Here is a 57,671-nt window from a genome sequence, read left to right on the forward strand (position 1 = left end):
AACACAAGGCCTCGCCAGACGTTGGACTGGCGAACCCCACTGGAAGTCTACGCCGAGGTGCTCAAGAAATCCGTCGGCGGACCGAGCACCCTTCAATAGCGTTGCACTTGGAACTTGAGACCGCCGTGTCAGGGGCAATGATCATTCACAAAAAGAAGCGGCTGTTCCCGCTGCTCGTGAAGCCTATGCAGGTGAGCGGAGTGCCAAGGTTATCGATATGCTTAAGCGCTTGCGTCCAGGACCAGGCAAGTGAACCGTACACAGGTGTTTGCTGATTATATTCCTCAGCCCATTGCGGAGTATTCCGGGAATCCGCTGATTGAGGCGCTGCCTCAGATCTTGACGGAAGAGGCTGCCATGCAGCTATTAGCGAACTTTCCTCCTTTGGCTAGTCCAGAGGAGCTAGAGCTTGATCGCTCGCTGCGCATCCATTGTATTGACCGATTACGCTCCGTCATTCAGCCGATGCTTTTGCACTTAGAGTTAGAGTCGGTGTTTTCATCGCTGATAAGAAGGGGCTACGTGGGCAGAAACCCTGAGTCTCCGGATACAGTCAGACATCTGCATTCACTGAATCGGTCCCAAAGCTACCACAATGGATTCAAATCGACTGCAGAGACGTTTAGTCTCGTGGGCCTGAGCGGAATTGGAAAATCGACGGCGCTTGAATCCATCCTGAGTCTTTATCCTCAAACCATTAAGCATGAACGGTATCAAGGCAAGCAATTCGTTCATACGCAAATAGCTTGGCTAAAGCTTGACTGCCCAAGGGATGGATCTCTTTCGGGGTTCTGTCAGCAATTCTTCGTCTCGATTGGTGAAGCGCTTGGTGACAGGGATTACTCTAAGCGCTTTCGTGCTCGCAATATTAACGAGTCGTTGCAGCAAATGGAGCAGGTGGCGAGTAATTTTTATATCGGAGCGCTACTCATTGATGAAATTCAGAACTTGCACCTTGCAAAGACGGGCGGCAAGTTTAATATGCTTAACTTTTTTCTGCATCTTGTAAATAATCTTGGTATTCCTGTGATATTTATCGGAACAAACTCCATGGTTAGCCTGTTCTCTGATGTTTTAAGGAATGCGCGTCGTACCTGTGGTTTGGGAATAATCGAGTTCAAGCGTTTCGAGCGGGAGGACGAACAGTGGCGCTTCCTGGTAGAAAATCTTTGGAGTTATCAATGGTGTAAACACCAAGATGAGCTGAGCGATGACATTTACAACGTATTGTACGAGCGCACGCAAGGAGTTACCGATTTTCTAGTGAAGCTTTTGGTTCTCACCCAGCGCTACGCTATCCAGAGTGGTGAAGAGCGCATCACTGCTGCCTCGCTTCGTTTGGTAAGCGATTCAAAAATGCAGATTCTGAAGCCGGCACTTTCAGCGCTTCGTAGTGGTGATCCAAAAGCAATGGCTCGATTCGAAGATCTCATGCCATTAGACATCCAGCTATCCGAAATGATGGCTCCTGGCCCCGCATTAGGGTCGGCTCGCCTGGAGCTGCTTCGCAGCTTTTCGAAAAAAGCATTGGCACCGGTAGCTGTTTCAGAACCTAAGCCGGCTATACCTCTGGCGATGGCGGTGAAAGGTAAGCCAGAATCGCATAGGTTTAGCGAGGATGATAATCCACTGCAATCAATGCGTGACGCCGGTTGGATCCAAGATGATGTTTTTGAGTTCTCCCCTACTTACCGAAAGGGATGAATATCAGGAGAAAAGATGAAGCGACGCTTCCATTTTTTTCCATCAGCGTTTCCTGATGAAACGCTGCACAGCATCCTTTCTAGGTTAGTACGCCTAGATGGCCTTTGTTTAACCAATGGCGTCTTTCCAGCTGATCTTCTCGAACTTGGCTGTGCCAATAACGTACCTTTTCCCTGCCACCTTTCCAGTCTGCTGGAGCTGCTTCCTGCCGAGGCTAGCCTGACGGTTCCCGAGATCATTAGTCGTCATACCCACTTGCCTTACTACCAGCCTTTTCTGACTGTGGGACAATTGCAGGCTGCTCTTAATCAGATGTCGGTGGGAAGTGCGAGAGGTCTGAAGCTCCGCTTAGGTATCACCGCCAGTCGCTTGGAGAGCTCTTCGCGGATCCGCTTCTGTCGAGATTGCATTACTCAGGATGCTGATCAGCATGGGGTCGCTTATTGGCATCGGGTTCATCAGCTGCCAGGCGTTTGGATCTGTCCTCATCACTCGTGTTTGTTGGCAGCAGTGGATCACAGGAAACTGAGTAGATGTAGAAAGCGCGTTCAGTTGCCGGGTGACGATGAGGTGCAGGAAAACGCGCTACTTCCTGATGTAGGTCCAGAGCACTATCGCACGCTGATTGCAATCGCGCTTTCTTCCCTAAACATCCTCCAGGCGAACGAATCACCCTGTCCTGCCTGGAAAGTCCAATCCGTACTCCTTGATGGTGCAAAGTCTCTCGGCTTGGCGTCGGTTCAAGGTCGCCTGCATTTGCAGCCGTTGGCACGGCACATGAATTCTTTCTTCGCTGAGTTGCCCTGTATCGGCGAGTATTCAATTCTTCGTAAGAGTTCTTCTGATGAGCTCGCACAATGGGTTACCAAGATACTTCGCAAACCTAGGCGGACTCGGCATCCTCTCAAAGTTTTACTAATGGCAACCGCGATGAAAGTTGACTTGCTGGAGGGGATTCGCAGCGATCGGCAGCTCTCAGACAAGCGGCCCGCCTCTCATCAGATCAATGAAAAGTTAGTAGCCCTGCAGTCGCGTTCTGCTTCAGTGGTCGCTGCCGGTGTTGCCTCCAAACAGCAAAACGTATTGCTCATGGCTATGCGGGGGGACAGTGCCGGGGAAATTGCTGCATCATCTGGTTTCTCCGTGGCGAGCGTTTACCGAATCATCAGGGCCCAGTCACATGGGACACTGTTGTGGAACCAAGCGAGATATGCGAAGGAGTTGGCATTTCGGCGTGACTGTTTCATAAGTCAGTATCAGCACTCCTTGGCTCGCGAGTGCTGTGACTACTCGTGGTTGTACAGGCATGACAGAGATTGGCTGATCGGGCATATCCAGAGTGGAGAATCTCACCGCAGCTACCATAGGAATAGTCGCGCGGTGGAGGAGCTCGATACGCAGTTGGCAAAGCAGGTTTTTGACTGTTCCCACCGGCTTCGGACGACACCCGGTAAGCCAGTACGTATTACTATAGCTAGGATCGGTCGAGAACTAGACGTGGTTTCAAAATTTGAAAAGCACCTCGCTCGTCTTCCGCTGTGTACCGCTGCACTAGCTGCAGTTTGTGAAAATCGTGATGACTTTCACCGGCGGCGATTGGAGTGGGCTAGGCAGGAGCTGGAGAACAATGATCAGGTAGTCACACACTCTTCGCTGTATAGAACAGCTTCGATTCGTCCGCCGAATGAAACAGGCTGTATTTGATTGCACAATATTGTGTAGAATGCTCCGCAAAATAAAGTCTCATTTAGCGCAGCTTGAGGGAGTTCTACACGTCGAATGTCAATGATCGTTTTTTTCCCACCATCTATGCCGGACGAACTGTTGCTATCTCGAATCTCTAGATACCATCTTCTTTCAGGCAACAATTCTGAAATTGACACTTATCAAGATCTGTTTGGGACAGCTCCGTTCCCTATGGCAATTATTCCAAAACAACTTGAAATTCTTGCGTCCAGATTGCCAGGTACAAAACAAGACAATTTCATTGAGCTTTTAAAAAGCAACACCAGTTTTCCTTCTTACAAACCATTTGTTGGCGTGTCAAGCTGCGCTAAAAACCCGCTTGTACAGACAGTTAGTGTGGATGTTGCCAGGATCCCGCGTAGAGAGGTATCAGGAAATAATCGTCCGCAAATTTGTCCCTCCTGCGTTCGCGCTGATGTTGTCGAGTCTGGCTATTCGTATTGGCATCGAGCTCATCAGATGCCTGGCGTCACAGCATGTTGGCAGCATGGGGAAGTGTTGCTACCCTCTTGTCCGAATTGTTCCCACCCCTTTTACCGCAAGTTAAAGCTTTTGCCGAACCCGAGTGAAGGATGCATTTGTGGCTGGAACCCGATCATGCCATCGTCTTCTAGGATGGCATCGGATATGGAACATCAATATGCCGTATTCGTAAACGCGGTTTTACAGCGCGATCTACCTAGCGTCGATTACAAGATATTGGCCGATTGCTATCGTCGGCAAGCAAGAATAAAGGGTTTCTATCACGGTAGCCTATTTGGTGTGGCTAAGTTGTTCGATAGCATACGTGCCACCTACGGAGACGATTTACTTTCGAAGATAGACAAAGCCTATGCCAATGGTGCCAGCACGCAGTGGATCAGGCTTTCGGCGTCGAGAGGACAAATTGATATGCCGCTCGTGAGGCATCTTGTCATATGCCACCACTTGTTCGGAAGTGTTGATCGTTTTGAAAAATGTCTATTAGAAGAGTCTGTGTTGTTCAGTGCTAAGACAGCACCAACACACAATAGTGTAAAAAAACACTCCGAAAGTAAAAGGAAGCAATGCCGTGATAGAATTAAAATTCTAGTGGCCGCTAAGCCTGGTGCTGATTTGGAATATTTGTGGGATAACGCTTATCAGGTCACCCGTTGGATCAATGAACATGACAAAGCGTGGTTGACTAATATACTTTATAACGGAGCTCCTGACATCGAGACGCCTCAAGCCAGCATTTCTTTTAATGATGAATTTTATGCTCAGATATTGAGTGATGGCATTGAGCGGCTTTATAAGATTACTCAGAAGCAGAAGCGGGTGAATATAAGCAATATGTTGGCATTGTTGCCCAAACGAGTGATTGGTGATCCTAAGTTGCGCAAAGTCGTATATCCAGAATTAACTAGGCTGCTTGAGGCGAATGCGGAATCAGTCTGGCATTTCCGACTTCGACGAGTCATTTGGGCTGTCTCTGAAATCTCGAGGCTAAACTTGCCTTTGAATAGTTCAAACAAAGAACTTTTTACATCCGTTCCTCATGGGGCTTGGATAGCGATTTTGAGCCACTTTGATTGCGATTTGGAGCAGCTCATTCGTAGTGGTGTTAGCAACGACGATGTACTAAAAGCTTCAGGTGTATCCAGGCAATGGGAAGGGCCGCCAGGTTTCGATAAGCCAATGGGGGGGGATGCTTATATGAAGCGTGTACGCAGAGGGTCTCAACAGGAAGTGAACCGTACCGGCTATCTCGAAGACCCGCTGGTTTGAGTCAGGCCGCCTTCTTGGCCTGATCCTGTTGCTCATAATACAGCGCTTCTCGTTCGGCCGGTGGCATGTTGCCGATCGGCTCCAGGAGCCGCCGATGGTTGAACCAGTCGACCCACTCCAGGGTAGCGAACTCAACGGCTTCCAGGTGTCGCCATGGCCCGCTTCGGCGGATCACCTCCGTCTTGAACAGCCCGATTACCGTCTCGGCCAGCGCGTTGTCATATGAGTCGCCGACACTCCCGACAGACGGGGCGATGCCGGCATCCTCCAAGCGCTCTGTGTATCTGTCAACGCCGACTGAAAAGTGACCCCCTTTGGCTCTGAATCGCCGGAGTAATATTGACCCCCTGGGCTCCTCGGTTATTCGGCTACCGTTGCCGGCGGGGTGGTGCGGCTCTCGAGTTCCTGGATTCGCTGCTGCTCGGGCGTCAATGCTTTTGATTTAGGCGTGACACCACCACGCTCCGCACGGAGCTGATCGATCCAGCGTTTCAGCGGCGTTTCACCGACATCGACGGAGCGAGCGGCTTGAGCTACGGAGTAGCCTTGATCAAGTACGAGCCCAGCGGCTTCGCGCTTGAACTCGGTGGAAAAGGAACGACGTTGTCTGGCCATGGATCACTTCTGCTTTGGTGGCGAAGATACCACCTAAATGGGTGTCCGGTTTCAGTGAACCACTACATATCGACCCTTGCGTACAAGTAAGATCAGTCGATCTGAAGGGCCATCAGTGCGTTCAACTCGCCGTAGGTATGGGCCTTTAAGGTATGGGTGTCGAGTTGCCCACTGTCCAGAAAGCTGCGGGCCAATCCGTCCATGGCACCATACAAGAACTCTGCGATGCTTGAGCCGGCACTCAGACGCCTGACGCCAAGGCGTTGCAGCTCGTTGGGAGCTGCCAGGCCTGTGCGCCAGAGCAGGTTGACCGGCAAACTTGACTCCCGGCACACGGCGGCGATCTCACGAGGTTCAACGACGCCTGCGGCGAACAATCCGTCCGCGCCCGCGCTGGCATACTGTGCGCCGCGCTTGAGAAGCTCTTCCAGGCGTTGCTCAGTTGGCACCAGGTTTTTCAGGTAGACGTCGCAGCGCACATTCACGAATAGGTTGACCCCGTGCTGATTGGCCACCCTCCTGGCGGCGTCGATCTTGTGCACGAGCAGCTTGGGGGAGGCCACGCCGTCTTCGATATTGACTCCAACCGCGCCCGCGGTGATGACGGCCTCGACGACTTTGGCGACCTGTTCGGGATCGTCCGAATAGCCCCCTTCGATATCCACCGTCAGTGGTACACCGAGTACCCGCGTCATCGAACCGATGGTGGAGCTTAGCAGCGACAGCGGAAGCTTGTTACCGTCCTGGTAGCCGTGGGACCAGGCCATCGCCGCGCTGCTGGTGGCTACTGCCTTACTGCCCAGACGCTCGACGAGGCGCGCGCCGCCAGCATCAGCCACGTTGGCCAGGATCAGCAAGCCTTGCTGGTGGAGGCCATGAAAAACGTTATCCAGTGCTGCCATGAAATCCTGCTCCTTTGAACATCCTGTTGATAGATCACTGCTGAAGTCAGACCGCGACCATGCGTTCGCGACATCGGAAAACCTGGATTCATAGAATAACCGCAGCACTTTGGACCACCAGGTAGAGGAAGGAGGGCCAGCGCCGGTACCCTCTCGACTTTACTGACCAAAGTGAAGCAGAGCATGGGATACCGACAACTGACCCAGATCCAACGATACCAAATTTTCGCTTACCTTGAGACCGGCATCAGCCAGCGACAAATCGCCCGAACGCTGGGAGTCCACAGCAGTACCATCAACCGCGAAGTTCGGCGCAATGCGGCATCAGACGGCTATGAACCCGGACACGCTCAGGCAATAAGCGATCACCGGCGGCGCTCGGCCTGGAAAGTGACCAAGCGGCTACCGAGCCTAATCCAGTGGGTGACCCAACAATTGCTTGACGAGTGGAGTCCTCAACAGATCAGTGGCTTCATGGCCCAGGCCAACGGTGCTTACGTGAGCCATCAATGGATCTACTCGCTGATCTGTGACGACAAGGCACGAGGTGGCCAGCTATGGAAGCGGTTGCGCCTGCCGCAGCAACGTCGATATCAACGCCATCTGGCCAAGCGCGCGGGCTTGGGCAAGATCCCACATCGGGTGGGTATTGAGCACCGCCCTGCCGACGTCGAACAGCGGCGTCATATTGGCCACTGGGAAGGCGACACGGTGCTCAAGGGTCATAAGGAATCCGGCCTGGTAACGCTGGTCGAGAGACGCAGCGGTTACCTGCTGGCAGCACGGCTACCGAGGATCACAGCTACTGGGGCGGCCAAGACGATGGTCCGATTGCTATCACCACGCCGAGGCGCGGTGTACACCATCACACTGGATAATGGGTCGGAGTTCGCCGAGCACCGTGAGGTTGCTAAAGCCGTCTCGGCAAAGACCTACTTTTGCGACCCGTATTGCTCATATCAGCGTGGCACTAACGAAAACACCAACGGACTGATTCGCCAATATTTTCCGAAAGGGACGGACTTCCGAAAAGTGACCGACTCACCACTCAGGAGGGTCGTTACCAAGCTGAACGATCGCCCCAGGAAGCGCTTGGGGTATCGGACACCGGCACAGGTGTTTCTGGGCGAATACTCAGGCGCACTGAAAACCGCAGGTGCTGCGCTTAATGTTTGAATTCAGGTTTCAAGCTGGCCATTGCACCTTTCTGCAAAGAAAGCTTTGTAATGTTGAGACCGAAAGTTCTTCTTGCGTGCGCATCGAGGCCGCTGCCCGTCCTTCATGTCGGATTGGCGCATCATGCTGCACTTAATAAACTACAGTTCGTCAGTTCGTCGTCCAGCAGCTGTGTGCTCTTTGAACTCAATGTGCAACTCACCCTGTGGGAAGACAAAGGCTCTAGCCAGTCGTTCGTCACCACGCTGCGCCTGGCCAACGATCAGCATCACAGGCTCCCGACAACTGTATCGGGAATCGGCATTGATGTCGTACATCTGAGCCAAGTCATCGCCGCTTGGTTCTACAATATTGGCTGGGTGGTAGTGCCATTCGCCGATGTAGTAGGTGCGAACTTGGCTCTCCCAGCGCTTCTCTAGTAGCCCATGCAACCCCCTGACTCCTCGATGAAACCAACTCCGGCCGCGAGTTGAGTCCTTTGGCGGGGATAGTGCTTCTATCACAACGGCTGTCGACTTATCGGTCGTGTAGTGTCCGACCAGAATACCGCCTGTTTCAATCTCTCCGGAGTGCCTGCACTCGCGATCAATTTGATTCCATGAGGCGACCGTCAATCGAAGGGTATATCCCCGGCATGGCGTGATCCAGTCGCTACCGCAAATCATCGAGTAACCCCGTTATTGGCCAGACTCAAGTTTGAATGACGACGAATCGTCACATGCTCTCTCTAGCTCAACGACCTGGTAGCCCGCAAGACCTTCGTCAAAGCGTTGCTCAAGAACGCGGAGACCACCTGGAACCATTCCCATCTCAGATCGCTCTAGGTATTTGACCGTCGCAACTGCTGCAAGCCATACGTCGTCGCTTCGCGCCGGAAACAAAGGTGACCAACAGCCCGCACCCTCAAGCGTCTCCCCAGCCGCCGTCCATTTGGAACGCTCTTCCTCAAGCCATGGTTCGACGGCATCCGTGAACTCCTCCAACGGAAAACGAGACGCGTGCGCCCTGAATAAAAACAATCGAGCTGCGGAGAACCCCAGAGAAGCTGAGAGGAATCGTCGGGGGACAGGCCACCAAGCCACGTCGAGTCGTCTGAGGACATCATCGTCACCAGTGCAGTCCAGAACGACGTCGAAGGGCTCCAAGAGCGTCTGCAGTGCGTGGCCTTGAGGAAGTGGTGTCGCCAACGAGTTGACTTGCGACATCGGAGCAGCTGCCTGGAGTCTCTCTGCTAAGGCTTTCGCCTTATTGTGTCCGAGGGCTTCACCTGTGAGCGTGTGACGCACAAGGTTTCCGGCTTCGAGTGCATCATGGTCGATGATGATGATCTCGGCTACACCACCACGCACCAAGAGTTCGGCAACGGCAGAACCGAGGGCACCGGCACCGATTAAAGCCACTGAGCGTTTTCGGATTTCTGCGTGCAGTCGCCCGCGCGCCTGCAGTCGGTCTGGATGCCAGTTCTCCGTCGCCAGATATGATAATTTCTTGGTCCCGCTTAAGATTTCCCAGCGCAGTCGCTCATACCGTCCGCGTACGTTGTCCCGAAACCCTTTCATCGGCTTGATATTTTTAGGAATTTCAGGCGACGAGATAGCCTGCCAATGAACCTCAACTGGTGCCCCGTTCCAACGCGAGGGAATCGGATACCCGAGGAGAATGATCACGTCCTCCTTTCCTCGGGCTTGGTGGACCATCCATCGAAAAAAACCATCGATATCCACATTGAGCCTCGCTCCGGCTCGTCGGAGCTCGGCCCACGTACCTGGAGCATGCCACGGCGGAGTCACGATTGGTGATGGCCATAGCCACCAGTAGCCGATCCACGGGTTTTCACTTGATTGATAGCCGCGACGACAACTTCGAATCCGATCACCACGCGAGTCGAAAAACTTCTCCGCGACAATTGTTTTATCAAGGTTTGGAATCACGCTCCAGTGAACTTCACCGTGGTGTCCTAATTGCTTACCCCAGGCTGGCCAAGAGTCTTCCCCCTCATCATGAATCACTTTTAAGCAGGGGTTGATAAGATCAAAAGGATACTGTGGAACTTCAAACGGCTCGTCTCCGACCATCAACTGGTCATTTGCAGCAACCTCTAGCCAAGCGAGACAACGCTCGACGTGCCAGCGTAACCGTTGTTCTACATCGTCCTTGGGCTCCAGACCTCCAGCGATGCGCCCGAGGCGTTGAGATGGACTATCGAGACACAGCTTGCCGGTGCGCCAAGTTGCGTGATTCGAGGTGGACACGACGTTCCGATCTTGATGCGGAAACGTGTGGATAATGCCACCGTTCTGAGCTGGAAAGATGCGTATTCTACCGGCAGGATAGGAGCCATCAATGAGAACGACCCAGCGCGTTTGCTCAGGCACGAAGTCAGAGGATTGCGGAGAGGTCAGTCGAAGCCGAACTGCCCAAGCAGACTCAGCCGAGATGAATTCTGGGTGCGAATCCAATGCTATGCCGGGCACGCCTAAAAGTCGATCAAGTGCGACCCGAATAGACTTTGGTGCCTCGTCCACCATTCACCCTCCTCTACGCGAACCGGCCAGTGCCAGGCGTAGCTGGGTTTGTGGGCGGGGTGAAGCCTCCTTCCTTTCCCGACCCATTGCTCGGCGGCTCGGGAAACTTGGCGCCGAACATCTTACGCCAGAGATTACCGCTCTCCGTGCGGTCTTCGGAATCGAAAGCCCGCCTCGATAGGTCAGCTCCAGTCTTAACCTGGTCGTAGAACGTGCAGAAAACCTCTCCGGTGATGCGCTTGAACACATCATGCGACGGAACGCCGTAATCTGGAAGCGTCGGTTTCTCTCTGATAAGCACTAGGAAGGAGTAGCTACTCACAATCGCTTCGAGCGTTTTCACTACGCCCTCTGACACGGACTCGATGCCATCGGGACAGTGCTCTCCGATCAAGCGCTCGAGTGGGAACCCTTTCGGGTGTGCGGGGGCGGCATAATGCTCGAGCCTCCACCACTTAATGCACTTCACTACGTTAACGAAGTGCCCATTGCACCGTAAATTCTTATCGCGAGTCCAGCGAATTTGCTCAAGGGGATGAGTATCATCCCACTCGTCTGCATCGCGATCCGGGATCCGAAGTGGTTTCGCCTGCCATTCTGCTTCGCTGGTGGCTTGATCAAGCAGCAACTTTGCGTCGATGCGCGAGCGGTTGTTTAGTGCGAGCCAAGACTGATGTAGCCGCCAGTCCCGGGCTTCGAAGATGTCGTCGTCAGAAGTGACGGCGTCAGATCGAAGTATTCCGTATTCCTGTTGCGCAGGAGCAGAAGTCGGAACAATATCGAGCTCTATATAGCTCAGTTCTATGCCGAAGGAGCGGCCTTGGGGACGCCACTTCCCCTTGTAATACTTATCCAGGAAGGGTTCGAAGAGGGCCATAGCTTCCTTAGGCGTATACTCGGTCTCGTCAAGCTTAGTAGCGATAACGATATCAACGTCGGAGCGCTTGTCGCCCTTAGGACGCAACGCGGTGTGACGACGATAGCTGCCTTGCAAGAAATCACTAACTAGGATTGGTTTAAGGTCCTGTTCCGCGTTAAGGCGGTCGCGCAGGGTCTTGTGCCCTGTGATAAGTTGATCTCGCATCGCTTGCGTCGGGCGGATCTCCTGCAAAAACTTGTTGAAATCAGACTGTAGAATCATCGGGGACCTCATGCGCTTCGTTACGGGGGCTGGGCGCCACCGGAAGCGAAATCGAATTGCTGTACGACCCATCTTTCTCTATACCGAAGTCAAACTCGTACAACGTAACTCGGCCAAGCGCTTCGCGCTGCTGACCAATGAAGAACATAAGCGCGTTCGGGCATGCGAAGAAAATATGGGCACAAGCCGCACGGGACCGACGAGCTTTTGCGAGTACGCTAGGAAACTGTACAGCGAGTCGGTACGCATAGTCTGGCCCCTTGATACTCTGCGGGGATGGGCCACCGTCGGGGCTCACCACCACGAGGCGGCCAACTTGGGGCGCGCCCTCCATTGTCAGAAATGCTTCGACATCCGCGCGTACGTCATGTGTGACCGACAAGCAAATGGCGATATCCAAGTTTTCGGACGCCAATTCGAACTCCTGGGCGATCCAAGAAGTGGCGCAATCGGCATCCGGCGATGGGCTCCAAATCTCCAGGCTGGGTTTCTGGATCGGCGCGAGGTCTACGCCGGAATTCCGACTCAGCTCCCATCCAGCCAAAAGCGCGAATGAGCCATGGCACTCCAGGGCGATTGCAGACGGAACACCTCTTAATCGTGCGCGACGATCAGGATCGCTTAGAAAAGAAAGCAGCTGGGATGTGGCGGTATACCACGAGCCGCCCGACGCCAGATGACGTCCCTCAAAATTGTTCGAGACACAGATCATCTCGTCGACCTCTGACTCAAGCCGTTCTGCAAAACGAACAAAACTGCGAACACCAATCGCTAAAGGTCGGGGATGGCCGCAGGAACGAGTGGTCAGAAGGCCCTCGCGCTCACACAGCTCCCGAAATGACGTTTCATCGAAGGAGTTCGGACCGTTCATCAAAAACTGCTGGATCAAGCTCTGGTAGGGGCACGCGGTCCGATCGGCACTTGGAGTTTTTAGACCGACCACCTCCAGCGTCGTGTAGACGTATGTCTTGAAGTCTCGGCGTCCGAAGTGGTCCAGTTGAAACCGCAGCGTCTTCGCGAATGCTCTGAAAGCGTCGTCCTCAAGCCCAAGGTGGGTTCGCCACCTCTCGCGCACCTTGCCAAGGTCGCCCCGGGGGCCGTCATCAAAGAACTTCCGAGGTAATTCGCCATCGTACTCGCGCAACAGCTGCGCCAGCTTGTCGTCGTCCTTCCAGCGCCAGTTGGACGCAAGATGCAGTCTAAAGTCGGCATGCTCTGAGGCAAGGTTGGTATAGGCGGAATGGAATCGCTGGAGCAGGGAGGACTTCGCGTTGATGAAACCTGGATCGATCAAGGCGTCGGAGCTGTACGAATTCCGGTTGTCGACGTGGTACTTGAGCTGAAAGTAGTCGGCGCTCACCATCCAGCCGCCGGCGTTGACACCGGGCTTGCGATAGAACACGGCCACGTCATCCACGCCGTCAGCCTCGTCGTGCTCCAGTACGACACGTTCAACCCTTGAGGCAGGTCGAAGAAGGTCGGCGGCCTGTCGCCAAAAGAATAGCCCCTGGAACACGTCGCCTTCCGTTCGGGCCCCGACTTGATTCAGCGCCATTGAGATCGCCTCCATACCCGCCGTTTCTTTGTTGTCATAGCTATTCCCAACATCGCGCATGCAGCATATACCGAGTGGACGTCTCTGCCGCCTTCCCCCGCCATGTCTGCTTCGGGTCGCATTCGGCCATTAGTAGACATTAAGAAGAAGGCCAGAATGCGACCGCCGCTTATCTCCGGCGCCGGCGGATATCCGTGAATAAGGCGCTGACGTCCTCGATATCTTGCAGGAGTTCAGCTGGTTGTGTCACGGGTCGCTGCTGTCCGGCTGCATGTGAATGCGCGCGCACGTTGCGGCAGCACTTGTTATGCAGACGCTGCACTTCGCGGTAATCAGCCTCATTGACGATCATCACACCATTTAGTCGTCCAACTGAAATGCCGTCGCGGAATCGCACCACGGTTTCATTGAGTATCGTATCTTCGATACCAACTTCGATCGTAACGCGAAGATCATCGTAAGCATTGCGCATCGCAAGCCGCTCATTGTCCCCAGGCGGGTTACTGAAGCTGTTGGCAATTTGATGATAGTCATCTCGATGATACGCAATTCGCTCTTTGTATTTGCGCATGTCATAAGGCAAACCGGCATCGATATAGCCAGGGCCTTCAGCCCGGTAATTGATCGACCTCACTTCAGGGGCCAACTGGGCATCTTGACAAAAAGTGGCCAACTCTCCGAAGAACACTGCATCGTGCGTAAATACAATCACCTGGCGGTGGGCAGACTCCTGAACAATCCTGCGCGCGACGGCGGTTCGATGGCTGTGATCAAGGCTGGAAACTGGATCGTCGAACACGATCCCAGAGGAGGAGCCCGACTGCTGAAGCTCTGCGAAGAAGTACGCGAGCGCGCACATGCGCTGCTCAGCCTCGCTGAGGACTAGGTGGGGCTCAAGCTGGCATTCCTTAAGTTGAATTCCCAGCCTCACGGCCCCAGCATCACCGCTTGAGCTGACACCGGCCCGAATGTGGTACAGATCTAGTCTGTTGAGTTCTTTGTTCATCGTGCCAGCCAGCGCGCCGCTAACGTATCTCTTGGCTAACTGGCTCGCGAGCATGCTGATAGCGCGCGTGTTGCCAATATCATCCAGGCAGCGCTGAAGCTTTGCCTGGTGAGCGAGATTCTCAGTCACACTCGCGATAGCTTCGACATGCTTGGAAAGTATCCGTCGTGCTTCCAACTCCTTCAGACGCAGCCTCTTGGCCGCTAATGCCGCCGTATCAAGGTTCGCGCGCAATCGAGCCGCTTCGGCGCGGAGAGTATCGGCGATGTGGTAAAGTGAGGCTGTTGGGTTTGCACTACGATAGGCTGGGCGATTCTGCCATTCACCGGTGAGAACGGCAGCTCTGAGCCATTGAAGTCGAGTAGTCAGGTCTTCCTGGAAGAACTGGATCTCGTCCGGCAGCGTCGCTATGCGCGCGCCCAAGCTCTTCAACATGTTTGGTGAAGCAGCAAAAGCCACGTCCGCCTGGTCAACATTGCGCGTAATCTGTTTCCAAGCATTACGGGCAGCATGGGCGGTTTCTGCCGCCTTGTCCTGAATGTAGCGATCAAACCGTTTCAGGCGATCTTTCGCTTCCGGCGTCAGCTTCTGCTGACAAAGCACGCAGACAGCTCCTTCATCGGTAACCGGGAACGTCTGATCAGGGTACGCCGTGCGGGTAGAATATTCGCGTGCGGCGTTGAACAGTGCCGCCCATGGGCCTTTCCCTGTTCCGGTGAGCAATGGTGTGGCATCTCCCGCCTGCAACAACTCAGAGGCTGCGTGTTCGGCAGCTTCTGCTTCTATCAGATTACGATGTGCCGAGTGCCTGGCATCCAGCGCATCATCAGACACGATGTTGGCGGCTGCGGTGATCTTGTTGGCCAGCTCATCGACTCTCGTTGCAGCGTTTTCGAGGTTTGCTGCCTTGGCAGTGGGGTCTGCCTCGCTGATCTCCTGCGGCAGTCTCGAGAGTTCAGCGTGCTCATCCACAGTGAGCGTGGCTAATACACGAGCCCGCGTCAGATCGGTGGTTGGGCCAATCGGGTGCACTGCCTGACCGGCCTCGGTATCGACGGGAATGACATTGAACGGCGTTACGTCTGTGGCGAGGCCAGCTATCTCTGCCTGAAGCCGTGGGCCCAGTGCCTGATTGAGACCACTGGCCAGTTGCTGGAGATACGTCAAGGCGGACGGCTGAAAGGCGGCGGTCTGTCTGGACTGGAGATAGTGACGTGCACAGTCGCCATCGAAGACTGAGATGCCCCTGAGTTCGGGCCGGGAAACATGGCCTCGTTGTCCACTCCAGTTTGTCTGCTCTGACGCGCCGTCCAGTGCGAAGTCGATAGTGGCGCTCGGTCTGAGCTGCTGATAGTCCTCGGCATAGGCATTTGCGTATACGGTGCCCGGGCTCCTGGCTCTGCACGCCTGTTTCAGAACTCGCGCGTAGCCGGACTTTCCTGTGCCATTACCCCCGTACACGATGGTGAGCCCCAGCGGCTGAAACTCCAGAGCTTGGTCGCTTGGGATTTTTCCCACATTGGTCAGCGCATGCAGGGACCTAAGAACAACGGTCTGGTTCTGATCGGCTTCGGCCGGGAAATGCTCTGTAGTGAACCTGATTGGCTGTGGGGCAGGTTCAAATGCACTGGCAATTCCATGATGCTGCTTGGCGAGGTCAAGGACTTTTACAAGATCCTCTTCACTCCAGCCGCCCTGAACGCATATCCGACGCATGGCATCGTGGCGCCACGGTGGCAGCCTATCCGCCCACGCCAATATTTCCTCGTAAATGGCCATACCGATGCTCCATGTCCTGAAGGCGATTACAGGCTGGTGACGAGCCCACCGATTTCGGTGGGCTCGTCACCAGTCTGGGCCCGCCATATCGGGGCGGGGTTTTAGGCGTCTTTAAGGGGAGGGCTAGACGCCAACGAATTCTCGCAGCCAGCAACTGAAGATACAGTTTGTCACACGGATTCGGCGACTGGCCATATCGTCGCTGTGTATCGCCTAACAGCATCTAGCAAATGCTTCCGCAGCCTCGAGGGTCATGAGTCTTTGGCTAAAAAATGATCAAGTATCCATGATGAGATACTTACAGATACTTCCGCGATCCGCGGCTGGCTTGAGGACTTCAGATGGGAAAGGATTGAGAGATCCCTAAAACCAGCGACCCATAGCACGAATGGCTGCGGCTATTCTTTGGGCCGCTGGCACAGAAACTCGCTGAGGCATTGATCCCTAGGTTGCTAGGGGCTCGGAGACGAGCCCGCAGAGAGGCTTTTGTCAATTTATGTTGTTTCCAAAACAGGGCTTTATTTGGTGTGGCAGTGGCCTGTGTCAGACTATGTTATCGAGACTGACATTTAGAGCCTCTATTTTTCTCAATGTTTTCAATGGCTTTTGTGTCAATCTATGTTGTTGCCAACCACCAACGGGAAACTGACAATCAGGGCGGCTCCTGAAATAATCCAGGAGCCGTCTTTTCAAGGCCTTCGAATCATTCTCGGAATCGATCGATAGGAGGCGCTTGAGGCGCTTCAGTGTCGATCGTCGGCATCCATCGGCACCAGTTCGTACGCGATCTCTCCTCGCCGGACGCGGCCGGTACCATACGTATGCGAACCCGCCACCATCGTATCTTCCTCGACCAGCTGCTCGAGAAGTTCCAAGCGTGTGGCTACCGCACGCTCGGGATCCATGTCAGGGACCACACTCCAATGGGGGTAGTGGAACTGGAGCACCGACGAATGCATGAGATCCGCCCACATCAACATCTGCTGACCACGGTCCTCGATCATTACGCCCGTATGGCCGGGGGAATGACCATATAAAGGCACGAATTTCAGTCCCGGAACGATTACGGCATTATCCGGCACGACCTTGATCCGTCCTTCGTACTGCTCGAGTACCGCCTTCGTGACTTTATGGTCGCCCATATTGCCTTCGGGAACGTGTGATCCAGTCCAGAACGCCATTTCACTTTCGCCAACGTAAAGCTGCGCATTTCGATAGCGGGCGCGACCTTCCGGCGTCAGGAGTCCGCCGGTGTGATCCTTGTGAAGATGCGTGATGATGATTCCCTCGACATCTTCAGGTGCGTAGCCGATTGATCGTAATTGTTCGGGGGCCTTTCCCCGTTCCGGCCCAGCTTCCTGGCCGCACCCTGTATCGATGAGCCACAGATGATCTTGCCACTCGATGGCGAAGGCATGAAAGGGCTCTATCGAGGGCCCTTCTGGCGGAAGGCCAGCTTTCTGGTAGAGATGCCGGCCTTCTTCGGAGCGTGCTCCCGGTATGAAATCGGGGGTACATGGGTAAGTACCGTCGAGCAACCATGTGATTTTGAATTTTCCTACCTCAACGGATTCCGTCACTTAAAATTCCTTCTATCAATGGCGATAAACAGGGGGCTTTCGATCCTTGGTGTAACCCAAATTGGGCATGATAACGATCGCAAGAGCGCCAGCACCTTGGCTGCCAGGGGCACTGGCATTAGCGTAGTGCAATTGCCCGAGTGACCCAATCCGCTAAGCGATCGGCAACGAAGCCCCATGATCGATTTCAAAAAATCGGCTGAATTCTCGATGAACTGTGCCGGGCGCAGAGGCGTAGATTCCCTCTACCGTATCGACGAGGTGGGCGGGATGATTTTGGAGTCATCGTGGAACGTCGAAACGCTCCCACCGGCGTCATTGGCCAGCTGCGACAGATCGATCGGTCCACGCCGCCCCGGTCAATTCACACGACACCTCCCACAGTCGATCTTCTACCGCTTGGTCCTTGGCTGCGTTGCTGCGATGAGCGCGTTTGGGCGCGCCCTTGGTTTCGCTGAAGCCGTCGGGGCCGAAGTAGTCGCCGGGGCGGACATCGTCTCCGAGCGCGGCGTGGAGCGTGGGCCTGGCGCCTTCGGCGGCGGATTGGCTGATCAATGGCATCACCAGTTTGAAGGCGCTGCCGATCAGCGCGCGGCTTTTCACCCCGGCATCGAATAGCGCGGTGCGGGAAAGCCCCGGATGTGCGGCGACGCTGAGGAGGCCCCAGCCGTGCTGATCGCTCTGTGTCTGGAGTGCCTGGGCAAACAGCAGCATGGCGAGCTTGGATTGACGGTACGCGCGCCAGGGGTCGTACCGCTTGGCGCTATCGAGATCGCCGAAATCGATCCTGCCGCCACGGTGCGCCAGGCTCGATAGCTGGACGACGCGTGGCCGAGATTCGGGTTTCGAGGACGCGGCGGCAACCAGCAGTGGCAACAGCAGGCTCGTCAGCAGGAAGTGGCCGAGATAGTTGACGCCGAACTGGCGCTCGAAGCCGTCCTGGGTACGTTCGAATCTGGGCGGCGCCATGATCCCCGCGTTGTTGATCAGCCGTTGCAGTGAGGACTCACTCTCCCGCAGTCGGGTGGCGAACTGGCGCATCGAGTCGAGGCTATCGAGATCGAGCAGTTCGAAGCGAACCTCGGCGCCAGGTTGATGATTGCGGACCGCATGGCAGGCGAGTTTGCCCTTCTCGGGGTTGCGACCGGCGACGATGACACGATAGCCGGCGCTCGCCAGACCCTTGGCGGTTTCCAGCCCTAGGCCGGCGGTAGCGCCGGTGACGATGGCCAGAGGGGCGGAGGGTGAGGTCGTATCGCGCATCAAGCGTTCTCCTGCGAAAAGGGGCGCCGAGCAAAGGGGTGTCGAGCAAATGCGTGTGGAGCAAAGTGAGCCTCGAGCATAGCGAGCCGGTCAGATTCGAGCACTTTGCTATTCTAGGGGGGCAATCAATCAGGAGTCGAACGATGGCAAGCGGAGCAAGAGGATTCATGGGGCGCAGTTGGGGGATCTTGATGGCCTTTGGCGTCATTGCCATCATTTTCGGACTGTTCGCTATTTTCCGGCCGCTTGCGGCGATAGCCGCGATGACCTGGATCATGGGCATCATGGCGCTGGCGGAGGGCGTCACCAGCCTGGTGACGCTGGCCACCGTGCCGGCAGGCGCCCACAAGCGCTGGCTGGTGTTCTACGGTGTCATCTCGGTGCTGTTCGGGCTGTTTGCCATTTTCAATCCGCTTTCCATGGCCAGTGCACTACTGGTGCTCGTCGGGCTATGGCTGATCGTCGCCGGCGTCAATCGTCTGATCCTCGGGCTGCGGGTGCGCCGCGGCGTGCCGGGGGAAGGCTGGACGGTGCTGAGCGGCGTGATTGCCCTGCTGCTGGGGATTGCGCTGGTCGTCAGCCCGCTGAGTGGCTTGATCGCCACCGCGCTGTGGATCGGCATTCTCGCGCTGCTTTACGGCATCGCGCAGACAGTGGCAGCATTGCGGTTGAGAAAAGCGCGATAACGTTCGAGCGACGCCGTCTGTGCAGATATTCGAGCGAGTCCGCCTGCGCGAGACCCGGGTCGGTCGATTCAACGCACACCGCCGGAATCCACGAGATTCCGGCGGTGTCGTTTTTGCGACTGAATCGTTTTGCGACTGAATCAGGAACGGGCCGGTCTCACGTCTCCGTCAGGCGTTCCGCGCCCCAGCTACGCCGCAGATAGCCCATCACGTCGGCCAACTCCTCGCCGCGCACGTCGGCAGGCGCGCCCTGCTCCTGGGGATCGAGATGGAAGATGTAGAGCCGAGACGCGAATTGCGCGAAGGGGAGCGACGCCTCGCCGAAGCGTTCACCATTGCCGGCGGTGCTGACCACGACACCATCGCCCCAATCCTGGCCGCTGTCGTTGTTGGGATTGAAGAAGTAGAGCCGCATGGTGTCATCGGGGCCGAGCGCGGCGCGCAGAATCGTGATCGCGTGCCAACCGATGAAACGTGATGCGCTATCGGTCACGGCGATGCCGGCCGGCTGAGGATGGACCAGCGGCTGGTTGCCGTTGTAGAACGGATGATAGGTGGCATAGAAATGGCGATAGAAGGTTTCCGGCGCCTCGATCTTGCCGGTCGTGACATCCACGATGATATGGAAGCCCCGCCCCGCCCACCAACCGTGAAACTCCGGATTGACCCAGCGATGCGGATCTCCCTCGCGGTCGAGGCACAGTCGCCCCATCTCGGCGTAGATGCGATCCAGATGGGGTACGACCAGCAACGATACGGGATCGAGATCCAGCGACAGCCCCGTCGAAAGCCCGGCGCCGCTGCCCATCGAAGAGATCGGCTGGCCTTCGAACTGCATCACGATTTCATCGTCGCGTGCCGCCCAGGCCACCATCTGCAGCAGGTAATCCGGGTCGTTGTACGCCCACATCGACAACGCTCTTGCCGACTGACAGGTCGGGTTGTTGCCCTGTCCCACGCCCAACGGCAGACCCAGCATGCACAGTACCCCCTCGAGCAGTCTCGCCTCGGGAGATACGCTCTGCCCGTAGGCCAACGCCAGGCGCTGGCGCGACCCTCCGCTCAGCGGCAGTGCCAACTGGCGCCAGAGGGCGGGAGCCAATGGCGGTTGGTAGAGAATGCCGCGCTCGAGCAGCATCGCCAGACCGTAGATGGCCTGCGCCGTCTCCGGATAGGCAATGCCATCGACCAGCGCTCTCACCAACTCGTGATAGCACAACAGACAGTCGCGCCCGGTCGTCGATAGCCCCAGGGCTTCGCTGATCAGGTGATCGTTATTGTCGAGCAGATAGCGCAGGAGCACCGGGTGGTAAGGCGATACGAGGCCGATATCGCGCATGGCGCGTGCCATGCCGGAGGCTTCCTGCTGCAGCGCAGGAATGTCCATCGCCGACAGTCTTTCCGCGTAGACGCCGACACCGGGGTCTTCGCGACATCCCTGGGTCGGACCGAACAGGCTGCTGACCAGGCGTGCGGCGCCCTGCCCGCTGGTGCCGAGATCGATCTCCGGATTGGCCTGGCAGAGCGCGATCTGGGTAATCATCTGGCGGATCGAATCGGTCAGCAGCGGGCGCTGTTCCAGCAACCGCCAGATTTCATCGATCATCACGTCGATGATGAACTCGAAGCCGATACGCTCGGCCAGATAGCGAAAGAGCGTACGCGGGACGTCGGCCAGACGGCCCTGAGTCTCGCGTTCCGCTTCGCTGGCCATATCGAATAGCCGCGGCAGATTGAGCGCCAGCACCTGGGTGAGATAGTGGTGGGCGTGTTCGGCGGAGATCAAGGCATGCGGATAATCGCCCTTTGCCACCGCCAACAGGCGCAGCTCGCTCAGCGATTCGATCGTCACCGTATTGGCGTCCGGGCTACCCAGCGATAACGGCGTCAACGCCGGCAACAGATGTTGCGGCGTTGCCCAGTCGGAGTCGGCGAAGAGTCCCGAGCTATCTATCGCCGCGGCGCGAAGCTCCAGCGCCTCGCAACCGCCGGGTTCCAGCAGGACCCGACGGGCAATGTCGAAAACACGCGTGGCACGCGCGGGCCGAGAGAAGCTCGGCGCCTGTGCCAGCATGGCCAGCGCTTCGTCCAGTTGCTCCAGTCGAGGCGCTAGACGCGCTTCAACGGCTGGGGAATCGGTATCCGACGGCATTACGATATGACTCCTCACCTGGCGATGGCGGTGATCGACGAATTGTCAGGCACTGTCGCGGATCAGACGTAAAAATCAAGTTCTTCCTGATGCTTGAGCAGATCACGCATGCGCTCGGGGTCGTCGCCGAAGAAGAATATCAGGCCCCAGTGGGTGCCGAACGCGGTACGTTTGGTCACCGTCGCCTCGAGGGGGGCGGTCAGCTCGTGATAGTCGAAGTACGGGTGCTGTTCGGTTTCCTCCGGCAACTCGAGCCGGCTAACCACACGCTTGCGTGGATAGACTCCGAAGCAGCCTGCACATCCCTTGGCATCTTCCAGAGGCGTGGGGAAGAATGCCTCAACTTCCTCTTCGGTTGCCTTGGGATCGAACACCAGCATCGATGCCTGATAGGCACTGAAGCCATAAGCGCGTTCGATGAGCTCGAACGCCTTGAACCCCGGCGGACGATAGGCGACCTCACCGAAATACATGGTGCCGTCGTTGGTCACGAAATATTCCGGATGAATTTGTCCGAAACGGATATCAAAGGCTTCTATCAGCAGCTCGATCTGACGAGTGATTTTCTCTCGATAGCGTTCGAGTTCCGGAGTCGCTGGCACGAAAACGGAATAACCCAGAGTGACGTACTCGGAAATATTGAGAAACTGAATCTTGCCATTCCAGACCCACGCTTCGACGGCAAATTCCCACCCATCCAGGTGGCTTTCCATCAATAACGGATACTCGCTTTCCGAAATCTGTTCTATTTCGTCCGGTGAGCGAATGATGCGGTGTCCGAGACAACCGGCTTTATCGAAGGCTTTTAGGTGGATGGGGTCATCGGGATCGCCATCCAGCTTGAGCAAGGTCTGGTTGACACGTTTGAAGAAGCGAACGACATCGCTTTTTTCATGCGCCTCTTCGAAAATGCCGACGCGAATGCCACCCAGCTGGGCGCGTCGTTTCATCAACGCCTTGTCGCGAAATAAAACGGCCTGACCGTGCAGGCGCGGATTTTTCATCAACACGGAATTGATGGCGCCTGCCCACTCCACCGTCTCTTCGAATAGCGGAACGGCGGCATCCACGCCCATATCTCTCAGCGTTTCCGCAATTTCGAGTGAGCGATCGTTCAGACGTTCGAAATTCCATGAGACGTAGGGAATGTCATGCTGGTTGCAATACTCCTCCGCCCAATCCGGTGCTACGACCACATAACGTCGATCGAATTTCTCTGCCGCTTCCACGGCGCCAAGGCTCCAACCCAGCAATGCTATGTAACCTTTATCGGGATTCTTATCCATAGGTTTACCTCCCTCCAGATTGGGACTGTTGTTAATGTGAGTCTCAGTGTAGATGAAAGGAGGGTCGGCGTCAGCCGGGCCAAGATTCCTGGGCGGGTCTGACGGTCCAGGCGCTTGTTATGTAACGCCTAAACCATCAATATTTATTTCTGAATGTCGGATTTAAAATACGCAGGAAACGCAGCGGTATTTGTCAAGACTCATGTGTTAGATCGGACTTTCAATTCCTGGATCCCAATAGTGAAAATTCGGCTAATTGTTCGGCATCAGTACCCACATTTCGCCGCGCTGTTTCATCCTGCTTGCGGCTTCTCCGGCGGCATCGCCATGGCCCCAATAGAAGTCGGCGCGCACTGCGCCTTTCACCGCGCTGCCGGTATCCTGCGCCACCATCAGCCGTTGCAGCGGCTGGTTGGAGAGCGGCTGCGTGGTGGAAAGAAACACCGGCGCGCCGAGGGGGATCTCGTTCGGGTCGACCGCGATGCTGCGCTCCGAGGTCAACGGCACGCCGAGTGCGCCCACCGGGCCGCTGGTATCGGCTAACGCTTCGCTGCCCTTGAGTTCGCGGAAGAACACCATGCGCGGATTGACGTTGAGCATGTCTTCGACCTGACCGGGATGCCGGCGCGCCCAGTCACGCACGCCGGGCAGCGTGGCTTCGGCGGGCGTGATCTCGCCACGGTCGATCAGCCGGCGGGCGAAGGACTGGAACGGCTGATTGTTGGTGCCGGCATAGGCGACGCGCATGGTGCTGCCATCGGTCATCTCGACGCGGCCGGAGCCCTGAATCTGCAGATAGGCCGCTTCCACCGGGTCGTCGACCCACACCAGCTCGGTGCCGTTGAGATCGCCACTGCGCATCAGTTCCGCCCGGGTCGGCCCGACGTGGGTGTGGCGCTTCCAGTACTTCGGATATTGGTAGAGCGGTGTCTGGTACGGCCCGCCACGCACGCGGGAGCCGCGCAGGATCGGCTCGTAGTAGCCGGTGATCAGGCCGGTGGCGCTGCCGTCGCTGTTGGTTACGCGGTAGGGCGTGAAGCGGGACTCGAAGAAGTTCTGGATCGCCAGGGCATTGAGCGGATCGACCGATCGGGCATCGTGACAGACGCCCTTCCACGCTGCTTTTCGCTTGAGCCGGGTGCAGCTCTCCTGGAATGCGCTCCACGCCGCCATCGGTTGATCCCGGCTCCAGCCCGGCAGATGGCCCCAGTTGGTCTTGCGTGCCGGCTGTTCGACCCGGGTCTCCGGGCTGCCGCTCGGTGTCGTAGTCATGACCGGACCGCTGGAACAGCCCGCCACCAACAGGGCGAAAAAAAGACAGGCCAGCAGCCAGGGAAGACGAGGGAGTGACGTGCGCGGGCACGAGGCGCTGGGTAGCATGCTGAGTCGATCCTTGAACACGATGCGTTGATAAAAGCGAATATAAAGGTGGCGGATGAAAGCTGGAGCGAGCATATCGCCGCCGCTCGGTGGCGTCGAGTCATCGTCCGTGCTTATACAGCCCCAAGGTTAAACCGCTCAAATCCCTGCAAGTTCATCCCACAGCACATTACACTGTGCCCTTTGTGCTTTCGCGGCAGGACCGTCTCATGACCCATGTCATCTCCATTCAGAGCCACGTCGCCTATGGCTACGTCGGCAATCGTGCCGCCGTATTTCCGCTGCAGCGGCTGGGGCTGGAAGTCACCGCCATCCATACCGTCCAGTTCTCCAACCACACCGGCTACGGTGCCTTTACCGGCGACGTGTTCAGCCCCGACCACCTCAGAAACGTGCTCGATGGCGTCGAATCGCTGGTGGGGCTCGAGGACGTCGACGCGCTGCTTTCCGGCTATATGGGTGACGAAGGCATCGGCCGCGCCGTGCTGGATAGCGTCGACCGCGTCAAGCAGGCCAATCCGCGGGCGCTCTACTGCTGCGACCCGGTGATGGGTGATATCGGCCGCGGCTTTTTCGTGCGCGAAGGCATTCCCGAATGGATGCGCGACCATGCCATTGCCCGCGCCGATATCGTCACCCCTAACCAGTTCGAGCTCGCCTTCCTCGTCGGGCGCGAGATCGACACGCTGGAAGACGCTCTCGATGCTGCCGCCGCGCTGCGCGCCAAGGGCCCCAAGGTGGTGCTGATCACTTCGCTGGAAGTCGCCGGCGACGACGAGGGTCATATCGGCATGCTGGTCGACGCCGAAAGCGGCAGCTGGCGGATCGCCACGCCCAAGGTCGATTTCACGATCCCGCCCAATGGTGCCGGCGATTTCACTGCCGCGATGTTCCTCGCCCACAGCCTGCGCGCCGGCCTCACCGAAGAAGGCCCCGCCCGCGCGGTGGAACAGACTGCCGCCGCGGTGCAGATGCTGTTCGAACACACCCGCCGTGCCGGCACCCGCGAGCTGGCGATGATCGCCGCCCAGCAGGATATCGTTTCGCCGACGGTGACCCTGCATGCCGAAAAGCTTCGTTGAGTCGAGCCAAACTGTGAACTTGAACGCCGATCCCGCACCGCCGCTCTACCTGGGCATGGCGATGTGGGCCAACGCCGACTGGCAAGGCTCCCTGCTGCCCGCTCACGGCGACGTGGAGCTGCGCGACTACGCCAGCGTGTTCAACGCCGTGGAAGGCAACACCACCTTCTACAGCGGTATCCCCAAGGCGGAAACCGTCGCCGCCTGGGCCGAACAGGCGCCAGCGACGTTCCGCTTCTGCTTCAAGCTGCCCAGCCAGCTGACCCACGGCAAACGCCTGCGCGATATCGACGACGAATTCGAGCGCTTCATCGAACGACTTTCACCGCTCAAGGATCGGCTCGGCCCGATCATGGTCCAGCTACCCAGAGATTTCGGCCAGGGCGAGCTGCCCGCGCTGGAGCGATTGCTCACTCACTGGCCACGGGAGATACCCCGTGCGGTCGAGGTCCGGCACAGTGATTTTTTCCACAAAGGGCCTGCGGAACAGGCATTCAACCGCTTGTTGATAAGTCAAGACGCCAATAGGGTAATGCTCGACGTGCGAGCGCTCTTTGCCACACCCGCAGGGCTTGACAACCGGCTCGCCAAGGCGCAAGGCGAAAAGCCGAAAGTCCCATTACACGTGCTCTGCACGGCGGTCAATCCCATTATTCGTTTTATCGGACACTTCGACGAAGCCATCAATCTGGCCCGTTTCGAGCCGTGGATAGAACGCCTCATCCTGTGGATAAAACAGGGGAAAACCCCTTTTCTCTTTGTGCATACACCGGATAACCGCCAGGCGCCGGAACTGGCACGAAAGTTCTACAATCGCCTCGCCAAGCGGATCGAATTGCCGCCGTTGGCCGAGTTCCCGGGAGAAGGACAGAACTCGCTGTTTTAGCCAAATCTGAAACAGGCTGTTGATAACTCAAGTGCCATTCTTCGCCGCGATTTCTCTCGTTCATTCATTGCCGAGCGCCTGCCCCGGGCACCGATGAGTGTAGAAAACAACGTTTAAAGTTGATCTTCACGTAAAGGTTAAACAGCGCTAGGGTGGGGAAAATCAGATAAGAGAATAATTCCGTGTCCGGCCAGACCTACGCCATTGGCGAACTCGCGCAGCACTTCGACGTGACCACCCGCACCATCCGCTTTTACGAGCAGGAAGGTCTGCTCTCCCCCGAGCGGCGCGGCAAGACCCGCGTCTACCACGAGAAGGACCGCGTCCGTCTCAAGCTCGCCCTGCGCGGCAAGCGCCTCGGTTTCTCGCTGATCGAGATCCGCGAAGTGCTGGATCTCTACGACACCCGCCACGATGGCAGCGTCCGCCAACTTGAGCGCCTGCTCGAGATCCTCGCCGACAAACGCGCCAACCTCGAACGCCAGCTCGAAGACATCCGCATCATGCAGCGTGAACTCGACCAGGTCGAAGAGCGGTGCAAGGGCGCGTTGAGGGAGTTGAGAGTGGCGGAACAGCGTAACTGAACGAGACGGGCGCTTGGGCCAGACTGGGTTAACAACAACATTTCTTTGAAAACAACAACAGTGGGAACGACCCATGAACACATCGACCTCGTTGGCCGAGCTTTGCGCCGACTTCCAGGCTCGCTATGCGGCACATACGGTTCTGCTTTACGGCTCCCTGGCCGACGGCACCGCCTCTCCGGATAGCGATGTGGATATCGCGGTATTCGCCCCCGTATCCATCCCGATACGTGAAGCCTATGTGCGGGATGGCGTCTTCATCGATGCCTTCGTATACCCGGAATCCGTGCTCGACGATCCCGCAGAAGAACACCTTCGATTCAGGGGCTCCAAGATATTGCTTCAGAGCGCGGGCACGGCCGATGCGTTCCTGGCGCGACTCGACCAACAGTATGCCACCGGCCCCGCACCGCTAGCGGATGATGAACGCGACGCGCGGCGTGTCTGGATAGAGAAGATGCTCGTGCGCATCAGCCGGGGCGATGCCGAGGGCGACTATCGCAGGGCATGGCTTCTGACCTCGCTGCTTGAGGACTATTTCCTTTTGAGGGGCTTATGGTTCCAAGGTCCCAAGAAGGCGTTGATCTGGCTGCGTGAAAACGATCCGCAAACCGCCGACGCCATGGAAGTAGCGCTCAAGCCCGGTGCTGATATCGCTGCTATCGAAGCGGCGGCGACGCGAGTGTTGGATGACGAATGACTCCACCCAGCTCGCAGGTGGCTTAAACTCTGCACTGAACGCGATATAGGTCCAGCAGGATGGTCATCCCCCTCCGACTCGGCGATCGGCTAGCTTATCCACACCCCGTCGGCGACGACCTGTCCCGGTTTTCGCCCTGCTCTATCATCAAGACCCTTGTCTATGAATCCGTCGGGCCAGTTCAGCTTCTGCCACTACTGGCGCCAAGCCGATGTGATTACGTTCGCCTTGACGTACGTACCTGAAGGCGTACATTCATAGTCACTAGAATATGCAGGAGGTGCGTCATGACCGGAATCACAGCCACCGAGGCGCGCAGCAATCTCTATCGGTTGATCGATGAGGCTGCTGAATCCCACCAACCCATCGTCATCATGGGAAAGCGGAACAAAGCGGTGTTGGTCTCCGAAGAAGACTGGTCGGCCATCCAGGAAACGCTTTACCTGCTCTCCGTACCAGGTATGCGCGAGTCGATTCGCGAGGGGATGGATACCGCCGTGGACGAATGCGATGAGGAACTGGACTGGTGATATGGAAGCTGGTTTATACCAAGCAAGCGCAGAAAGACGCGAAGAAGCTGGTCTCCAGCGGTCTCAAGCCCAAAGCCCAGGAGCTGCTGGCATTGATTGCCGAAGACCCTTACCGAAAGCCGCCCCCGTTCGAGAAGCCCATTGGTGATCTTGCTGGGGCTTATTCACGCCGCATCAACATTCAGCATCGTCTGGTCTACCAAGTGATTGAGGAAGAGCGAGTGATCAAAGTGCTCAGGCTTTGGAGCCACTACGAATAATTCACGGCTCGTTGCGGTTGGCTGACCACTTCTCCACCGCTCGGGTGCCGTCCTCGCAGCAAAGCGCAGCTTCGTAGGTCCACCAGCCGAGTTACTGCAATGAACGGTTTGCCGCCAGCGCCGCACCCCTGCCTCTGTCAACGTATCTAGATCCGTACCGACAAACGCGCCAACCTCGAACGCCAGCTCGAAGACATCCATTTCAGGCAGCGCGAGCTCGACCAAGTCGAAGAACGGTGCAAGGCGAGTTAGGGGGGGTGAAGGTGGGCGAAACGCGTTCCTACCATTGTGCCTCGCCTCGCCTCGCCTCGCCTCGCCTCGCCTCGCCTCGCCTCGCCTCGCCTCGCCTCGCCTCGCCTCGCCAAGCGGCTGGGCACATCCCTTTCTTATTGATTATCGACAAAACTGCGGCCCCATGTCGGAAGTCATGGCTGCTTGGTTAATGCTTTCGTGGCGTTGTTTCTAATGTAACGATTAGTTACTGTTAACAGAGAAGCTCAAGAAATGGTTTACATAGTCAAAAGCTCGTAGGGACAGCCGCGCTGGGATGATGGGGATCATCTTCGTGTACGGCGGGCGGTAGCGTGGCGGATTTCTCCAGAAGGCAACCGAATGAACCTGCATCACATGACTGTATCTATGCACAGTCATATCAGACCGCGCAAAACGCGCGAGCAAGCGAATTCTGCATGGCGCGCCGAATTATTCTGAGCATTATTCAAAATCAATGTTAGATGCGAAATGGCGGACTAGATAAGATTATGGAACGCGCGTGCTCGTTCAAGTGGCAAAACGAGCGCGTCATCCAATACCTGTTATATTTCAATAGCATTTGATCCAAAGGAGAGATCAAGATGAAGTTGGGTGTAGAAATCAACAAAATAAAATCGATAGAAAACTTAAAGATTGATCTTCCCGTAGAAAAAGGCTTGTATGCAATCACCGGTCAAAATGGGTCAGGAAAAAGCACTCTTGTGATGGCCGCCTCAACTGTATTTTTTAATATGAGAATGAATGACTATTTCGGGGTTACTGATCAAGATTCATACGTGAAATTTAGCCTTGATGGCGGCACAAGATCGTGGACAAAAAGCGACAACAATCGTTGGATCAAAAATTCCACAGGAAATATGGCCATAAAGGGGTTCTACGAAGGTAGCGTAATATTTGGCACTCGATTTAGAAATACGAATTTCCATATGCTTTCCAAGCTCGACAGGATTGAAGGTAGCAAGCTTTATCCAGCCGACGATTTTATAAAAGGGAATCTTGGCAAGATTCTTCATAATGATCCCTCCTATTACGAGAGGTTATTGAGAATAAACAATCATGACGCTGGTCCTGATATTCAGTTCAGTGGAGATATTTTTTACTATGAAAAGCAGGAGCGCAGGGTCAGTCAATTTCATATGTCGACGGGCGAAAACTTACTTATTAGCGTTCTTAATTCTATTAACTTAAGAAATAATGATCGTGCAAGCCTAAGTAAGCCATGTATTTTATTTCTAGATGAAATCGAGCTGGCACTTCATCCATCTTCGTTAAAAAGGTTGGTTGTGTTCTTAAAGGAAATATCGAATAGATATAACTATGCAATCTATTTTTCTACGCACTCCATCGAATTGATCGGGGCTATTCGGCCAGACAATATATTTTTCTTGGAGCGCCATGCAGACGGGTCTTTAGAAATTCTTAACCCCTGCTATCCGGCATATGCAACGAGAATCCTTTATGATCACTCTGGATATGACTATATTTTCCTGGTTGAAGATGATCTTGCCAAGGAAGTGATCAATAGGCTGCTAAGGAAGAACGGCTTGCTGTCGAGTAAGCTTGTTCATGTTCTTCCTTGCGGTGGCTATACAAATGTCATCGAACTTGCAAGAGAAGTCGTCAACAGCAATTTAGTCGGTAGAACTTCTACTATATCAATAATTTTGGATGGAGATGTTAAAATTGAGGCCCAAAAATATATGGCAGACCACGGGATCAATAATAATATACCGCTTAACTATCTCCCTATAGAAAGTCTTGAGAAATACCTAAAAAGCAAGCTTCATGATAGCATTGATCACAAGCTTTTCAGGTATCTAAATGACTTTGTGTTTCATCAAGTCAGTCTTACGGAAATAGTAGAGAAATACAAAGTAGAAGTTGATACATCGAAAGACCGAAATGGGAAAAAACTCTACAAAAGAATAGACGATGAACTTAGAAACAGGGGTAAATCTAGAAGTGATTTGGTTGAAATGGTAGTGCAACACTTGATTACTGAAAAAAGCCCGGAGCTAGACAAAACAGTAGACTATCTTAAGCGTCAATTGGGTACCTGAATATAACCAGTGCAGGCACGGCGACGCCCATTACATTGCGCCTTCGGCTCTATTCCATGGGCGCGCATGCTGCGGGCGTTAAGAGGTAATTATGGATGAACCATCTGTAAGGCCCGGCGAGTGGATCAGGATTGGTGGCAACGACTGCGTCGTCACGCATGTCTATGAAGATGATTCACAAATCGAAACAGGAATTCTGGTGTTTAATACGAAAAAGCCTACAAGTCATGAGTTCGGCTGGGATGGTGAGAACTGGGTTTTCTCAGATAGCCCTGATTTTGGTGGATACGCTCAAGAGAGCGACCCATATGTGCGCCAGCTAACGCGAGGTAAGTACTCTTAACAAGGTCGTATACGCGACAAGCGCATGATGGCAGCGTTATATTTTGGTGAGTATAAATGATAAATTCAACATATAAAATCGAGGGGCTTTGTGACGATCAGTTCGCCATCATGCCTCACCCGAAAGGAGGTGATTTTCTCGAATAAGGTATTGAGGAAATCCAGGTTGCAGGTTATGAAGTCGTCGTTTCCATGCTGACGAGTGGAGAGCAAACAGAGCTTGAACTTCTTGCGGAGGGAGATGTTTGCCAGAACAAGGGGATTTTATACCTTAACTTTCCGATCAGAGATGAAGTGGCAGACAGTGATCGTTAAGTGGTGCAGTTCATCGGTTCCTTGGCGCTTTTGCAGGAAAAGAAGAGAAAAACAGTATTCCACTGTCGGGGAGGCGTTGGCCGTTCTTCGATGATGTTAAGCCTTTTGGCCGCAAGGCTGGTCGTAGAACCAGAAACCTCCTTCGAATTAATTACGAGATCTAGAGGTGAGCAAGCGCCCGAAACGGCGTTCCAAAGGCAGTGGGTAGACAGGCTATCAAAAAGCTAATCGAGCGTTAGCGGCTTACATCATAAACGATATAACATTTAAACTTGCAAATTAAACCGCGATTGAGGCTACAGCGTTTCTAGCAGCTCGGTGAATTTACTGTCGTCTGCGGTGTTTAAGTCGATAGACTCAAAAAGGACAATATATGGATCGCCCCAAGCTTCTTGGTGATCGTCGAGCACTTGAAGATCGGTTATCCCAGGTTAACGATGCTCACATGGCTCCGCTGACGGACTTTGTCCATCGCCTTCGTGAACGCATGGGAACCGAAGTCGTAATTCCCTATATTGACCCTTGGGATGGGGGCGTCGAGGCAAAAGTCATGTTTTTGCTTGAGGCTCCTGGGGCTAAGGCAAGAAATTCAGGCTTCGTTTCAATGAACAATCCAGACGAAACGGCCAAGAATTTTTTTGAGATCAGTCGCGAATCTGGCATAGACAGAAAGCAGATAGTTACTTGGAACACTGTCCCTTGGTATATCGGCTCCGATAGCAAAATTCGCCCAGCAACTTCGTCCGATATATCGGCCGGTATTGAGTCTCTCGCAGAACTGCTTGGCCTTCTTCCTAAATTGAAAGCGATCGTGTTAGTCGGTGGGAAAGCTCAGAAAGCTGAAAGCTATATCCACCAAGCCGCGCCGCATCTGAAAGTGTTTATAAGCCCTCACCCAAGCCCTTTATTTGTGAACCGAAGGCCCGAAAATCGGGCGGTTTTGACCAAACATTGGCAAGCCGTAAAGTTTTTCCTCGAAGATAATGCCCTAGAGTAGAATCATGACAGCTCTGGCGTGGTCATGTGATCACTTTGCCGCCAGCGCCACGACCACATTCGACCGACTTGGCTTGCCGATGGTTTGTGTTATCCACATCCCTGTTTCCGCCTACGTGTCCAAGTCGACACCACTTTCGATGCCGAGGCGTTGAGCAGGTAGATCACGTCTTCGGTCGCCACGTTAGCGGTGGCGCCTTTGGCGTTGGGAACCGGAGGGTCCGGCAGTGGCACTTTTACGCATTGCTGAGCAACATTCGGAAGTTTTTGATCAACTGCATTGAAGGAAGTGATGTGTCATCAAACCTTCTTCTGCACTGCGGCTTTGTCATCGGTGATGGCTGGGTTTCTGCAGTCGCTCTCCGCCAATTGACGCCTGTCACGTGACGAGTTACGATGCTGGCGCATGATCAAATCCTTCGCTGACAAACTCACCCAAGAACTATACGCCAAGGGCAAGGCAAAGAGATTTCCCTCGGATGTCGCTTCGAGAGCTGCCAGAAAGCTTGAATATGTGCATTTGGCTGAGCAACTGGAGGATTTGAAAGTGCCGCCCGGCAATCGTCTTCACGCACTTCACGGAAACAGACAAGGGCAGCACGCGATTTCAATCAATGATCAGTGGCGTATCTGTTTTCGTTTTGAAGATGGCGATGCGTACGAAGTCGAAGTGTGTGACTACCACTGAGGGAGGCAATGATTATGACGATTCCCAATAATGCCGACATGCAGCGCAAGCCGACTCATCCTGGTGAAATGCTGCGGGAAGATTTCTTGCCGGACTATGGCCTGACGGTGGCGGGGCTGGCCAAGTCTTTAGGCGTCTCTCGTCAGTCAATTAACGAATTGTTGCGTGAACGGCGTGCTCTCAGCCCTGAAATGGCACTTCGGCTCGCTCGTTTGTTTGGTAATTCACCTGAGTTTTGGCTGAATGCACAGCGCGCCGTCGATCTGTGGACAGCAGCTCAATCTGTCAAAGAAGAGGTCGATCAGATCAAGCCGTTAAGCGCTGCATGACAAACCACCCCGTCCAGCTCGGGGTTTTTGCGTTTTGGGAAAGTGATTATTGGCCTGATGATGACTTCGCCGCCAGCGCCACACCCACTTTCGACCGATTCGGCTTGCTGATGGTCTGGGTTATCCACACCCCTGTTTCCGCCAACTTATCCAGATCCACGCCGCTGTCGATGCCGAGGCCGTTGAGCAGGTAGACCACGTCTTCGGTGGCGACGTTGCCGGTGGCGCCTTTGGCGTAGGGGCAGCCGCCGAGTCCGGCGACGGCACTGTCGATCACGCTGATGCCCCTTTCGAGCACGGCGTAGAGGTTGGCCAGCGCCTGGCCATAGGTATCGTGGAAGTGGGCGGCGAGCTTATTCATAGGAATGTCGTGCGCCACGGTGTCGATCAGGCGCTTGGCCTCGAGCGGGGTGCCGACACCGATGGTGTCGCCCAGCGAGATCTCGTAGCAGCCCATCTCGTAGAGCGCCCGGGAGACCTCGGCGACCCTGGCGGGGGCGATCTCGCCCTCATACGGGCAGCCGAGCACGCAGGAGACATAGCCGCGCACGCGCACGTTCGACTCACGGGCGCGTTCGATTACCGGGGCGAAGCGCGCGAGCGATTCGGCGATGGAGCAGTTGATGTTCTTGTGCGAGAAGGCTTCGCTCGCTGCCGCAAAGATGGCGACTTCCTCGACGCCGCACTCCAGCGCGGCTTCCAGCCCTTTCAGATTGGGCGTAAGCGCGGAGTAGATCACGTCCGGCCGGCGGCGAATGCCGGTCATCACCTCGCGGTGATCCGCCATCTGCGGCACCCACTTGGGCGAGACGAAACTCGCCGCTTCGATCCGTTTGAGCCCCGCCGCGCCGAGCCGGTCGATCAATTCCAGCTTGGCGGCCGTGGCGATGGGTTCGGCTTCGTTCTGCAGCCCGTCCCGCGGGCCGACTTCGACGATACTCACCCGCTTCGGCATACCCATCTACGAGCCCTCATTCGTTTCTGCGCTGGAGAACGCCAGCAACTCATCCCCCTGCGCCACCGCATCGCCCACCTTGAAGTGAAACGCTTCCACTGCGCCGGCGGCGGGGGCGCTCAGGGTGTGTTCCATCTTCATCGCTTCCACCACCACCAGCGGCGTGCCTTTCTCCACCGCCTGGCCGGGTTCGACCAGCAGTGCCACCACGGTGCCGTGCATGGGCGCGCTCAGTTTGGCCTCGACCTCATGCGATAGATGATCGACCCGGTCCGAGCGCCGCCAGATCAGGCGGGACTGGAAGCCGGCGGCGGTGAGAATGATCGTTTCGCCCTCGGGGGCAGGATCGGTGCGCGCCAGCAGTCGGCGGCGATGGCCATCCAAGGTGATCGCCACGGCGTCACTGTCGAGCCGCTGCAACTTCCCCTCGTAGTGATTCGACTCTTTTTCATCCCGATTCACGCTCAGTTGCCAAGTCGATTGCGATGCAGTGCGTGTCGCGGTCACGGGGATCGGCGGCGCGCCCTCGGCCTCGGCAAATGCCAGTCGAACGTGCTGCGGGGCGTTGAGCCGCCAGCCGTCACGACGCTCCCACGGTGAACGTTCATCGCTGGCTCGATCCAACTGGTCGAGCGCCACCAGCGCGGCGCAGGCGATGTCCGCGTCGGTGACCGGTTCACTCGCGAACAGGTCGTCGTGGTGGTGTTCGATAAAGCGGGTGTCGAGCCGGGCGGCGATGAAATCCGGATGCGTGATCAGCCGCTGCAGAAAGCGGCGGTTGGTGGTCACGCCGGAGATATCCAGCGTCGCCAGCGCGCGATCCATCTCTGCCAGGGCCTGGCCGCGATCCTCGCCGTGGACGATCAGCTTGGCCAGCATCGGGTCATAGTGCATCGAGACTTCATCACCGGCTTCGACGCCGCTATCCAGACGCACGCGATCCGGCGCCAGGCCGCCAGCGCTCAGGTCGGGACCGAAACGTTCGAGCGTGCCGGTGGCGGGGAGGAAGTCGTTATCCGGATCCTCGGCGTAGAGCCGCGCTTCGATGGCGTGGCCGGTCAGCGTCAGCTCATCCTGGGCCTTGGGCAGCGCTAGCCCGGCGGCCACGCGCAGCTGCCACTCGACCAGGTCCTCGCCGGTGATCATCTCGGTGACCGGGTGCTCGACCTGCAGGCGGGTGTTCATCTCCATGAAGTAGAAAGGCGCCGCTTCTCTCGCCTCGGTTTTTGAGACAGGTTCAGAGGCGGCATCCAGCAGGAATTCCACCGTGCCGGCGCCGACATAGCCGATCTCCTGGGCGGCGCGGACGGCAGCTTCGCCCATTTGCTGGCGCAGCGCGGGGGGCAGGTTGGGCGCCGGGGCTTCTTCCAGCACCTTCTGGTGGCGGCGCTGCACGCTGCAGTCGCGTTCGAACAGGTAGACGCCGGCCCCCAAGCTATCGCAGAAGACTTGCACTTCGACGTGGCGCGGCTGGGTCAGATACTTCTCGATCAGCATGCGCTCGTCGCCGAAGGCGGCGCGGGACTCCCGGCGGCAGCCGTCCAGGGCGGCCTGGAACTCGCTGTCGGACTCCACCACGCGCATGCCCTTGCCGCCGCCGCCGGCGCTGGCTTTCAGCAGCACCGGATAGCCGATCTTGCCGGCTTCTTCCCTGAGCAGGGCATCGTCCTGCGCTTCGTCGTGGTAGCCGGGCACTAGCGGCACGCCGGCCTTAAACATGCGCGCCTTGGCCGAAGCCTTGTCGCCCATGGCGGCGATGGCGTTGGCCGGCGGGCCGACGAAGACGATGTCGGCGGCCTCGCAGGCAGCGACGAAGTCAGCGTTCTCGGAGAGAAACCCGTAACCCGGATGGATGGCGTCGGCGCCGCTGCGCTGGGCGGCGGCAATGACCTTGTCGATATCGAGATAGCTCTCCCGCGCGGGCGCCGGGCCGAGACGCACGGCCTCGTCGGCCTCGCGCACGTGGAGTGCGTTGGGGTCGGCATCGGAATAGACGGCGATGGTGCGAAGCCCCAGGCGGCGGGCGGTGCGCATCACGCGGCAGGCGATCTCTCCGCGATTGGCGATCAGCACCGAACGTAGCGGGCGCGGCGCGTGGGTCAGGCTCATGAGCGCGATTCCTTGTTATCCGTGTTGCCGTCCTGATCCCCGTTGGCATCCCCCGTGCGTTGCCAGGCGGGCGGGCGCTTGTCGAAAAACGCCGCGAGCCCTTCCTGACCTTCGCGGCTGACCCGCAGTTCGCTGATCGTGCGGCAGGTGGCTTCCACCGTGGCGTCGCTGTCGGGGTCGCGGGCGACTCGGGCCAGCAGCGCCTTGGTGGCGCGCTGGGCCTGGGGTGAGGCGGCAAGCAGCCGATTGATCATCCGGTCGATCCGGGCGTCCAGTGCTTCTCCGTCGGTGACTTCATGCACCAGCCCCCACACCTGCGCGGTAGTGGCGTCGATAACCTCGGCGGTCAGCGCGTAGCGGCGCATCTGACGCGGGCCGATGGCGCGCTGAACATAGGGGCTGATCACCGCCGGCGACAGGCCGATGCGCACCTCCGACAGGCAGAATTTCGCCTTGTCGGACGCGATCACCACGTCGCAGCAGGCGGCGAGCCCTACCGCGCCGCCGTAGGCCGCGCCCTGCACCCGGCACAGTGTCGGGCAGGGCAGCGCGTCCAGCTGCTGCATCAGGCGCGCCAGTTCGCGGGCGTCTTCGAGGTTATCGTCGAAGCTGAAGTCGACCATGCGCTTCATGCCGTTGAGATCCGCCCCGGCGGAGAAGTGCTTGCCGTCGGATGCCAGCACCACCAGCCGCACCTCGTCGCGCTCGGCCAGCGCGTGCAGGCGTTCGAGATGAGCGTTGAGCACGCCGATCAACGCATCGTCGAAGGCGTTGTGCACCGCGGGGCGGTCCAGCGTCAGCCGCGCGACGCCGCGGGAATCGATGGTCAAACGAGTGAAGCTATCGGATATGGCTGCCATGGCGGCCTCTCATGATCATGTTTGCTTCGAGCTGCTCGTGGCTCGCTGCCCGTCGCTCGTGGCTGGGCGCGAAGTGCCTACATGCGGAACACGCCGAAGCGCGTCTCCTCGATCTCCGCATTCATCGCGGCGGAGAGCGCCAGACCGATCACGTCGCGAGTCTGCAGCGGGTCGATCACGCCGTCGTCCCACAGCCGGGCGCTGGCGTAATAGGGGTGGCCCTGGCGTTCGTACTGTTCGCGAATCGGCGCCTTGAACGCGGCTTCCTCGTCTTCCGGCCAGTCGCTGCCATCGCGTTCGAGCTGTTCTCTTTTCACCTGGGCCAGCACGTTGGCGGCCTGCTCGCCGCCCATCACCGAAATGCGCGCGTTGGGCCACATGAACAGCAGGTTCGGATCATAGGCGCGGCCGCACATGCCGTAGTTGCCGGCGCCGAAGCTGCCGCCGATCAGCACGGTGAACTTGGGCACCTTGGCGCAGGCCACCGCGGTGACGAGTTTGGCGCCGTGCTTGGCGATGCCTTCCTTCTCGTACTGGGAGCCGACCATGAAGCCGGTGATGTTCTGCAGAAAGATCAGCGGGATCTGGCGCTGGGCGCAGAGCTCGATGAAGTGCGCGCCTTTCTGGGCGGACTCCGAGAACAGCACGCCGTTATTGGCGACGATCCCCACCGGATGGCCGCACCAGTGTGCAAAACCGGTGACCAGAGTGTCGCCGTAGTAGCGCTTGAATTCGTCGAAGTCGGAATCGTCCACCAGCCGCCCGATCACCTCGCGCACGTCGTACGGCTTGCGCAGGTCGGTGCCGACGATGCCGTAGAGCTCCGACGGGTCGAGCCGCGGCGGCGCGGATTTTTTCATCGCCAGCTGACCGCGCTTTCGCCAGTTGAGCCGCGATACGGCGCGACGGGCGAGCTGCAGCGCGTGGGCGTCGTTCTCGGCGTAGTGATCGACCACGCCGCTGATCTTGGCGTGAACGTCGGCGCCGCCCAGATCCTCGGCGCTGATGGTCTCGCCGGTAGCCGCCTTCACCAGCGGCGGGCCGCCGAGAAAGATGGTGCCCTGGCCGCGCACGATGATCGATTCGTCGGCCATCGCCGGCACGTAGGCGCCGCCGGCGGTGCAGGAGCCCATCACTACCGCGATCTGCGGGATGCCGGCGGCGGAGAGCGTGGCCTGGTTGTAGAAGATACGCCCGAAGTCGTCATGGTCGGGGAAAACCTCGTCCTGCTCGGGCAGGTAGGCACCGCCGGAGTCGACCAGGTAGACACACGGCAGGCGATGCTTGCGGGCGATCTCCTGGGCGCGAAGATGCTTCTTCACCGTCAGCGGGAAGTAGGTGCCGCCCTTGACCGTGGCGTCGTTAGCGACGATCACGCACTCCACGCCGCTGATCCGGCCGATCCCCGCCACCACGCCGGCGGCGGGCACGGGGGAGTCGTAGACCTCGTGCGCCGCCAGCGCGCCGATCTCCAGAAACGCCGAGCCCTCGTCGAGCAGGTGGTCGATCCGATCGCGCACGAACAGCTTGCCGCGGGATTCATGCCGCGCGCGGGCCTTGTCGCCGCCACCCCGGGCGATGCTGGCGGTCAGTGTGTGGAGCTTATCGACTTCGCCCCGCAGCGCCGCCTCGTTGGCCTGGAACGCTTCCGTGCGGGGGTTGATCTGGGTGGTCAGTATGGCCATGGAAATCCTCTTGCGAGCTACGAGCTACGAGCTACGAGCTACGAGCTACGAGCAGTTCGAGGCTCGAAGCTCGAAGCTCGATGCTGATTTATGCCGATTCCGCGAACAGTTCGCGCCCGATCAACATCCGCCTGATCTCGCTCGTTCCCGCGCCGATCTCGTAGAGCTTGGCGTCGCGCAGCAGGCGTCCGGTGGGGTATTCGTTGATATAGCCGTTGCCGCCGAGCAGCTGGATCGCATCCAGCGCCATCTGGGTCGCTTTTTCGGCGCAGTAGAGAATCACCCCGGCGGCGTCCTTGCGGGTGGCGCGGCCACGGTCGCAGGCGCCGGCCACCGCGTAGAGATAGGCGCGGCAGGCGTTGAGCGTGGTGTGCATGTCGGCCAGCTTGCCCTGCACCAGCTGGAACTCGCCGATGGGCTGACCGAACTGCTTGCGCTCGTGGACGTAGGGCACCACCACGTCCAGGCATGCCTGCATGATGCCGACAGGACCGGCGGCGAGCACGGTGCGCTCGTAGTCCAGCCCGCTCATCAGCACTTTGACGCCGCGGTTTTCTTCTCCCAGCACGTTCTCCGCCGGTACCTGGCAATCCTCGAACACCAGCTCGCAGGTGTTGGAGCCACGCATGCCCAGCTTGTCGAGCTTCTGGGCGGTGGAGAAACCGGCGAAATCCTTCTCGACGATGAAGGCGCTGATGCCCTTGGCGCCGGCGTCAGGGTCGGTCTTGGCGTAGACCACCAGCACATCGGCGTCGGGGCCGTTGGTGATCCACATCTTGTTGCCGTTGAGCACGTATTGATCGCCTTGCATGTCGGCGCGCAGGCTCATCGAGACCACGTCCGACCCCGCGCCGGGCTCGGACATCGCCAGGGCGCCGACGTGCTCGCCGCTGATCAGCTTGGGCAGGTATTTGGCTTTCTGCTCCGCGCTGCCGTTGAGCTTGATCTGATTGACGCAGAGATTGGCGTGGGCACCGTAGGAGAGCCCCACCGACGCGCTGGCCCGGGAGATCTCCTCCATGGCGATGCAGTGGGCGAGATAGCCCATGCCGCTGCCGCCGTCTTCTTCGGCCACGGTGATGCCGAGCAGGCCCATGTCGCCGAACTTCTGCCACAGCTCATTGGGAAAGGCGTTGTCGTGGTCGATCTGGGCCGCACGGGGGGCAATCTCGTCCCGGGCGAAGGCGTTGACCTGCTCGCGCAGCATGTTGAGCTCGTCGGCGAGCCCGAAATCGAGCTCGGTGTAGGGGGCGTGCATGGTGAAATCCTCGCTGTCGGATACAGCTTCTACGTCTTGGTATATGCGTCTTAGTACGTTGACGTTAACGTCAATATGCGAAGGCGGCTAGAGCCCCTCGACCATGGTCTAGGACCCAAACACGGTTATGGGGTTTTAGCGCAGGATCAATATCAAGATTTGAGTTTATTCGTTATTTGCGTGACGATTAACCATTAACGTTGATGCGGAGCGCACCACTGATGTCTCAGACATTGAGCTTGGACCAGTTCCGAACCGCCTTTCATGCTGGCGGCCTGGTTTCCGTGGCCGTCAGTGCCAGCGGTAGGGCTTTTTTCATCACGGCTCGATCGCGGGAAGGGGAGTCTTTGATACTGGGAACCACCCGCGACAAGAAACGGCGAGCGTTTCGCGATGCGGGCAAGGCGGTGGCTGTCATGCACAAGATCGGCGCGCGTCATTTCGAAGTGGATACCTCCCATTGGGAACCGGAGCGAACGGACGACACCAGAGTGCGCCGACCGGATGCTGCCGAGCGCCAACATCAGGCGCAGCAAGCACGGTCTCACGATGCGTGGTTTAGGAGGCAGGTTCAGGCGGCGCTGGACGACGATCGCCAGCCAGTCGACGATCGAACCGTGCAGGCACGTTTCGCTCAGCGCCGCGCCGAAGCCCGACGTTTGCTCGAGAATGATACGTGAAGTTGGCTTGGCACCTGCTGGCGCTCGAGGATCGCGAAGCTATCTTCGATTATCTGGTAGTTCGTAACCCGCAGGCAGCCGTCGACACCGACGAGAGGATCGAGGCGGCATTGAATCGTCTGATCGATCACCCTGATAGTGGCCGTGAAGGACGCCTGGCAGGCACTCGTGAGGTGGTGATTGACGGCACCCGCTATATCGCCGCCTACCGTGTCCAGCGGGATGCCGTGCTCGTCCTGCGGCTGCTTCACGGTGCCAGACAATGGCCTGATTCCGTTCCTTGAATCCTGTTGGCTCCTCCAAGCCGAGGCTTTGATCGACGCGTCGAGCTCGCGATTTGTTACTACTCTCGAGGTTTTACCATGCCCATCTGGAAACGTGAGTCATCACTGGAAGCGCTCACCGCCGAGTGCCGGAACACGCTGGTCAGCCATGTCGGCATCGAATTCACCGAGCTGGGCGAAGACTGCCTGCGCGGGCGGATGCCGGTGGATGAAAGAACCCGCCAACCCTACGGCCTGCTCCACGGCGGCGGCTCGGTGGTGCTGGCGGAGACGCTCGGCAGCATCGCCGCCAATCTCTGCCTGGCCGACCCGAACAAGATGGCGGTAGGGCTCGATATCAATGCCAACCACGTACGCGCGATGCGCGAGGGCTGGGTCGAGGGCTGCGCCCGGCCGCTGCACCTTGGCGCCTCCACCCAGCTGTGGGAGATCCGGATCGAGGACGAACGCGGCCGGCTGGTGTGCATGTCGCGTCTGACCATGGCGGTGGTCAACCGGGGATGAGCCCTTGCGTTTGGCCCTATCTCAATGACGCTTCGGCGTGCCGAATTCACTAAAATACGTAGGTTGAGAAATCAGTCTTCGGAGATGTGTTTTCGTCGGATGAAATCAGCAAAAAGCGGAACCGTAAAATCAAGATAACCGTGATCGGTGCTGTAAATCATGCCTTTGTAAATGATGCTCGCACGCGCTGGTCCGATTGATTTCTGTGTGCGATTCATGGCTCTAGCGATGTCGGCAACCTGATACGGGCCGTCGCCAAGAGTTGCCATCGCCTTGACGAAACCCACCTCTGCTTTGGTTAAACGATCCAGGCGGACTCTAAAGAAACCATTGTCTAGAGAACTGATCGTTTCCGTATAGGACTCCTGGACATCGCGTTCATTGATTTCGGGTCCCAGTGCGTTGTTCCAGGAAAATGAGGCCAGTTCCTGCAAGAAGAATGGATAGCCCTTTGTCACATCGAAAATTGCTGCTAGCGCTGCGTTAGAAATGGAAGCCTCTTCATCCAGGATCGGCTTTTCGATGGCTTTTGCAGCGGCTTCTTCATCAAGTGCACCAACTGCAGGATAATTGAATAACCTTTCTGCATAGGATTTAGCCTCCCCCGCGAGGCGGGCCACCTGAGGCAGCCCTGCACCTATAAAAACGATAGGCCTTCCGTCTTGAGATATACGGTGAAGGGCGACGATCAAGGCGGAGAGATCTTGCTGAGAGAGATATTGGACTTCGTCAATGAGAAGAACCCAGCCTTTGTTCGCAGCTTGGGCAGCTCGACCGATTTGATCAAAAAGGTCTGGCAGGTCGTGCTGCATGTCTCCGCTTTCTGCCAAGCCCGGCTCAGGAGGCGGTTCGACGCCAATGTTCACACCTGCCACTTCGATATTGAATACGGATGCGAAATTACGCAGCCCGCCCAAAGCACGTGAAGCATGACGTTTGGCTGCTTCGACGCCTGATAGGGAGCGAGATACCTTGCGCATCTCGGGGTAGAGAAGGCCTGCCAAATTAGTTTCTTCAGGGGCTTCGACTCTGGAAACAAGGAATCCTTCAGCTTCGGCGATGCGGCCAATCTCGCTTAGTAGAACCGTTTTACCAGTGCCTCGGAGGCCTAATAGCATGATCGAACGTGCTGCTCGTCCTTTGATTGCGCGGCCACAAGATATCTTGGCAGCCTGTAGAATCGCATCGCGCCCGGCGAGCTCGGGTGGACGGCTACCGGCACCAAGTGCGAACGGATTTCCATACGGGTCCATGTGACGTTCCTGAAAAGACTCTAGCGATGGATAGTGAAAACTAATAAAAAATACTAGTCTTCTTTAGCTTTTGCTAGAGAGTCTGGCGAGAACAGACTTCCGCTGACGAGAAGGGACCCAAAACTGGGCTAATCCCCGCCCCCAGGACCTGGCTACTCTAACCCCAGCTCCTCACTCGTCGCCTGGCGCATGCGGAATTTCTGGATCTTGCCGCTGACGGTCATCGGGAACTCGTCGACGAAGCGGACATAGCGCAGGATCTTGTGGTGATCGATGCGATCCCGGCAGTAATCACGGATGGCCTGCTCGTCGAGCTCGGCGCCTTCCACCAACCGGACCCAGACCGCGACTGCCTCGCCATACTTCGGGTCCGGCACGCCGAAGACCTGGGCATCGGATATCGCCGGGTGCGTGTAGAGAAACTCCTCGATCTCACGGGGATACAGGTTCTCGCCGCCGCGAATGATCATGTCCTTGATGCGTCCGGTGATCGCGACGAAGCCGTCGTCGTCCATCATCGCCAGATCCCCGGTGTGCATCCAGCCCTGAGGGTCGATCGACTGGCGGGTGGCCGCATCGTTGTTCCAGTAGCCGAGCATCACGCTGTAGCCACGGGTGCAGAGCTCGCCGCTGACGCCGCGCGGCACGATCCGGCCACTGGCGGGGTCGATGATCTTCACTTCCAGATGCGGGTGAATGGTGCCGACGGTGGCAACGCGCTTGGCCAGCGGAGCGTCCGGGCGAGTCTGCAGGCTGACCGGGCTGGTTTCGGTCATGCCGTAGGCGATGGTGACGTCTTCCATGTGCATGCGCTCGATCACCCGCTTCATCACTTCGATGGGGCAGTTGGAGCCAGCCATGATCCCGGTGCGCAGGCTGGAGAGATCGAAATCGCCGAAGCGCGGGTGCTCGAGCTCGGCGATGAACATCGTCGGCACGCCGTAGAGCGCCTGGGCGCGCTCGGTTTCCACCGCGCGCAGCGTCGCCTCGGGATCGAAACCGTCGTTGGGATAGATCGCCGTGGCGCGATGGGAAAGGCAGGCCAGATTGCCCATCACCATGCCGAAACAGTGATAGAGCGGTACCGGAATCACCACCCGCTCGCCGGGCTGCAGGTTCATCCCGCCGCCGACGAAGTAGCCGTTGTTGAGAATGTTGTGGTGGGTCAGCGTCACGCCTTTGGGGGCGCCGGTGGTACCAGAGGTGTACTGAATGTTGATCGGATCGTCGAACTGCAGCTCGGCCTGCTGCGCGGAGAGGCGTTCGGCAGTCACGTTTTCAGCCAGGCTGTGCAGATCGGACCAGTGCCACATCCTCGGCGTCGCCAACGCGTCGTCGAGACAGATGACGTGCTTGAGTTGGGGAAGCGTGTCACAGGTCAGGGTGCGTGCGCCGGCCAGCGGCCTTTGGTCGCTCATCGGCGGATCGCGTAGTACCGGTGCCAGCTCGCAGAGGATGTCGACGTAATGCGACTTGATGGTGCCGCCGACCCGGTACGCGCCCTGCAGCACCAGGGCGGAAAGGCCGGACTGCGTCAGCGCATGTTCGAGCTCGTGGGCGCGATAGCTGGGATTGAGGTTGACCAGAATCGCACCGATCTTGGCGGTCGCCAGCTGAGTGAGTGCCCACTCGGCGCCGTTGAGCGACCAAATGCCGACGCGGTCGCCACGTTCGACGCCCAGCGCCATCAGCCCGCGGGCAACACGGTCGGCTTCGTCGCGCAGCTCGGCGTAGCTGTAGCGCAGGTTCTGGTGGCAGCTGACCAGCGCTTCACGCTCGGGGCATTCGCTGGCGGCCGCATCGAGGCAGTCGCCGATGGTCATGCCGATCAGCGGCAGATCGCTGGTACCGCTGACGTAGCTCCTGGACCCAAGGTCCTTGCGGTTTTCGCTTGCTGACATGCCGATATCTCCGAGAGAGCGTCTGAATGTCGGGGCTCGTATAGGTGGCTCGTGTAGGGGGTTCGTATTAGTGCGGCTCAGGCGAGCCGTTCGATGCCGATGGCCGTAGCCTCGCCGCCGCCGATGCAGATGGCTGCCACGCCCCGCGTCATTCCGTGATGGGTCAGCGCATTCAATAGCGTGACCAGAATCCGCGCCCCGGAAGCCCCGATGGGGTGGCCCAGAGCGCATGCGCCGCCGTGCACGTTGACTCGTTGATGATCGAGTCCGAGTTCGTGCATGGCTGCCATCGCCACCACCGCAAAGGCCTCGTTGATCTCATAGAGATCGACGCTCTCCCGCGACCAGCCGAGCCGTTCGTGCAGCTTGCGGATAGCGTGGATCGGCGCCACCGGGAAATCACCGGGACGCATGGCGTGGCTGACATGGCCATGCACCCGCGCCAGCGGCGTCAGGCCCAGTTGCTCGGCCTCGCTTTGGCGCATCAGTACCAGCGCCGCGGCGCCGTCGGCGATCGAGCTCGAATTGGCGGCGGTGACGGTGCCGCCGTCGCGGAAGGCCGGTTTCAACTGCCCGACGCGGTCGATGTTGGCCTTGTAGGGCGGTTCGTCGTGCTCGACGCGATCCGTACCGCGCCCGGCCGGCGCCTCCAGTGCCACGATTTCGCTGGCGAACACGCCGGAATCGATCGCCCGCCTGGCCCGGGTCAACGAATCGATGGCGTAGGCATCCTGGCGTTCGCGCGTGAAGCCGAAGGCCTGGGCGCAATCCTCGGCGTAGGTGCCCATCAGCCGGCCCGGTTCGTAGGCGTCCTCGAGCCCATCGAGAAACATGTGATCGAGCACCTGGGCATGGCCCATACGCAGCCCGGCGCGGGCCTTGGGCAGCAGGTAAGGCGCGTTGCTCATGCTCTCCATGCCGCCGGCGATGGCATGCGTGACGCTCTCCAGGCGCAGCGCATCGAACGCCTGCATCACCGCTTTCATGCCGGAACCACACATCTTGTTGACCGTGGTGCAGGGCGTCGATTCGGCGAGCCCGGCGGCCAGCGCCGCCTGACGTGCCGGCGCCTGACCGAGACCTGCCGGCAGCACGCATCCCATGAGCACTTCATCGATGGCCGCTTCGTCGATGGCGTCAGGCGCCAGCCCGGCGTGCTCGAGCGCACCCCGAATCGCCGCCGCGCCCAACTGCGGGCAGCTCAAGCCGCCGAGCGCGCCCTGGAAAGCGCCCATCGGCGTGCGTTTGGCACCGACGATCACGATCGGGTCTTCGATATTCATGGCAATGACTCCTGATAGCGTACCGGTTGCCGCTCATTCAACTTCAGACCCTAATGACGAGGGGCTTAACGTACCACCCGCTCTCGCAGCCCTTTTCTACATAGCCGACATTCGAATGCCACCGTCGAGCCGAATCACCTCCCCGTTGAGATACCGGTTCTCGAGGATCTGGCGCACCAGCGAGGCGTACTCCTCGGCGTGGCCCATCCGCCTGGGAAACGGCACCTTGGCGTTGAGGCCGTCGCGGACCTCGGCAGGCATGCCCTGCATCATCGCGGTATCGAAGATGCCGGGGGCGATCGCCATGACGCGAATACCGGACCCCGCCAGTTCGCGGGCGGCGGGCAAAGTCAGCCCGACCACGCCAGCCTTGGAGGCGGCGTAGGCCGCCTGGCCGATCTGGCCTTCGAACGCGGCTACCGAGGCCGTATTGATCACTACGCCGCGTTCGCCGTCTTCCTCACCCGATGAGGCATCGTCTTCGGCGGGATTTTCCTGCATCGCGGCTACCGCCAGACGCAGCATGTTGAAGGTGCCGATCAGGTTGATATCGATGGCGCGGCGGAAGCTGTCGAGGCCGTGGACGCCGCGCTTGCCGTGGATCTTCTCCGCCGGCGCGATGCCGGCGCAGTTGATCAGGCCGTGGAGAGCGCCGAAGCGCTCGAGCGTGTCGGCGATCGCTCGTTCGCCGTCGGCTTCTCGGGTCACGTCGGCCTGCAGCGCCAGTGCTGTCTTGCCTAGCGTTTCCGCCTGGCTGCGGGCCGCTTCGATGTCCTGATCGACCAGCGCCACGTTGGCGCCAGCCTCGATCAACATCCTTGCCGTGGCGGCGCCCAGCCCGGAGCCGCCGCCGGTGACGAGGAAAGTGCGTTCAGCCAGTTGCATGAGTCGGTTCCTTCTCGACAGGCCGATCGACGAGATCGCGCAGTGGATGGCTATCGCGATCCCACGCGGCAACGAAGCAGGCCTGGATATCGGCGTCGGGCACGGCACCGTGCATGCGTTGCCATCGGGGATTCCGGTCCTTGTCGATCAATAGCGCCCTGACGCCTTCGGCGAGATCCCCCCGGGCGGCGCAGGCTAGCGATAGATTCAGCTCCTCGCGCAGCACCTCGGCCAGCGATAGCCGTCGGCATCGAGACAGTTGACGCAGGATCAGTCGGGCCGAGAGCGGCGACCCGGCGGCCAGATTCTTCGCCGCCCGAGCGATCCACGGGTCGTCGTCGCTGGCAGCATCGATGACCTGGCGAATCAGCGTTTCATCGTCATCGGCATCGGTGAGCGCGTCGAGGGTATCGAGCCGCGGCTGTACCTCGGGCTGCGGCGCTCGTTCGCGACTGGCATCGGCGTGTTGCCGCAGAACGCGGCCCACGGCGCGAACGGGTTCGCGCCAGTCGGCCTGGCGCAGATCCTCGATCACCGCCTCTCGCCGCGTGTCGTCGATCAGGCAGTCGGCCAGGCCGACGAATCGCGCATCGCTGGCGTTGAGTCGAGCGCCGGTCAGGCCCAGGAACAGGCCGCTGCGCCCGGGGCAGCGATTCAGAAACCAGCTGGCGCCGACGTCCGGATAGAGTCCGATGGTGATCTCCGGCATTGCCAGCATCGAGCGCGGTGTGACGACTCGGTGAGAAGCGCCGACGAACAGCCCGATACCGCCGCCCATGACGATGCCGTCGCCCCAGGCGATGACGGGTTTGGGGTAGCCGTGGAGGGTGTGATCGAGGCGGTATTCGTGGCTGAAATAGCGTGCGATGAAGCCTTGGGCCGCCGCCGGGTCATGATCGGTCTCGCCCGCGACAATGGCACGATGCAGCGCGACCACATCGCCGCCGGCGCAGAAGGCCTTGTCGCCGGTGCCCTCCAGCCACACGGCTGCGATAGCGTCATCCGTCGCCCAGGCATCGAGCTGTGACTGCAGGTCGTCGATCATCTCGAGCGTCAGCGCGTTGAGGCTCCTGGGCGCGTCGAGCGTCACCCGGCCGATGCGGTGGCCGTCGGCGGTATCCAAGGTCTCCAAATGGAGAGCATCGAATCGGCCCGGGTCGGTCATGAGCCCTCACCGCGTCGCATCGAGTCGGAATGCCAGCGGGGCTCGCGCTTGTCGAGGAAGGCGCCGATCCCCTCGGTGGGCGCATCGGTGTCGAACAGCTCCAGGAACAGTTCACGCTCCATCCGGTAGCCGCTGGGCAGATCCTGGTAGCGGGCATTCATGATCAGCCGCTTGCAGCGTGCCAGCGCCTCCGGGCTCTGCTGCGTGCTGGTGGCGGCCAAGGCGAGCGCGGTTTCCAGCGCGGTGCCGGTATCGACGACCTCTTCCACCAGCCCGATGGCGAGCGCGCGTTCGGCATCGATGCGCTCGCCGCACAGAATCATGCGCTTGGCCCAGCCTTCGCCTACCAGCCACGGCAGATGTTGGGTGCCGCCGGCGCAGGGCAAAAGCCCCACCCTGGCCTCGGGCAGCGCCAGCTGTGCCTGGCGTTCAATGACCCGAATATCGCAGGCCAGCGCGCATTCGAGTCCGCCGCCCATGGCGTAGCCGTTGATCGCGGCGATGCTGACGCCGCGATAGGCGGCCAGCGCTTCGAATGCCCGGCCGAAGCGGGTCGCCATCTCCAGCGCGGCGGGCTTGCCGCCCTCGCTGAAGCGCTTGAGATCGGCCCCGGCGGAAAAGAACTTCTCTCCCGCGCCGACGATCACCAGCGCCTGGATCTCGGGGTCGGCGTTGAGCGCGTCGATGTGCTGTTCCAGCGCCGTCAGCGAGGCCTCATGCCAGGTATTGGCGGGCGGATTGTCGATGGTGATCAGCGCCACCGCGCCGCGACGTTCCAGACGCAGACCGGTTTGTTTGGCGTCGTTGTGAGATGAGGGCTCATGAGCGGTCGTCATGACAGGTTCTCCAGATCGTCCTTCGCCAGCAGTCGGCGGGCCACCACCAGCCGCATGATTTCGTTGGTGCCCTCGAGTATCTGATGGACCCGGCAGTCGCGAACGTGGCGTTCCATCGGGTAGTCGCGCAGGTAGCCGTAGCCGCCGTGAAGCTGCAGCGCGTCGTTGCAGATCGTGAAGCCTTCGTCGGTGGCAAAGCGCTTGGCCATGGCGCAGTAGAGCGCGGCGTCGGAATCGTTGCGGTCCAGCTTGCTGGCTGCCAGCCGCACCATCTGGCGAGCCGCGACCAGCTGCGTGGCCATGTCAGCGAGCTTGAACTGCAGCGCCTGGAAACTGGCCAGCGGCTTGCCGAACTGTTCCCGCGTTTCCAGATAGCGATGCGCGGTTTCCAGCGCGGCCTGGGCCGTGCCCACGGAGCAGGTGGCGATATTGATGCGCCCGCCGTCCAGCGCCTGCATGGCGATCCGGAAGCCTTCACCTTCTTTCCCCAGGCGATGGTCTGCCGGCACGCGCACGCCGTCGAAGCTGATCGCCCGGGTCGGTTGGCTGCGCCAGCCCATCTTCTCCTCGTGCTTGCCGTACTCGATGCCGGGGCTGTCCGCCGGTACCGCGAAAGCGGAAATCCCGTCGGCGCCGCTGTCCGGCTCGCCGGTACGCGCCATGACCACCAGCAGATGGGTACTGCCGGCGCCGGAGATGAACATCTTGCTGCCATCGATGACGTAGCCGTCTTGATCGCTGTCGTCATCACGACGGGCGCGGGTTCGCAGCGCCGCCGCGTCGGAGCCGGCGCCGGGTTCGGTCAGGCAATAGGAGCCTAGCTTCTCGCCGGTGATCATGGCCGGTAGCCAGGCCTCGCGCACGGTGTCCGTGGCGTAGCGGGAGAGAATCCCGTTGACCATGTTGTGGATGGTCAGGAAGGCGGTGGTGGTGGTGCAGCCCTTGGCCAGCTCCTCGATGATCAGCGTGGCATCGAGCCGGCTCAGCCCCAGGCCACCGTGCGCCTCGGGAATATAGAGCCCACAGAAGCCCATCTCGCCGGCGCGGCGAAACGTGTCCACGGGAAAGACGCCGTTGGCGTCCCATTCGGCGGCGTTGGACGCCAGTTCGCGTCGGGAAAACTGACGTGCCGCTTCCCGGTAGGCCAACTGATCGTCGTCGAGTTCGAAATTCATGACGAAGGGATTTCCATCGCTGAGGGGTTTCGATAAAGGCTTTTGACGTGCCACGCCTTGTGGGCCTGGGGCACGTACCATCGTCCAGTTCTAGCGATGCCTTCCGCGCTGCCACAATTGGACCTAATGCTCAAAGACCAAGGTCGGATGGCGACAAGTTGACATTAACGTCAAGGTCACATGTTGAAGCGACCGCCGAAATCGGTCGCTCTCCGACTTGTCGGACTCATGTGGAAAGAGCGGCTCACGAGGCGGCTCTTATCTCGGTCATCGATCTCAGAGGAGGGTTACAACACAGCCGAGCAAAGGCAAGACAAGGCAAAATTGGACGAAAAGCGAAGTTTACAGACGGGTAAATGGGTATTTGAGGCCAATTTTAACGCCGTATTGCCGCGTGCAGCCCTGTTGTAAACATTCTCTCAGGAAGCATCAGATGAAGAAGAACCAAACCACGGTGAAGCCGGTGCACAAACCGATCTTTGCCAACGGCGACGACATCCAGATCCCCGTTTTTACCCAGCTCAAACCCGATGGCACCGTCTACGCCGATGCCGGGCCGAGCTCCCTCGACCAGGCCACGGCACGGCGCATCTATCGCGCGATGCTCTACACCCGCGTGCTCGATGAACGCATGCTGGCGGCCCAGCGGCAGGGGCGGCTCAGCTTCTACATGCAGTGCACCGGCGAGGAAGCGGCGGTAATCGGCAGCACCGCGGCGCTGGACGATGCCGACATGATCATGGCGCAGTACCGTGAGCAGGGGGCGCTGGCCTACCGCGGCTTTACCACCGACGAGTTCATGGATCAGCTGTTCGGCAACGAGCGCGACCCCGCCCATGGTCGTCAGATGCCGATTCACTACGGTTCGCGAGATCTCTACTACCTGACGATTTCCTCCCCGCTGGCGACCCAGATTCCCCAGGCCACCGGCTACGCCTATGGTCAGAAGCTGGCCGGCAAGGGCAACTGCACGTTGACGATCTTCGGCGAAGGCGCGGCCTCGGAGGGGGACTTCCACGCCGCGCTCAACATGGCATCGGTGCACAAGGTCCCGGTGATATTCCTGTGTCGCAACAACGGCTATGCCATCTCCACGCCGGTCACCGAGCAGTTCGCCGGTGACGGTATCGCGGCCCGTGCCTTCGGCTATCGCATGCAGTCGATCCGGGTCGACGGCAACGACATCCTGGCGATGTACGAGGCCACTCGCGAAGCGCGCCGGCTGGCGGTGGAGCACAACGAACCGGTATTGATCGAGGCAATGACCTACCGCCTGGCGGCTCACTCATCCTCCGACGATCCTTCCGGCTATCGCAGCAAGAAGGAAGAGGAGGCGTGGCAGAAGAAGGACCCACTACGCCGTATGCAGCGCTGGCTGATCGAGCGTGGCTGGTGGAACGAGGACGAGGAACGCGAACTGACCGAGTCGCTGCGCCGCGAGGTGCTGGACGGCATGAAGCAGGCCGAGAAACGTCGCCCGCCGGCACTCGAAACGCTGGTCAGCGACGTCTATGCCGAGACACCACCGCTATTGCGCGAGCAGTTCGAGGCGCTGGAAGCACATATTCGTCGTCATCCCGAGACCTATCCCAGAAGCGCGCCGTGGCTGGACGGGGAGACAGCGCGACGGACTGGTGATTCAGGGGGGAACGGCGCATGAGCCGAATGAATCTGCTTCAGGCGATCAACAACGCGCTGGATACCGCCATGGCGGCCGACGAGCGCGTGCTCTGCTTCGGCGAGGACGTGGGGATTTTCGGCGGTGTGTTCCGCGCCACCAGTCATTTGCAGGAGAAATACGGTCGCGCCCGCTGCTTCAACACGCCGCTGGTGGAGCAGGGCATCATCGGCTTCGCCAACGGCCTGGCCGCCCAGGGTTCGGTGCCGGTCGCCGAGATCCAGTTCGCCGACTACATCTATCCGGCGTTCGATCAGCTGGTGAACGAGACCGCCAAGTTCCGCTACCGCTCCGGCAACCTGTTCGATGTCGGCGGCCTCACCGTTCGGGCGCCCTACGGCGGCGGCATCGCCGGCGGCCACTATCACTCCCAGTCGCCGGAGGCCTATTTCGCGCATACGCCGGGGCTGACGGTGGTGGTGCCGCGCAATCCCCATCAGGCCAAGGGGCTGTTGCTGGCCTCGATCCGCTCGCCGGATCCGGTGATCCTCTTCGAGCCCAAGCGGCTCTATCGCGCTTCGGTGGGTGAGGTGCCGGACGAGGACTACGAGCTGCCGCTGCGTCAGGCGGAGGTGATCAAGGAGGGCAACGACATCACGCTGCTGGCCTGGGGGGCGCAGATGGAAGTGATCGAACAGGCCGCCGAGATGGCCGAGAAGGAGGGCGTCTCCTGCGAGCTGATCGACCTGCGCACAATAGTGCCGTGGGATATCGAGACCGTGGTGCAGTCCGTGCTCAAGACCGGGCGCCTGATCGTCAGTCACGAGGCGCCGCTGACCGGGGGCTTCGCCAGCGAAATTGCGGCGACGATCCAGAGCCGCTGCTTCCTCTATCTGGAGTCGCCGATCGAGCGCGTCACCGGGCTCGATACGCCGTTCCCGCTGACGCTCGAGAAGGAGTACATGCCGGGGCCGTTGAAGGTGCTCGATGCCATCCACCGCACGATGGATTTCTAGGAGGGTGAGATGAGCGATTTTCGATTGCCCGACACCGAGGCCGGGACTGTGCCGGCGACGAAGGATTTCATTCTGCCCGATCTGGGCGAGGGCATCGTCGAATGCGAGGTGGTGGCGTGGCGCGTGGAAGAGGGCGAGGAGATCGCCGAGGATCAGCCAGTGGTCGAAGTCAGCACCGACAAGGCGGTAATGGAGATCACCGCGCCGGAAGCGGGGCGGATGGTTCGCCACTACTGTCAGCTCGACGAGATCGCCCGGGTGCATTCGCCGCTGTTCGCCTACGTGCCGCAGGCCAGCGGAGACAATCGCGATTCAGCCGATGCTGATGCGGCGTCAGCTCCAGCTCCAGTTCCAGCTTCAGTTCCAGCGACAGTCGACGCTGTTCCACGTGAAACCACCGCGACCCAGGAGGAAGACGAGGCTTCCGGGGTAACGCCGCCAGTGGCTGACTCTCCCTCATCGAATGCTGGCCGCCGACGCATTCCGGCCAGCCCGGCCAGCCCGGCCGTGCGCCGTCGCGTGCGCGAGCTGGGGGTGCGTCTCGAGGAGATTCCCGGCAGCGGCAAGGATGGCCGGGTGCTCAAGGAGGACGTGCTGGTGTTTCAACAGCGGCATGATACGAGCGACCGTCAACGCCACGAACGACGAGAGGACGCCACGCCGGATGCCGTAGCGGATGCCGGTTCAGCGGAGCGGATCGAACCGCTGCGCGGGGTGCGCGCGGTGATGGCCCGGCGGATGAGCGAGGCGGCGTCGACGATTCCTCACTTCGCCTACGGCGAGGAGTTCGATGTCACCGAGCTGTTGGCGCTGCGGGAACGTCTCAAAGGCGATTTCGAAGCCCGCGGCGAGCGGCTGACGCTGATGCCGTTGCTGATGAAGTCGCTGGCGCTGGCCGTGGCGGAGTTCCCCTTGCTCAACTGTCGGCTCAATCCGGCAGCCGACGCCATTCATTACCAGGCCGCCTGCCATATCGGCATGGCGGTGGACAGCGCCAGCGGCCTGCTGGTGCCCAACGTCAAGCATGTCGAGCGACTGAGCTTGCGCGAAGTGGCGAGTGAGGTGGAGCGTCTGACCCGTGCCGCCCGCGACGGGCGGGTCGAACCGGCTGATCTCAAGGGTGGCACCATCAGCATCTCCAACATCGGCGTGTTGGGCGGCACCTATGCCATGCCGATCATCAACGCGCCGGAGGTGGCGATCGTCGCGCTCGGCCGCGTGCAGAGATTGCCGCGTTTCGCCGCGGACGGTTCGGTGGTCTCCCGTGCGATCATGACCGTCACCTGGTCCGGCGATCATCGGGTGCTCGATGGCGGCACCATGGCGCGTTTCTGCAACCGCTGGAAGGAGTATCTGGAAGCGCCCGAGACGATGCTGGCCGAGCTGCGCTGAGTCGACGCCATGACGTCCGAATCGACGGAGCTGCAGCAGTTCTACATTCCCGAGGAGCAGTCGGTCTATCTGCTCAGCCAGAGCCAGGCGCGGCAGTTGCGCGAGTGGATCGAGCGCTGCCGTCACCAGCTCGCCCAAGTCGGCTATCGCGAGGTCGAGCTGGTCGGCAAGGGCGCCTATGGCTTCGTCTTCGCGGGTATCGATAGCGCCGGCGACAGCCACGTCTTCAAGTTCACGCGCCAGAATCTGCCGCAGTCGTTCCACGAACGCCTCGAGGAGGAGGCGTTCATGCTCGAACAGGTCGATCATCCGCGCGTTCCCAAACTGATCGCCTACCGTACCCTGCGCCATCAGGCGATGCTGGTGATGGCGCGCGCCCCGGGCATCAATCTGGAAGAGTTCTCGCTACGCCAGGGGCGACTGACGCCCCGGTTGGTGATCGGGATCGCGGCGCAACTGGCGGGTATCCTGCGCGCGCTGCGCCGCGAATCCGCCGAGGGGCGACTCGTGGTGCACGGGGATATCAAGCCCTCCAACCTGATGTTCGATCCCCTCACCGAGCAGATCGCACTGATCGACTGGGGCTCCTCGGTCTTCGCCCAGCTCGATGCCGAGGGGCAGTTCCTGTCGCGAAACGTGATGGCGCTGATGTCCGCCGATATTCAGCACACCAACGCCCGCATGGGCGACGTCTACTACATCGGCGAGGAACAGCTGAACGGTGCGCTATCGTCACCGCGCTTCGACGAGCAGGGCGCCGCCGCGACCCTCTATGCGCTCGCCACCGCGCAGTCGAGCCGCTTCGGCCGCGAGACGATCCCGGCCACCTCGCTGGGGTTGCCGATCGAGTTCGCCCGGGTGCTGGATGCGATGCTGAGCGAGGATCCCGCGCTGCGTCGCCGGGCCGGGGACTACTTTCTCCAGCACATGCCACGGATTGCCCGCACCCTCATCAGCGAACCGGTGGCCGCGCCGGAAATCCCGCTGGTGCCGGTGTGGGTGCGCTCGCTGGAGCAGGAAATCGAGACGGTTGTCTACAGCTCGCGCAAGGCGTTTTTGCGTGACGATCAACATCTGGATGATGCGCGTGATGACACCCTGAGCGCGGTCAACGACGTCCAGCTCGACCGCTACTACAAGCAGTTCATGCAGGGCATGGGCGATCTCGAGAAGGCGTTCCTGGTGGCGGTGGGGCGACTGGGCAAGTATCCGGTGGTGGGTGGCCTGGCGGTGCGCTGGAGCGACGCCGGCGTCGAGTTCGACACCACCTTGAGCCTCAACGAACCCTCGCTGCGAACGGCTTTTGTGGCGGCGGTGAACAACGTGATCACCCTGGCCCGGGCGATTCGCCGCCGCGACGGCGTATTCAAGGCGTGCCTGTTCAATGCCCGGCGCACCCTGCACGTCGATCGTGACGACGTTTCGCAGCCATTCGTGCCCGACGCCGACTGCGTGATTCCCTACGAGGTCAGCCCCACGCCGGAACTGGAGGACGCCAGCCGCGAACACTCCTACTTCGAGGACGGCCCCGACCCCGAGGAGTTTCTGCGGCTGCCGACGGTGATGATCGAGGCGCTGTCGCGGCTCAATGCCATCCATCACACCGGCATGATCATCTTCGAGGCGCTGCCGACCCACTTGAAGGTCCACAGCTACTACCGGCTGCTCGATCCGGCCCGGGAGGACGAGTTCCGCGCCTGTCTGGAGACGCTGTTGGCGGCGGTGCCGCAGATCGATGGTCTTGGCGTTTCCGGTTACATGAAGATGCCGTACAAGAACACGCGTCACTTTGCCGGGTAAGCGCAGCTTCCGGAACGCTATCATTCTCTCGCCCGCGTCGCCCCGATGGGCCTGCCACACCGATCGACGCGCACGAAGACCTCAACATCCGCTAGAAGAAAGGACTCGTGTGTCAGGATCGATTAAGCCACTATCAGCATCTCTCCCGGAATGGGATGTCTGGAAGACGTTCCGGCGATCGAGATTTCCGATAAAAAACACTCGATAACACGGCAGCCTATGCACGTTGACCTACGAGCGCTCTACCCCAAGCTGATTCATTTGATGCTGGATACCGTTTTCGTGGTGGATGAGAACGATCGGATCGTCTTTGTCAGCGATGGCTGTCAGTCACTGCTGGGTCACAGCGCCGACGAAATGATCGGCACCTTGATTACCGGCTATATGCATCCCGATGATCTCGCGGATACTCGGGCCTCCATTCAACGGGTCATGAACGGTCAGCCTCACATCGATTACCGCAACCGTTACCTCCACAAGGATGGCAGTAGCGTACATATTCTGTGGTCTGCGCGATGGGTCGAGGAGGAAAGGGCGCGCATCGGTGTCGCTCGGAACGTGACGGCCCTTATGGAGGCCGAGGCGGAACTTCGCTTTCTCGCCCACCATGATCCGCTGACCAGGTTGACTAACCGCTCGCTGTTTTATGACCGATTGGCGTCGGAGCTGAAGGCGGCTCATCGTAATCGGAGTCATCTGGCATTGCTTTTCGTGGATATGGATAAGTTCAAGAACATCAATGATATCCACGGCCATGCGATAGGTGATCGCGTACTCTGTGTGGCGGCACGACGATTGGCAGGCTGCGTACGTGAGACCGACACGGTGGCTCGGATGGGCGGTGATGAATTCACTGTTCTATTGACGAACATCCAGTCGGTAGACGCCATTGCGGCTAAGGTGGAGTGGATTCATAAGGTCATGAATGAGCCGTTGGGCACTGAGTTCGATGGCATCCAAATGCCGTCCTGTAGTATCGGTGTGGCTTGTTATCCCGCGGACGGAGAAGATGCCGATACTCTTTTGAACCATGCGGACACCAATATGTATCGAGTGAAAAGGCGTCGCCCAATAGCGGGTGACAAGCCTGCCCTGGGCGGAGGAATTCCCGCGTGACGACCAACCTCCCTTCCTGTCTGGGTGCCAGTGTAGTCAGCAGGTTGTGATGCGTAGGCGGTCGATCATGGATCTCGACCCGATGTCGCCAGTGGTATGCACGTAGGTGTTCACGGTTTCAATTCCCGATATTGCGATCATGCCTCTCTCCCGTGGCTTTATCCCCCATCACTATTACGTTTTCTGGTCATCTTTCACTCCTTTTGGTCGGTTTTCCGGATGAAACGAGGATCAATCAAGCTCGGGTCGTTATAATTCGCGCAGACAACAGAGGCTCATCTCTTGCTCAGACAGTAATGGCGAGATGAACAGTCAATAACAGCAATACTCGATGGTGAATTCATGGCCAAGCAATCTCACGTTCATGCGCAGTGGTCTTCGCGCACGGCGTTCGTACTCGCGGCGACCGGCTCGGCCGTCGGTCTCGGCAATATCTGGAAGTTCCCCTACATGGTGGGCGACAGTGGCGGCGCGGTGTTCGTGCTCGTCTATTTGGTCTGCATCGCCCTGATCGGCCTGCCGATCCTGGTTTCCGAATGGCTGCTGGGCCGGCGCGGACAGTCAAACCCGATCAATACCATGCAGACGCTCAGCCGCGATTCGAAG

Annotated in this window: 48 protein-coding genes and 2 pseudogenes (1 of these 50 running past the window's edge); 25 read left to right on the forward strand and 25 right to left on the reverse strand. The window is 58.8% G+C overall.

Annotated elements, in window-relative coordinates; all coding sequences use genetic code 11:
• Positions 1 to 249 precede the first annotated feature (249 nt).
• The 3 genes from ACUN9V_RS15505 to ACUN9V_RS15515 all read left to right on the forward strand — a co-directional run bounded on the left by ACUN9V_RS15505 (position 250) and on the right by ACUN9V_RS15515 (position 5,199).
• On the forward strand, positions 250 to 1,704 hold the full coding sequence (locus tag ACUN9V_RS15505; RefSeq protein WP_445512055.1) for an ATP-binding protein: 1,455 nt from the start codon (positions 250 to 252) through the stop codon (positions 1,702 to 1,704).
• A gap of 15 nt (positions 1,705 to 1,719) precedes the next feature.
• Positions 1,720 to 3,408 carry a TnsD family Tn7-like transposition protein gene (locus ACUN9V_RS15510; RefSeq protein WP_445512056.1) on the forward strand — a complete coding sequence of 563 codons (1,689 nt, stop codon included), beginning with the start codon at positions 1,720 to 1,722 and terminating at the stop codon, positions 3,406 to 3,408.
• Positions 3,409 to 3,483: 75 nt separating this feature from the next.
• Positions 3,484 to 5,199 (forward strand): TniQ family protein, encoded by a 1,716-nt coding sequence (locus tag ACUN9V_RS15515; protein ID WP_445512057.1) that lies wholly within the window; start codon positions 3,484 to 3,486, stop codon positions 5,197 to 5,199.
• A 1-nt stretch (position 5,200) separates the two neighbouring features.
• Here the strand turns inward: ACUN9V_RS15515 and ACUN9V_RS15520 are convergent.
• The 3 genes and pseudogenes from ACUN9V_RS15520 to ACUN9V_RS15530 all read right to left on the reverse strand — a co-directional run.
• Positions 5,201 to 5,485, reverse strand: a pseudogene (locus ACUN9V_RS15520) (integrase core domain-containing protein); the annotation flags it as partial.
• 104 nt (positions 5,486 to 5,589) lie between these two features.
• A pseudogene (locus ACUN9V_RS15525) lies at positions 5,590 to 5,814 on the reverse strand (transposase); the annotation flags it as partial.
• 92 nt (positions 5,815 to 5,906) lie between these two features.
• Positions 5,907 to 6,716, reverse strand: a complete 810-nt coding sequence (locus tag ACUN9V_RS15530; protein WP_445512058.1) for an isocitrate lyase/PEP mutase family protein — start codon at positions 6,714 to 6,716, stop codon at positions 5,907 to 5,909.
• Positions 6,717 to 6,899: 183 nt separating this feature from the next.
• On the opposite strand from ACUN9V_RS15530, the gene ACUN9V_RS15535 reads away from it, so the two are divergent.
• Positions 6,900 to 7,892 (forward strand): IS30 family transposase, encoded by a 993-nt coding sequence (locus ACUN9V_RS15535; protein WP_445512059.1) that lies wholly within the window; start codon positions 6,900 to 6,902, stop codon positions 7,890 to 7,892.
• A 140-nt stretch (positions 7,893 to 8,032) separates the two neighbouring features.
• On the opposite strand, the gene ACUN9V_RS15540 is transcribed toward ACUN9V_RS15535, so the two are convergent.
• The 7 genes from ACUN9V_RS15540 to ACUN9V_RS15570 all read right to left on the reverse strand — a co-directional run bounded on the left by ACUN9V_RS15540 (position 8,033) and on the right by ACUN9V_RS15570 (position 18,741).
• Positions 8,033 to 8,557, reverse strand: a complete 525-nt coding sequence (locus ACUN9V_RS15540) for a Mov34/MPN/PAD-1 family protein (RefSeq protein ID WP_445512060.1) — start codon at positions 8,555 to 8,557, stop codon at positions 8,033 to 8,035.
• Positions 8,558 to 8,569: 12 nt separating this feature from the next.
• Positions 8,570 to 10,420: a ThiF family adenylyltransferase gene (locus ACUN9V_RS15545; protein WP_445512061.1), complete on the reverse strand. Its 1,851-nt coding sequence runs from the start codon at positions 10,418 to 10,420 to the stop codon at positions 8,570 to 8,572.
• Positions 10,421 to 10,430: 10 nt separating this feature from the next.
• A complete protein-coding gene (locus tag ACUN9V_RS15550; protein ID WP_445512062.1) occupies positions 10,431 to 11,558 on the reverse strand; it encodes an SMODS domain-containing nucleotidyltransferase in 1,128 nt (375 codons plus the stop codon).
• Entirely contained in the window at positions 11,542 to 13,173 is a 1,632-nt protein-coding gene (locus tag ACUN9V_RS15555) for an SAVED domain-containing protein (protein WP_445512063.1), read from the reverse strand. The genes ACUN9V_RS15550 and ACUN9V_RS15555 overlap by 17 nt, the downstream gene beginning before the upstream one ends.
• Positions 13,174 to 13,282: 109 nt before the next feature.
• Positions 13,283 to 15,898, reverse strand: a complete 2,616-nt coding sequence (locus ACUN9V_RS15560) for an AAA family ATPase (protein WP_445512064.1) — start codon at positions 15,896 to 15,898, stop codon at positions 13,283 to 13,285.
• Positions 15,899 to 16,641: 743 nt separating this feature from the next.
• Complete coding sequence (locus ACUN9V_RS15565) at positions 16,642 to 17,478, reverse strand: MBL fold metallo-hydrolase (protein ID WP_445512065.1); 837 nt, start codon at positions 17,476 to 17,478, stop codon at positions 16,642 to 16,644.
• Positions 17,479 to 17,793: 315 nt separating this feature from the next.
• Entirely contained in the window at positions 17,794 to 18,741 is a 948-nt protein-coding gene (locus ACUN9V_RS15570) for an oxidoreductase (RefSeq protein ID WP_445512066.1), read from the reverse strand.
• Between the two features lie 143 nt (positions 18,742 to 18,884).
• Between ACUN9V_RS15570 and ACUN9V_RS15575 the strand changes: the two genes are divergently transcribed.
• A complete protein-coding gene (locus tag ACUN9V_RS15575; RefSeq protein WP_445512067.1) occupies positions 18,885 to 19,427 on the forward strand; it encodes an HdeD family acid-resistance protein in 543 nt (180 codons plus the stop codon).
• A gap of 157 nt (positions 19,428 to 19,584) precedes the next feature.
• On the opposite strand, the gene ACUN9V_RS15580 is transcribed toward ACUN9V_RS15575, so the two are convergent.
• The 3 genes from ACUN9V_RS15580 to mltA form a co-directional block, all read right to left on the reverse strand.
• Entirely contained in the window at positions 19,585 to 21,579 is a 1,995-nt protein-coding gene (locus tag ACUN9V_RS15580) for a hypothetical protein (RefSeq protein WP_445512068.1), read from the reverse strand.
• 62 nt (positions 21,580 to 21,641) lie between these two features.
• Positions 21,642 to 22,865 (reverse strand): ATP-grasp domain-containing protein, encoded by a 1,224-nt coding sequence (locus ACUN9V_RS15585; protein WP_075561489.1) that lies wholly within the window; start codon positions 22,863 to 22,865, stop codon positions 21,642 to 21,644.
• A gap of 252 nt (positions 22,866 to 23,117) precedes the next feature.
• On the reverse strand, positions 23,118 to 24,320 hold the full coding sequence (gene mltA, locus ACUN9V_RS15590; protein WP_445512069.1) for a murein transglycosylase A: 1,203 nt from the start codon (positions 24,318 to 24,320) through the stop codon (positions 23,118 to 23,120).
• A 134-nt stretch (positions 24,321 to 24,454) separates the two neighbouring features.
• Between mltA and pdxY the strand changes: the two genes are divergently transcribed.
• The 11 genes from pdxY to ACUN9V_RS15645 all read left to right on the forward strand — a co-directional run bounded on the left by pdxY (position 24,455) and on the right by ACUN9V_RS15645 (position 33,290).
• Entirely contained in the window at positions 24,455 to 25,327 is an 873-nt protein-coding gene (pdxY, locus tag ACUN9V_RS15595) for a pyridoxal kinase PdxY (protein WP_439286354.1), read from the forward strand.
• 55 nt (positions 25,328 to 25,382) lie between these two features.
• Positions 25,383 to 26,213: a DUF72 domain-containing protein gene (locus tag ACUN9V_RS15600; RefSeq protein ID WP_439286363.1), complete on the forward strand. Its 831-nt coding sequence runs from the start codon at positions 25,383 to 25,385 to the stop codon at positions 26,211 to 26,213.
• A 182-nt stretch (positions 26,214 to 26,395) separates the two neighbouring features.
• Complete coding sequence (locus ACUN9V_RS15605; protein WP_439286353.1) at positions 26,396 to 26,797, forward strand: MerR family transcriptional regulator; 402 nt, start codon at positions 26,396 to 26,398, stop codon at positions 26,795 to 26,797.
• A 73-nt stretch (positions 26,798 to 26,870) separates the two neighbouring features.
• On the forward strand, positions 26,871 to 27,497 hold the full coding sequence (locus ACUN9V_RS15610) for a nucleotidyltransferase domain-containing protein (RefSeq protein WP_439286352.1): 627 nt from the start codon (positions 26,871 to 26,873) through the stop codon (positions 27,495 to 27,497).
• A gap of 287 nt (positions 27,498 to 27,784) precedes the next feature.
• The gene (locus ACUN9V_RS15615; RefSeq protein WP_439286351.1) at positions 27,785 to 28,027 is read left to right on the forward strand and encodes a type II toxin-antitoxin system Phd/YefM family antitoxin; all 243 of its coding nucleotides are present in this window, start codon (positions 27,785 to 27,787) and stop codon (positions 28,025 to 28,027) included.
• Positions 28,024 to 28,287, forward strand: a complete 264-nt coding sequence (locus ACUN9V_RS15620; protein WP_439286350.1) for a Txe/YoeB family addiction module toxin — start codon at positions 28,024 to 28,026, stop codon at positions 28,285 to 28,287. Before ACUN9V_RS15615 ends, ACUN9V_RS15620 begins: the two co-directional genes overlap by 4 nt.
• A gap of 854 nt (positions 28,288 to 29,141) precedes the next feature.
• The gene (locus tag ACUN9V_RS15625; protein WP_439286349.1) at positions 29,142 to 30,620 is read left to right on the forward strand and encodes an ATP-dependent nuclease; all 1,479 of its coding nucleotides are present in this window, start codon (positions 29,142 to 29,144) and stop codon (positions 30,618 to 30,620) included.
• A gap of 91 nt (positions 30,621 to 30,711) precedes the next feature.
• Positions 30,712 to 30,963 carry a hypothetical protein gene (locus ACUN9V_RS15630; protein WP_439286348.1) on the forward strand — a complete coding sequence of 84 codons (252 nt, stop codon included), beginning with the start codon at positions 30,712 to 30,714 and terminating at the stop codon, positions 30,961 to 30,963.
• A gap of 687 nt (positions 30,964 to 31,650) precedes the next feature.
• Positions 31,651 to 32,274 carry a uracil-DNA glycosylase gene (locus ACUN9V_RS15635; RefSeq protein WP_439286347.1) on the forward strand — a complete coding sequence of 208 codons (624 nt, stop codon included), beginning with the start codon at positions 31,651 to 31,653 and terminating at the stop codon, positions 32,272 to 32,274.
• Between the two features lie 405 nt (positions 32,275 to 32,679).
• The gene (locus ACUN9V_RS15640; RefSeq protein ID WP_439286346.1) at positions 32,680 to 32,961 is read left to right on the forward strand and encodes a type II toxin-antitoxin system RelE/ParE family toxin; all 282 of its coding nucleotides are present in this window, start codon (positions 32,680 to 32,682) and stop codon (positions 32,959 to 32,961) included.
• A gap of 14 nt (positions 32,962 to 32,975) precedes the next feature.
• Entirely contained in the window at positions 32,976 to 33,290 is a 315-nt protein-coding gene (locus ACUN9V_RS15645; protein ID WP_110693706.1) for a HigA family addiction module antitoxin, read from the forward strand.
• Positions 33,291 to 33,336: 46 nt separating this feature from the next.
• On the opposite strand, the gene ACUN9V_RS15650 is transcribed toward ACUN9V_RS15645, so the two are convergent.
• The 5 genes from ACUN9V_RS15650 to ACUN9V_RS15670 form a co-directional block, all read right to left on the reverse strand.
• The gene (locus ACUN9V_RS15650) at positions 33,337 to 34,251 is read right to left on the reverse strand and encodes a hydroxymethylglutaryl-CoA lyase (RefSeq protein WP_445512070.1); all 915 of its coding nucleotides are present in this window, start codon (positions 34,249 to 34,251) and stop codon (positions 33,337 to 33,339) included.
• The gene (locus tag ACUN9V_RS15655; RefSeq protein WP_445512071.1) at positions 34,252 to 36,354 is read right to left on the reverse strand and encodes an acetyl/propionyl/methylcrotonyl-CoA carboxylase subunit alpha; all 2,103 of its coding nucleotides are present in this window, start codon (positions 36,352 to 36,354) and stop codon (positions 34,252 to 34,254) included.
• Positions 36,351 to 37,214, reverse strand: coding sequence for an enoyl-CoA hydratase-related protein (locus ACUN9V_RS15660; protein ID WP_445512072.1), 864 nt, complete (start codon positions 37,212 to 37,214; stop codon positions 36,351 to 36,353). The genes ACUN9V_RS15655 and ACUN9V_RS15660 overlap by 4 nt, the downstream gene beginning before the upstream one ends.
• 77 nt (positions 37,215 to 37,291) lie before the next feature.
• Positions 37,292 to 38,899, reverse strand: coding sequence for a carboxyl transferase domain-containing protein (locus ACUN9V_RS15665; RefSeq protein WP_445512073.1), 1,608 nt, complete (start codon positions 38,897 to 38,899; stop codon positions 37,292 to 37,294).
• Between the two features lie 88 nt (positions 38,900 to 38,987).
• Positions 38,988 to 40,157 (reverse strand): isovaleryl-CoA dehydrogenase, encoded by a 1,170-nt coding sequence (locus ACUN9V_RS15670; protein ID WP_445512074.1) that lies wholly within the window; start codon positions 40,155 to 40,157, stop codon positions 38,988 to 38,990.
• Between the two features lie 221 nt (positions 40,158 to 40,378).
• Here ACUN9V_RS15670 and ACUN9V_RS15675 point away from each other — a divergent pair, with 221 nt between their 5' ends.
• The 3 genes from ACUN9V_RS15675 (at position 40,379) to ACUN9V_RS15685 (ending at position 41,625) form a co-directional block, all read left to right on the forward strand.
• The gene (locus tag ACUN9V_RS15675; protein WP_445512075.1) at positions 40,379 to 40,837 is read left to right on the forward strand and encodes a hypothetical protein; all 459 of its coding nucleotides are present in this window, start codon (positions 40,379 to 40,381) and stop codon (positions 40,835 to 40,837) included.
• Complete coding sequence (locus ACUN9V_RS15680) at positions 40,834 to 41,121, forward strand: type II toxin-antitoxin system RelE/ParE family toxin (RefSeq protein WP_439286339.1); 288 nt, start codon at positions 40,834 to 40,836, stop codon at positions 41,119 to 41,121. Before ACUN9V_RS15675 ends, ACUN9V_RS15680 begins: the two co-directional genes overlap by 4 nt.
• Positions 41,122 to 41,199: 78 nt before the next feature.
• Positions 41,200 to 41,625 (forward strand): hotdog fold thioesterase, encoded by a 426-nt coding sequence (locus tag ACUN9V_RS15685; protein ID WP_075561506.1) that lies wholly within the window; start codon positions 41,200 to 41,202, stop codon positions 41,623 to 41,625.
• Positions 41,626 to 41,696: 71 nt separating this feature from the next.
• Here ACUN9V_RS15685 and ACUN9V_RS15690 read toward each other — a convergent pair whose 3' ends face one another.
• The 7 genes from ACUN9V_RS15690 to ACUN9V_RS15720 all read right to left on the reverse strand — a co-directional run bounded on the left by ACUN9V_RS15690 (position 41,697) and on the right by ACUN9V_RS15720 (position 50,123).
• Entirely contained in the window at positions 41,697 to 42,878 is a 1,182-nt protein-coding gene (locus tag ACUN9V_RS15690; protein ID WP_445512076.1) for an AAA family ATPase, read from the reverse strand.
• A gap of 152 nt (positions 42,879 to 43,030) precedes the next feature.
• Positions 43,031 to 44,779: an AMP-binding protein gene (locus ACUN9V_RS15695; protein WP_445512077.1), complete on the reverse strand. Its 1,749-nt coding sequence runs from the start codon at positions 44,777 to 44,779 to the stop codon at positions 43,031 to 43,033.
• 77 nt (positions 44,780 to 44,856) lie between these two features.
• The gene (locus ACUN9V_RS15700; protein WP_445512078.1) at positions 44,857 to 46,062 is read right to left on the reverse strand and encodes an acetyl-CoA C-acyltransferase; all 1,206 of its coding nucleotides are present in this window, start codon (positions 46,060 to 46,062) and stop codon (positions 44,857 to 44,859) included.
• A gap of 96 nt (positions 46,063 to 46,158) precedes the next feature.
• Positions 46,159 to 46,947, reverse strand: coding sequence for an SDR family NAD(P)-dependent oxidoreductase (locus ACUN9V_RS15705; protein WP_445512079.1), 789 nt, complete (start codon positions 46,945 to 46,947; stop codon positions 46,159 to 46,161).
• A complete protein-coding gene (locus tag ACUN9V_RS15710; RefSeq protein WP_445512080.1) occupies positions 46,934 to 48,112 on the reverse strand; it encodes an enoyl-CoA hydratase/isomerase family protein in 1,179 nt (392 codons plus the stop codon). Before ACUN9V_RS15710 ends, ACUN9V_RS15705 begins: the two co-directional genes overlap by 14 nt.
• Entirely contained in the window at positions 48,109 to 48,948 is an 840-nt protein-coding gene (locus ACUN9V_RS15715) for an enoyl-CoA hydratase (protein WP_445512081.1), read from the reverse strand. Before ACUN9V_RS15715 ends, ACUN9V_RS15710 begins: the two co-directional genes overlap by 4 nt.
• Complete coding sequence (locus tag ACUN9V_RS15720) at positions 48,945 to 50,123, reverse strand: acyl-CoA dehydrogenase family protein (protein ID WP_445512082.1); 1,179 nt, start codon at positions 50,121 to 50,123, stop codon at positions 48,945 to 48,947. Before ACUN9V_RS15720 ends, ACUN9V_RS15715 begins: the two co-directional genes overlap by 4 nt.
• Before the next feature lie 433 nt (positions 50,124 to 50,556).
• Between ACUN9V_RS15720 and ACUN9V_RS15725 the strand changes: the two genes are divergently transcribed.
• The 6 genes from ACUN9V_RS15725 to ACUN9V_RS15750 form a co-directional block, all read left to right on the forward strand.
• Positions 50,557 to 51,783, forward strand: coding sequence for a thiamine pyrophosphate-dependent dehydrogenase E1 component subunit alpha (locus ACUN9V_RS15725; RefSeq protein WP_445512083.1), 1,227 nt, complete (start codon positions 50,557 to 50,559; stop codon positions 51,781 to 51,783).
• Positions 51,780 to 52,757, forward strand: a complete 978-nt coding sequence (locus ACUN9V_RS15730; RefSeq protein WP_445512084.1) for an alpha-ketoacid dehydrogenase subunit beta — start codon at positions 51,780 to 51,782, stop codon at positions 52,755 to 52,757. The genes ACUN9V_RS15725 and ACUN9V_RS15730 overlap by 4 nt, the downstream gene beginning before the upstream one ends.
• Positions 52,758 to 52,766: 9 nt before the next feature.
• On the forward strand, positions 52,767 to 54,149 hold the full coding sequence (locus tag ACUN9V_RS15735; protein ID WP_445512085.1) for a 2-oxo acid dehydrogenase subunit E2: 1,383 nt from the start codon (positions 52,767 to 52,769) through the stop codon (positions 54,147 to 54,149).
• Positions 54,150 to 54,158: 9 nt separating this feature from the next.
• Entirely contained in the window at positions 54,159 to 55,949 is a 1,791-nt protein-coding gene (locus ACUN9V_RS15740) for a protein kinase domain-containing protein (protein ID WP_445512086.1), read from the forward strand.
• Positions 55,950 to 56,168: 219 nt separating this feature from the next.
• Complete coding sequence (locus tag ACUN9V_RS15745; RefSeq protein WP_445512087.1) at positions 56,169 to 57,065, forward strand: diguanylate cyclase domain-containing protein; 897 nt, start codon at positions 56,169 to 56,171, stop codon at positions 57,063 to 57,065.
• 342 nt (positions 57,066 to 57,407) lie between these two features.
• Positions 57,408 to 57,671 carry the 5' end (the start) of a sodium-dependent transporter gene (locus tag ACUN9V_RS15750; RefSeq protein ID WP_075561518.1) on the forward strand. 1,083 nt of this gene lie beyond the right edge of the window, so 264 of the gene's 1,347 nt are visible here — the first part of the coding sequence; it begins with the start codon at positions 57,408 to 57,410; its stop codon lies off the right edge, out of view.

Source organism: Salinicola sp. V024, assembly GCF_052645315.1.

What these genes read in the sequence shown, in the direction of transcription:
- ACUN9V_RS15510 (WP_445512056.1), top strand. Translation starts at nt 1,720, where the DNA reads ATGAAGCGACGCTTCCATTTTTTTCCATCAGCGTTTCCTGATGAAACG.
- ACUN9V_RS15515 (WP_445512057.1), top strand. Translation starts at nt 3,484, where the DNA reads ATGTCAATGATCGTTTTTTTCCCACCATCTATGCCGGACGAACTGTTG.
- ACUN9V_RS15530 (WP_445512058.1), bottom strand. Translation starts at nt 6,716, where the DNA reads ATGGCAGCACTGGATAACGTTTTTCATGGCCTCCACCAGCAAGGCTTG.
- ACUN9V_RS15535 (WP_445512059.1), top strand. Translation starts at nt 6,900, where the DNA reads ATGGGATACCGACAACTGACCCAGATCCAACGATACCAAATTTTCGCT.
- ACUN9V_RS15540 (WP_445512060.1), bottom strand. Translation starts at nt 8,557, where the DNA reads ATGATTTGCGGTAGCGACTGGATCACGCCATGCCGGGGATATACCCTT.
- ACUN9V_RS15545 (WP_445512061.1), bottom strand. Translation starts at nt 10,420, where the DNA reads ATGGTGGACGAGGCACCAAAGTCTATTCGGGTCGCACTTGATCGACTT.
- ACUN9V_RS15550 (WP_445512062.1), bottom strand. Translation starts at nt 11,558, where the DNA reads ATGATTCTACAGTCTGATTTCAACAAGTTTTTGCAGGAGATCCGCCCG.
- ACUN9V_RS15555 (WP_445512063.1), bottom strand. Translation starts at nt 13,173, where the DNA reads ATGCGCGATGTTGGGAATAGCTATGACAACAAAGAAACGGCGGGTATG.
- ACUN9V_RS15560 (WP_445512064.1), bottom strand. Translation starts at nt 15,898, where the DNA reads ATGGCCATTTACGAGGAAATATTGGCGTGGGCGGATAGGCTGCCACCG.
- ACUN9V_RS15570 (WP_445512066.1), bottom strand. Translation starts at nt 18,741, where the DNA reads ATGCGCGATACGACCTCACCCTCCGCCCCTCTGGCCATCGTCACCGGC.
- ACUN9V_RS15575 (WP_445512067.1), top strand. Translation starts at nt 18,885, where the DNA reads ATGGCAAGCGGAGCAAGAGGATTCATGGGGCGCAGTTGGGGGATCTTG.
- ACUN9V_RS15580 (WP_445512068.1), bottom strand. Translation starts at nt 21,579, where the DNA reads ATGCCGTCGGATACCGATTCCCCAGCCGTTGAAGCGCGTCTAGCGCCT.
- ACUN9V_RS15585 (WP_075561489.1), bottom strand. Translation starts at nt 22,865, where the DNA reads ATGGATAAGAATCCCGATAAAGGTTACATAGCATTGCTGGGTTGGAGC.
- mltA (WP_445512069.1), bottom strand. Translation starts at nt 24,320, where the DNA reads ATGCTCGCTCCAGCTTTCATCCGCCACCTTTATATTCGCTTTTATCAA.
- pdxY (WP_439286354.1), top strand. Translation starts at nt 24,455, where the DNA reads ATGACCCATGTCATCTCCATTCAGAGCCACGTCGCCTATGGCTACGTC.
- ACUN9V_RS15600 (WP_439286363.1), top strand. Translation starts at nt 25,383, where the DNA reads ATGGCGATGTGGGCCAACGCCGACTGGCAAGGCTCCCTGCTGCCCGCT.
- ACUN9V_RS15610 (WP_439286352.1), top strand. Translation starts at nt 26,871, where the DNA reads ATGAACACATCGACCTCGTTGGCCGAGCTTTGCGCCGACTTCCAGGCT.
- ACUN9V_RS15615 (WP_439286351.1), top strand. Translation starts at nt 27,785, where the DNA reads ATGACCGGAATCACAGCCACCGAGGCGCGCAGCAATCTCTATCGGTTG.
- ACUN9V_RS15625 (WP_439286349.1), top strand. Translation starts at nt 29,142, where the DNA reads ATGAAGTTGGGTGTAGAAATCAACAAAATAAAATCGATAGAAAACTTA.
- ACUN9V_RS15630 (WP_439286348.1), top strand. Translation starts at nt 30,712, where the DNA reads ATGGATGAACCATCTGTAAGGCCCGGCGAGTGGATCAGGATTGGTGGC.
- ACUN9V_RS15635 (WP_439286347.1), top strand. Translation starts at nt 31,651, where the DNA reads ATGGATCGCCCCAAGCTTCTTGGTGATCGTCGAGCACTTGAAGATCGG.
- ACUN9V_RS15640 (WP_439286346.1), top strand. Translation starts at nt 32,680, where the DNA reads ATGATCAAATCCTTCGCTGACAAACTCACCCAAGAACTATACGCCAAG.
- ACUN9V_RS15645 (WP_110693706.1), top strand. Translation starts at nt 32,976, where the DNA reads ATGACGATTCCCAATAATGCCGACATGCAGCGCAAGCCGACTCATCCT.
- ACUN9V_RS15650 (WP_445512070.1), bottom strand. Translation starts at nt 34,251, where the DNA reads ATGGGTATGCCGAAGCGGGTGAGTATCGTCGAAGTCGGCCCGCGGGAC.
- ACUN9V_RS15655 (WP_445512071.1), bottom strand. Translation starts at nt 36,354, where the DNA reads ATGAGCCTGACCCACGCGCCGCGCCCGCTACGTTCGGTGCTGATCGCC.
- ACUN9V_RS15660 (WP_445512072.1), bottom strand. Translation starts at nt 37,214, where the DNA reads ATGGCAGCCATATCCGATAGCTTCACTCGTTTGACCATCGATTCCCGC.
- ACUN9V_RS15665 (WP_445512073.1), bottom strand. Translation starts at nt 38,899, where the DNA reads ATGGCCATACTGACCACCCAGATCAACCCCCGCACGGAAGCGTTCCAG.
- ACUN9V_RS15670 (WP_445512074.1), bottom strand. Translation starts at nt 40,157, where the DNA reads ATGCACGCCCCCTACACCGAGCTCGATTTCGGGCTCGCCGACGAGCTC.
- ACUN9V_RS15675 (WP_445512075.1), top strand. Translation starts at nt 40,379, where the DNA reads ATGTCTCAGACATTGAGCTTGGACCAGTTCCGAACCGCCTTTCATGCT.
- ACUN9V_RS15685 (WP_075561506.1), top strand. Translation starts at nt 41,200, where the DNA reads ATGCCCATCTGGAAACGTGAGTCATCACTGGAAGCGCTCACCGCCGAG.
- ACUN9V_RS15690 (WP_445512076.1), bottom strand. Translation starts at nt 42,878, where the DNA reads ATGGACCCGTATGGAAATCCGTTCGCACTTGGTGCCGGTAGCCGTCCA.
- ACUN9V_RS15695 (WP_445512077.1), bottom strand. Translation starts at nt 44,779, where the DNA reads ATGTCAGCAAGCGAAAACCGCAAGGACCTTGGGTCCAGGAGCTACGTC.
- ACUN9V_RS15700 (WP_445512078.1), bottom strand. Translation starts at nt 46,062, where the DNA reads ATGAATATCGAAGACCCGATCGTGATCGTCGGTGCCAAACGCACGCCG.
- ACUN9V_RS15705 (WP_445512079.1), bottom strand. Translation starts at nt 46,947, where the DNA reads ATGCAACTGGCTGAACGCACTTTCCTCGTCACCGGCGGCGGCTCCGGG.
- ACUN9V_RS15710 (WP_445512080.1), bottom strand. Translation starts at nt 48,112, where the DNA reads ATGACCGACCCGGGCCGATTCGATGCTCTCCATTTGGAGACCTTGGAT.
- ACUN9V_RS15715 (WP_445512081.1), bottom strand. Translation starts at nt 48,948, where the DNA reads ATGACGACCGCTCATGAGCCCTCATCTCACAACGACGCCAAACAAACC.
- ACUN9V_RS15720 (WP_445512082.1), bottom strand. Translation starts at nt 50,123, where the DNA reads ATGAATTTCGAACTCGACGACGATCAGTTGGCCTACCGGGAAGCGGCA.
- ACUN9V_RS15725 (WP_445512083.1), top strand. Translation starts at nt 50,557, where the DNA reads ATGAAGAAGAACCAAACCACGGTGAAGCCGGTGCACAAACCGATCTTT.
- ACUN9V_RS15730 (WP_445512084.1), top strand. Translation starts at nt 51,780, where the DNA reads ATGAGCCGAATGAATCTGCTTCAGGCGATCAACAACGCGCTGGATACC.
- ACUN9V_RS15735 (WP_445512085.1), top strand. Translation starts at nt 52,767, where the DNA reads ATGAGCGATTTTCGATTGCCCGACACCGAGGCCGGGACTGTGCCGGCG.
- ACUN9V_RS15740 (WP_445512086.1), top strand. Translation starts at nt 54,159, where the DNA reads ATGACGTCCGAATCGACGGAGCTGCAGCAGTTCTACATTCCCGAGGAG.
- ACUN9V_RS15745 (WP_445512087.1), top strand. Translation starts at nt 56,169, where the DNA reads ATGCACGTTGACCTACGAGCGCTCTACCCCAAGCTGATTCATTTGATG.